At 74.2% G+C, this 57,671-nt stretch carries 49 protein-coding genes (2 of these 49 running past the window's edge); 35 read left to right on the top strand and 14 right to left on the bottom strand.

The features are described from left to right. On the bottom strand, positions 1-832 hold the 5' portion of the coding sequence (locus tag ACZ4MO_RS04075) for an amidase family protein (protein ID WP_175007990.1). It extends 623 nt beyond the left edge of the window; the window shows 832 of its 1,455 coding nt (coding positions 1-832); it begins with the start codon at positions 830-832; the stop codon falls past the left edge of the window. A gap of 200 nt (positions 833-1,032) precedes the next feature. On the opposite strand from ACZ4MO_RS04075, the gene ACZ4MO_RS04070 reads away from it, so the two are divergent. From ACZ4MO_RS04070 to phoH2, 3 genes are all read left to right on the top strand, one after another. Beyond that, positions 1,033-1,653 (top strand): PadR family transcriptional regulator, encoded by a 621-nt coding sequence (locus tag ACZ4MO_RS04070; protein WP_499278615.1) that lies wholly within the window; start codon positions 1,033-1,035, stop codon positions 1,651-1,653. After that, positions 1,650-3,290 (top strand): DHA2 family efflux MFS transporter permease subunit, encoded by a 1,641-nt coding sequence (locus tag ACZ4MO_RS04065; RefSeq protein ID WP_175007991.1) that lies wholly within the window; start codon positions 1,650-1,652, stop codon positions 3,288-3,290. The genes ACZ4MO_RS04070 and ACZ4MO_RS04065 overlap by 4 nt, the downstream gene beginning before the upstream one ends. A 337-nt stretch (positions 3,291-3,627) precedes the next feature. Further along, positions 3,628-5,004: an RNA 5'-3' helicase PhoH2 gene (phoH2, locus tag ACZ4MO_RS04060; RefSeq protein ID WP_175007992.1), complete on the top strand. Its 1,377-nt coding sequence runs from the start codon at positions 3,628-3,630 to the stop codon at positions 5,002-5,004. 59 nt (positions 5,005-5,063) lie between these two features. Here the strand turns inward: phoH2 and ACZ4MO_RS04055 are convergent, their stop codons facing one another. Further along, a complete protein-coding gene (locus ACZ4MO_RS04055; RefSeq protein ID WP_175007993.1) occupies positions 5,064-6,407 on the bottom strand; it encodes an FUSC family protein in 1,344 nt (447 codons plus the stop codon). A 75-nt stretch (positions 6,408-6,482) separates the two neighbouring features. On the opposite strand from ACZ4MO_RS04055, the gene ACZ4MO_RS04050 reads away from it, so the two are divergent. Then, complete coding sequence (locus tag ACZ4MO_RS04050; RefSeq protein ID WP_175007994.1) at positions 6,483-6,971, top strand: MarR family transcriptional regulator; 489 nt, start codon at positions 6,483-6,485, stop codon at positions 6,969-6,971. 82 nt (positions 6,972-7,053) lie between these two features. On the opposite strand, the gene ACZ4MO_RS04045 is transcribed toward ACZ4MO_RS04050, so the two are convergent. Further along, a complete protein-coding gene (locus ACZ4MO_RS04045; RefSeq protein WP_175007995.1) occupies positions 7,054-8,499 on the bottom strand; it encodes an aspartate ammonia-lyase in 1,446 nt (481 codons plus the stop codon). 143 nt (positions 8,500-8,642) lie between these two features. After that, on the bottom strand, positions 8,643-9,320 hold the full coding sequence (locus ACZ4MO_RS04040) for a carbonic anhydrase (RefSeq protein WP_175007996.1): 678 nt from the start codon (positions 9,318-9,320) through the stop codon (positions 8,643-8,645). A 130-nt stretch (positions 9,321-9,450) separates the two neighbouring features. Here ACZ4MO_RS04040 and ACZ4MO_RS04035 point away from each other — a divergent pair, with 130 nt between their 5' ends. The 4 genes from ACZ4MO_RS04035 to ACZ4MO_RS04020 all read left to right on the top strand — a co-directional run bounded on the left by ACZ4MO_RS04035 (position 9,451) and on the right by ACZ4MO_RS04020 (position 13,982). Next, a complete protein-coding gene (locus ACZ4MO_RS04035) occupies positions 9,451-10,743 on the top strand; it encodes an extracellular solute-binding protein (protein ID WP_175007997.1) in 1,293 nt (430 codons plus the stop codon). Further along, on the top strand, positions 10,740-11,786 hold the full coding sequence (locus tag ACZ4MO_RS04030) for an ABC transporter permease subunit (protein WP_175007998.1): 1,047 nt from the start codon (positions 10,740-10,742) through the stop codon (positions 11,784-11,786). The genes ACZ4MO_RS04035 and ACZ4MO_RS04030 overlap by 4 nt, the downstream gene beginning before the upstream one ends. After that, complete coding sequence (locus ACZ4MO_RS04025; protein WP_163184630.1) at positions 11,786-12,637, top strand: carbohydrate ABC transporter permease; 852 nt, start codon at positions 11,786-11,788, stop codon at positions 12,635-12,637. The genes ACZ4MO_RS04030 and ACZ4MO_RS04025 overlap by 1 nt, the downstream gene beginning before the upstream one ends. Before the next feature lie 91 nt (positions 12,638-12,728). Further along, positions 12,729-13,982: an ABC transporter ATP-binding protein gene (locus tag ACZ4MO_RS04020; protein WP_074809206.1), complete on the top strand. Its 1,254-nt coding sequence runs from the start codon at positions 12,729-12,731 to the stop codon at positions 13,980-13,982. An 84-nt stretch (positions 13,983-14,066) separates the two neighbouring features. On the opposite strand, the gene ACZ4MO_RS04015 is transcribed toward ACZ4MO_RS04020, so the two are convergent. From ACZ4MO_RS04015 to ACZ4MO_RS04000, 4 genes are all read right to left on the bottom strand, one after another. Continuing rightward, on the bottom strand, positions 14,067-15,029 hold the full coding sequence (locus tag ACZ4MO_RS04015) for a PfkB family carbohydrate kinase (protein ID WP_175007999.1): 963 nt from the start codon (positions 15,027-15,029) through the stop codon (positions 14,067-14,069). Then, positions 15,026-15,319 carry an exodeoxyribonuclease VII small subunit gene (locus ACZ4MO_RS04010; RefSeq protein WP_175008000.1) on the bottom strand — a complete coding sequence of 98 codons (294 nt, stop codon included), beginning with the start codon at positions 15,317-15,319 and terminating at the stop codon, positions 15,026-15,028. The genes ACZ4MO_RS04015 and ACZ4MO_RS04010 overlap by 4 nt, the downstream gene beginning before the upstream one ends. Positions 15,320-15,377: 58 nt before the next feature. Beyond that, a complete protein-coding gene (gene xseA, locus ACZ4MO_RS04005) occupies positions 15,378-16,574 on the bottom strand; it encodes an exodeoxyribonuclease VII large subunit (RefSeq protein WP_499278634.1) in 1,197 nt (398 codons plus the stop codon). A 226-nt stretch (positions 16,575-16,800) separates the two neighbouring features. After that, on the bottom strand, positions 16,801-18,207 hold the full coding sequence (locus ACZ4MO_RS04000; protein ID WP_175008002.1) for a polysaccharide deacetylase family protein: 1,407 nt from the start codon (positions 18,205-18,207) through the stop codon (positions 16,801-16,803). A 196-nt stretch (positions 18,208-18,403) separates the two neighbouring features. Here ACZ4MO_RS04000 and ACZ4MO_RS03995 point away from each other — a divergent pair, with 196 nt between their 5' ends. After that, positions 18,404-19,483, top strand: coding sequence for a 4-hydroxy-3-methylbut-2-enyl diphosphate reductase (locus ACZ4MO_RS03995; protein WP_175008003.1), 1,080 nt, complete (start codon positions 18,404-18,406; stop codon positions 19,481-19,483). A gap of 45 nt (positions 19,484-19,528) precedes the next feature. On the opposite strand, the gene ACZ4MO_RS03990 is transcribed toward ACZ4MO_RS03995, so the two are convergent. After that, complete coding sequence (locus tag ACZ4MO_RS03990; protein ID WP_175008004.1) at positions 19,529-21,037, bottom strand: DNA recombination protein RmuC; 1,509 nt, start codon at positions 21,035-21,037, stop codon at positions 19,529-19,531. Between the two features lie 120 nt (positions 21,038-21,157). Between ACZ4MO_RS03990 and ACZ4MO_RS03985 the strand changes: the two genes are divergently transcribed. The 6 genes from ACZ4MO_RS03985 (at position 21,158) to ACZ4MO_RS03960 (ending at position 29,727) form a co-directional block, all read left to right on the top strand. Beyond that, complete coding sequence (locus ACZ4MO_RS03985) at positions 21,158-22,036, top strand: ABC transporter ATP-binding protein (RefSeq protein WP_083385291.1); 879 nt, start codon at positions 21,158-21,160, stop codon at positions 22,034-22,036. Next, positions 22,018-23,604 carry a hypothetical protein gene (locus tag ACZ4MO_RS03980; RefSeq protein WP_175008005.1) on the top strand — a complete coding sequence of 529 codons (1,587 nt, stop codon included), beginning with the start codon at positions 22,018-22,020 and terminating at the stop codon, positions 23,602-23,604. Before ACZ4MO_RS03985 ends, ACZ4MO_RS03980 begins: the two co-directional genes overlap by 19 nt. Before the next feature lie 51 nt (positions 23,605-23,655). Next, complete coding sequence (ychF, locus tag ACZ4MO_RS03975) at positions 23,656-24,741, top strand: redox-regulated ATPase YchF (RefSeq protein WP_175008006.1); 1,086 nt, start codon at positions 23,656-23,658, stop codon at positions 24,739-24,741. A gap of 326 nt (positions 24,742-25,067) precedes the next feature. After that, positions 25,068-26,924 (top strand): ABC transporter family substrate-binding protein, encoded by a 1,857-nt coding sequence (locus tag ACZ4MO_RS03970; RefSeq protein WP_249355850.1) that lies wholly within the window; start codon positions 25,068-25,070, stop codon positions 26,922-26,924. Between the two features lie 239 nt (positions 26,925-27,163). Next, entirely contained in the window at positions 27,164-28,693 is a 1,530-nt protein-coding gene (locus ACZ4MO_RS03965; RefSeq protein WP_043654595.1) for an ABC transporter permease, read from the top strand. After that, a complete protein-coding gene (locus ACZ4MO_RS03960; RefSeq protein WP_175008008.1) occupies positions 28,690-29,727 on the top strand; it encodes an ABC transporter permease subunit in 1,038 nt (345 codons plus the stop codon). The genes ACZ4MO_RS03965 and ACZ4MO_RS03960 overlap by 4 nt, the downstream gene beginning before the upstream one ends. A gap of 65 nt (positions 29,728-29,792) precedes the next feature. Here ACZ4MO_RS03960 and ACZ4MO_RS03955 read toward each other — a convergent pair whose 3' ends face one another. Further along, positions 29,793-30,371 carry a PH domain-containing protein gene (locus tag ACZ4MO_RS03955; protein ID WP_175008009.1) on the bottom strand — a complete coding sequence of 193 codons (579 nt, stop codon included), beginning with the start codon at positions 30,369-30,371 and terminating at the stop codon, positions 29,793-29,795. A gap of 65 nt (positions 30,372-30,436) precedes the next feature. Here ACZ4MO_RS03955 and ACZ4MO_RS03950 point away from each other — a divergent pair, with 65 nt between their 5' ends. From ACZ4MO_RS03950 to ACZ4MO_RS03910, 9 genes are all read left to right on the top strand, one after another. Further along, positions 30,437-32,269: an ABC transporter ATP-binding protein gene (locus ACZ4MO_RS03950; RefSeq protein WP_255180828.1), complete on the top strand. Its 1,833-nt coding sequence runs from the start codon at positions 30,437-30,439 to the stop codon at positions 32,267-32,269. Positions 32,270-32,531: 262 nt separating this feature from the next. After that, on the top strand, positions 32,532-34,274 hold the full coding sequence (locus ACZ4MO_RS03945) for a BCCT family transporter (protein ID WP_499278614.1): 1,743 nt from the start codon (positions 32,532-32,534) through the stop codon (positions 34,272-34,274). A 182-nt stretch (positions 34,275-34,456) separates the two neighbouring features. Then, positions 34,457-36,367, top strand: a complete 1,911-nt coding sequence (gene typA / locus ACZ4MO_RS03940) for a translational GTPase TypA (RefSeq protein ID WP_175008011.1) — start codon at positions 34,457-34,459, stop codon at positions 36,365-36,367. Between the two features lie 13 nt (positions 36,368-36,380). Next, entirely contained in the window at positions 36,381-37,400 is a 1,020-nt protein-coding gene (locus tag ACZ4MO_RS03935) for a PIG-L family deacetylase (RefSeq protein ID WP_255437012.1), read from the top strand. 10 nt (positions 37,401-37,410) lie between these two features. Further along, a complete protein-coding gene (locus tag ACZ4MO_RS03930) occupies positions 37,411-37,860 on the top strand; it encodes a hypothetical protein (RefSeq protein ID WP_186810349.1) in 450 nt (149 codons plus the stop codon). Between the two features lie 244 nt (positions 37,861-38,104). After that, entirely contained in the window at positions 38,105-40,993 is a 2,889-nt protein-coding gene (locus tag ACZ4MO_RS03925) for a VanW family protein (RefSeq protein ID WP_255437013.1), read from the top strand. 30 nt (positions 40,994-41,023) lie between these two features. Then, positions 41,024-41,923, top strand: coding sequence for a hypothetical protein (locus ACZ4MO_RS03920; RefSeq protein ID WP_175008013.1), 900 nt, complete (start codon positions 41,024-41,026; stop codon positions 41,921-41,923). Further along, on the top strand, positions 41,920-42,867 hold the full coding sequence (locus ACZ4MO_RS03915) for a prephenate dehydratase (protein WP_255437014.1): 948 nt from the start codon (positions 41,920-41,922) through the stop codon (positions 42,865-42,867). Before ACZ4MO_RS03920 ends, ACZ4MO_RS03915 begins: the two co-directional genes overlap by 4 nt. Then, complete coding sequence (locus ACZ4MO_RS03910) at positions 42,861-43,865, top strand: prephenate dehydrogenase (RefSeq protein ID WP_499278613.1); 1,005 nt, start codon at positions 42,861-42,863, stop codon at positions 43,863-43,865. Before ACZ4MO_RS03915 ends, ACZ4MO_RS03910 begins: the two co-directional genes overlap by 7 nt. A 61-nt stretch (positions 43,866-43,926) precedes the next feature. Here ACZ4MO_RS03910 and ACZ4MO_RS03905 read toward each other — a convergent pair whose 3' ends face one another. Continuing rightward, positions 43,927-44,229, bottom strand: a complete 303-nt coding sequence (locus ACZ4MO_RS03905; RefSeq protein ID WP_175008014.1) for a putative acetyltransferase — start codon at positions 44,227-44,229, stop codon at positions 43,927-43,929. A gap of 153 nt (positions 44,230-44,382) precedes the next feature. Between ACZ4MO_RS03905 and fdxA the strand changes: the two genes are divergently transcribed. The 3 genes from fdxA to ACZ4MO_RS03890 all read left to right on the top strand — a co-directional run bounded on the left by fdxA (position 44,383) and on the right by ACZ4MO_RS03890 (position 47,276). Next, the gene (gene fdxA, locus ACZ4MO_RS03900; RefSeq protein WP_024841122.1) at positions 44,383-44,700 is read left to right on the top strand and encodes a ferredoxin; all 318 of its coding nucleotides are present in this window, start codon (positions 44,383-44,385) and stop codon (positions 44,698-44,700) included. A gap of 19 nt (positions 44,701-44,719) precedes the next feature. Beyond that, positions 44,720-45,862, top strand: coding sequence for a succinyldiaminopimelate transaminase (gene dapC / locus ACZ4MO_RS03895; protein ID WP_175008015.1), 1,143 nt, complete (start codon positions 44,720-44,722; stop codon positions 45,860-45,862). Positions 45,863-45,977: 115 nt separating this feature from the next. Further along, positions 45,978-47,276, top strand: a complete 1,299-nt coding sequence (locus ACZ4MO_RS03890; RefSeq protein ID WP_021482791.1) for a citrate synthase — start codon at positions 45,978-45,980, stop codon at positions 47,274-47,276. Between the two features lie 97 nt (positions 47,277-47,373). Here the strand turns inward: ACZ4MO_RS03890 and ACZ4MO_RS03885 are convergent, their stop codons facing one another. Next, positions 47,374-48,351 carry a hypothetical protein gene (locus ACZ4MO_RS03885; protein WP_186810350.1) on the bottom strand — a complete coding sequence of 326 codons (978 nt, stop codon included), beginning with the start codon at positions 48,349-48,351 and terminating at the stop codon, positions 47,374-47,376. A 31-nt stretch (positions 48,352-48,382) separates the two neighbouring features. Further along, positions 48,383-49,375, bottom strand: a complete 993-nt coding sequence (gene dapD / locus ACZ4MO_RS03880) for a 2,3,4,5-tetrahydropyridine-2,6-dicarboxylate N-succinyltransferase (protein ID WP_175008016.1) — start codon at positions 49,373-49,375, stop codon at positions 48,383-48,385. A gap of 66 nt (positions 49,376-49,441) precedes the next feature. On the opposite strand from dapD, the gene dapE reads away from it, so the two are divergent. From dapE to ACZ4MO_RS03850, 6 genes are all read left to right on the top strand, one after another. Then, positions 49,442-50,539, top strand: a complete 1,098-nt coding sequence (gene dapE, locus ACZ4MO_RS03875) for a succinyl-diaminopimelate desuccinylase (RefSeq protein WP_175008204.1) — start codon at positions 49,442-49,444, stop codon at positions 50,537-50,539. A 10-nt stretch (positions 50,540-50,549) separates the two neighbouring features. Then, entirely contained in the window at positions 50,550-51,389 is an 840-nt protein-coding gene (locus ACZ4MO_RS03870; protein WP_175008017.1) for a TIGR00730 family Rossman fold protein, read from the top strand. Positions 51,390-51,558: 169 nt separating this feature from the next. After that, the gene (gene folP / locus ACZ4MO_RS03865; protein ID WP_499278633.1) at positions 51,559-52,401 is read left to right on the top strand and encodes a dihydropteroate synthase; all 843 of its coding nucleotides are present in this window, start codon (positions 51,559-51,561) and stop codon (positions 52,399-52,401) included. After that, positions 52,398-53,615 carry a hypothetical protein gene (locus tag ACZ4MO_RS03860; protein WP_209827360.1) on the top strand — a complete coding sequence of 406 codons (1,218 nt, stop codon included), beginning with the start codon at positions 52,398-52,400 and terminating at the stop codon, positions 53,613-53,615. The genes folP and ACZ4MO_RS03860 overlap by 4 nt, the downstream gene beginning before the upstream one ends. A gap of 122 nt (positions 53,616-53,737) precedes the next feature. Next, positions 53,738-53,905 (top strand): DUF3117 domain-containing protein, encoded by a 168-nt coding sequence (locus tag ACZ4MO_RS03855; protein WP_064506638.1) that lies wholly within the window; start codon positions 53,738-53,740, stop codon positions 53,903-53,905. Beyond that, complete coding sequence (locus ACZ4MO_RS03850) at positions 53,906-55,531, top strand: M17 family metallopeptidase (protein WP_175008020.1); 1,626 nt, start codon at positions 53,906-53,908, stop codon at positions 55,529-55,531. Positions 55,532-55,540: 9 nt separating this feature from the next. Here the strand turns inward: ACZ4MO_RS03850 and ACZ4MO_RS03845 are convergent, their stop codons facing one another. After that, positions 55,541-56,146 (bottom strand): O-methyltransferase, encoded by a 606-nt coding sequence (locus ACZ4MO_RS03845; protein WP_499278612.1) that lies wholly within the window; start codon positions 56,144-56,146, stop codon positions 55,541-55,543. 234 nt (positions 56,147-56,380) lie between these two features. On the opposite strand from ACZ4MO_RS03845, the gene sigE reads away from it, so the two are divergent. Together sigE and ACZ4MO_RS03835 are read left to right on the top strand one after the other, a co-directional pair. Beyond that, positions 56,381-57,007, top strand: coding sequence for an RNA polymerase sigma factor SigE (gene sigE / locus ACZ4MO_RS03840; RefSeq protein ID WP_083385296.1), 627 nt, complete (start codon positions 56,381-56,383; stop codon positions 57,005-57,007). Further along, a protein-coding gene (locus ACZ4MO_RS03835) for a zf-HC2 domain-containing protein (protein WP_175008021.1) crosses the window boundary here: on the top strand, positions 57,004-57,671 show its 5' portion. It continues 301 nt past the right edge of the window; the window shows 668 of its 969 coding nt (coding positions 1-668); the start codon lies at positions 57,004-57,006; its stop codon lies beyond the right edge, outside the window. Before sigE ends, ACZ4MO_RS03835 begins: the two co-directional genes overlap by 4 nt.

Below are 57,671 nucleotides of genomic sequence, written 5' to 3'. Positions count from 1 at the left end.
CGCCGGCGGCGATCACGGGCTCCAGCAGCAGCCCGACGCGGAGCCGCCGCCCGTCCGGTGCGGCGCCGAGGCGCGCGGTGAACGTGTCGCCGGGCCAGGGGCGCGCGAGCACGTCGAGGAACGCCGCGGTGTCGCGGACCGACCGGGTGAGCACGCCGTGCGTGGCGAGGCCCGCGCCGTCGACCCCGTACGGGCCCGGGCTCACGAGCCCGCGCGACGGCTTGAGCCCGACGAGCCCGCACGCGCTCGCGGGGATGCGCAGCGAGCCGCCGCCGTCGCTCCCGTGCGCGACGGGCACGACGCGCGCCGCGACCGCGGCGGCCGCGCCCCCGCTCGACCCGCCCGCTGACCGTGCGAGGTCCCACGGGGTGCGGGCGGTCGGTCCGACGTCGGGCTCGGTGTAGCAGGGGAGGCCCAGCTCCGGGGTCGACGTCTTGCCGACCATGACCGTGCCCGCGCGGCGCAGGAGCGTCACGACGCCGTCGTCGGACGGCGGCAGGAACGGGTCGATCGCGGCCGAGCCGGCGCGCATCGGCACGCCCTCGACCATCGTGAGGTCCTTGACCGGGCAGGGGACGCCGAGGAACGGCGGGAGGTCGTCGTGGGGACCGGCGCGGCCGTCGCGCCGCGCCGCCACGAGCGCGTCCTGCGCGGCGAGGGCCTGCGTGCGCGCGAGGTCCGGGGTGAGCACGGTGAAGGCGCCGACGTCCGCGCCGACACCGGCGGCGGCGTCGAGCGTCGCGTCGAGCACCTCGACGGGGGAGACGTCGCCGGCGCGCAGTGCTCCGGCGAGCGCGGTCGCGTCGAGGTCCAGGAGCTCGGGGGCGCTCATGGCTCGTGAACCTACGCGCGCCGCCGCGCCGGCGCGACCCCGTCGGCGGAACCCGCCTGCGCGACCCCGCGCGCGACCTCCGCCTGTGCGTAGCCCTGGCGGTCGACACCGGCCGAGCGCAGGCGTATATTCCAACCGGAATATTCCAGCCGGGCGTGGCTCCCCACCCGCCGGCCCGCCGTCCCGTCCCGGAGACCACCGTGACCTCCCCGCGCCTCAGCCCCACGGCGACCCTCGTGCTCGCCGTGCTGCTCGAGCAGCCCATGCACCCGTACGAGATGCTCGTGCGCCTGCGCAAGCGGCGCGACGACCGCCTCGTGCGGCTCAACCCGGGCGCCGTCTACCAGGCGGTGGACCGCCTCGAGCGCGACGGCCTCGTCGAGCGCGCGGGCGTCGACCGGGACGGCAACCGCCCCGAGCGCACCCTCTACGCGATCACCCCGGCGGGCGTGGCGGCGCACGACGCCCGCACGCGCGACCTCGTCCGCGAGACGCCACGCGAGTACCCCGCCTTCCCGGTCGGGCTCGCGCTCGTGCACGACCTCCCGCGCGAGGACGCCCTCGCGCTGCTCCGCGAGCGTCGCGCGGCGCTCGCGGCCGCGATCGACGGGGTGCGCGAGCGCCTCGACGACGTGGTCGCGCGCGGCCTGCCCCGCCGCTACCTGCTCGACGCCCACTTCGAGCTCCACCAGACCCGGGCCGAGATCGCCTGGCTCGACGCGACCGTCGCGGACGTCACGTCCGGCGCGCTGAGCTGGACCGAGGAGCCCGGGCCCGCGTTCCGCCACTCCCGCACGACCCCACCTCAGGAGTCCTCGTGACCACTCCCGCCCCGGGCACCGGCCCGGCCCCGGCACCCGCCGAGGCCGGCTCGCGCGTCGTGCCCCTCGTCGACCTCCACGGCCGCAGCGCCTGGAGCATCCTGCCGCCGCTGATCCTCGGCTTCTTCATGATCATGGTGGACACCACGATCGTGAACATCGCGGTCCCCACGCTCCAGCGCGAGCTCGACGCGTCGCTGGTCGCGGTCGGCTGGGTCAACAGCGCCTACCTGCTCTCCTACGCGGTGCTGCTCCTGCTCGCGGGTCGCCTGGGCGACCGGTACGGGCCCAGGCCGGTGTTCGTCGTCGGCCTGGCGGTGTTCACGCTCGCGTCCGCGTGGTGCGGGCTGTCGGGCTCGATCGGGATGCTCATCGCCGCCCGCGTGGTCCAGGGCGTCGGCGCGGCGCTCATGACGCCGCAGACCATGGCCATGATCACGCGCGTCTTCCCGCCGCGGCAGCGCGGCGCGGCCATGGGCCTGTGGGGCGCGACGGCGGGCGTCGCGACGATCGCCGGCCCGCTGCTCGGCGGTCTGTTCGTCGAGTCGTGGGGCTGGGAGTGGATCTTCTTCGTCAACGTCCCGGTCGGGGTCGTCGCGCTCTGGCTCGCGCTGGTGCGGCTGCCGCGGCTCGCGACGAACAAGCGCTCGTTCGACGTGGTCGGCGTCGTGCTGTCCGTCGTCGGGCTCTTCGCGGTCGTCTTCGGGCTCCAGGAGGGCCAGACGTACGACTGGGGCACGATCACCGGCCCGGTCACCGTGTGGGGCGTGATCGGCGTCGGGCTGCTCGTGCTGGCCGCGTTCGTGCTGTGGCAGCGCCGTCTCGGCGACGACGCCCTCCTGCCGCTGCGCCTGTTCCGCTCGCGCAACTTCTCGCTCGCGAACGTCGCGGGCATGTCCGTGTCGTTCGCGATGATCGGCATCTTCTTCCCGCTGACGATCTTCCTGCAGTCGATCCTCGGCCTCTCGCCGCTGCACGCCGCGCTCGTCAACCTCCCGGGGTCCCTCGTCTCGGGCATCGTCGCGCCCCTCGCGGGACGCCTCTCCGACCGCGTGCCCGCGAAGTGGGTCGTCGCGACCGGGTTCGGCGTCCTCGCGGTCGCGATCGGGTGGCTCGCGGCGGTCGTCGGGCCGGGCGTGTCGGTCGTGACGATCGTGCTCCCCATGACGCTGTTCGGCGTCGGCACGGGGTGCGTCTTCTCGCCGCTCGCGAACCTCGCGACGTCGGGCCTCGACCACCGCACCGCGGGCGCCGGCGCGGGCGCGTTCAACACGACGCGCCAGGTGGGTGGCGTGATCGGGTCGGCGGCGATCGTCGCGACGCTCACCGCGCGCCTCGCCGTGACGCTCCCCGCGGCCGCGCGCGACGCCGCCGCGTCGCTGCCCGAGCAGCTCCGCCAGCAGTTCGTCGACGGGTTCTCGAACGCCGGGTCGCTCCAGGGTGGCCAGGGCGGCTCGTTCGACCTCCCGCCGGGGGTGCCCGACGACGTCGCGCGCCAGGTCACCGACGCCGCGACCACCGCGTTCCACCAGGGCTTCGCGACCGCCGTCGGGCAGACGCTCGCGGTCACGGCCGTCGTGCTCGTGCTCGGCTTCGTCGCCGCGATCGCGATGGCTCCGAAGCACGTCGAGCACTGACCCCGAGATCGACCCGACCGCCACGACGTCGGCCCCCGGAGGGCCGGTCTCGGGCGCTCGGGTCGATCTCGCGTGCCCGGGGTGCAGCCTCCGCGTGAACGGTGGGTTAAACCTCGCGCGAAGGCGTGTCGGGGGTGGTGACCGGAATCACACGGGCGTAGTTTCGAGGAGACGGACGGCACCTTCGTCGTCCTCCGGGAGGCCAGCCGATGGGGTTCACGCTCCGCTCAGGAGGGCCGGCACCGGCGCTGCTGAGCCGTGTCACCCACGGCCCGACGGCCGGTCGCCCGCCTCGCCCAGAGAGAGAACGGCGCGCGTGCGCCGGAGGGGAGCCCTCGTGGTCCATTCCTCACCCACCCCCGGTACCTCACCCACACCGCAGGACGACGCACCGGACGGCGCGCGCCGCACGTTCGTCGTCGACACCTCGGTCCTGCTGAGCGACCCGCGCGCGATCGGGCGGTTCGCGGAGCACGACGTCGTCCTGCCGGTCGTCGTCATCACCGAGCTGGAGGCCAAGCGCCACCACGCCGAGCTCGGGTACTTCGCGCGCAGCGCGCTGCGCATGCTCGACGACCTGCGGGTCAGGCACGGCCGGCTCGACGCCCCGATCCCGGTCGGCGACGTCGGCGGGACGCTGCGCGTGGAGCTCAACCACACCGACCCGGCCGTGCTGCCGGCCGGGTTCCGGCTGGGCGACAACGACACCCGCATCCTCTCGGTCGCCGCGAACCTCGCGGCGGAGGGCCACGACGTCACGGTGGTGTCCAAGGACCTGCCGATGCGGGTCAAGGCGTCGGCCGTGGGCCTGCGCGCCGAGGAGTACCGGCACGAGCTCGCCGTGGACTCGGGCTGGACGGGGATGGGCGAGATCTCGTTCACCGACGCGGAGGCGGCGGCGCTCTGGGAGCACGAGTCGGTCGAGCTGACGAGCCTGGACCCGGAGGTCGTGGAGGCGGCCGGCCCCCTGCACTGCCACACCGGTCTCGTCGTGCACTCGCCGCGAGGGTCCGCCCTCGGGCGCGTCACCGCGGACAAGCACGTCCAGCTCGTGCGGGGCGACCGGGAGGTGTTCGGGCTGCACGGGCGCTCCGCGGAGCAGCGCGTCGCGATCGACCTGCTGCTCGACGAGAGCGTCGGGATCGTCTCGCTCGGTGGGCGGGCGGGGACGGGCAAGTCGGCGCTCGCGCTGTGCGCCGGGCTGGAGGCCGTCATGGAGCGTCGGCAGCACCGCAAGGTCATGGTGTTCCGGCCGCTCTACGCCGTCGGCGGCCAGGAGCTCGGCTACCTGCCCGGCTCCGAGGCCGAGAAGATGAACCCGTGGGCGCAGGCCGTCTACGACACCCTCGGGGCGCTCGTCTCGCCGCAGGTGCTCGACGAGGTGATCGACCGCGAGATGCTCGAGGTGCTCCCGCTCACGCACATCCGCGGGCGCTCGCTGCACGACGCGTTCGTCATCGTCGACGAGGCGCAGTCGCTCGAGCGCAACGTCCTGCTCACGGTGCTGTCCCGCATCGGGCAGTCGTCGCGCGTCGTCCTCACGCACGACGTCGCGCAGCGCGACAACCTGCGCGTGGGCCGGCACGACGGCGTCGCCGCGGTCATCGAGGCGCTCAAGGGCCACCCGCTGTTCGCGCACGTCACGCTCACGCGCTCCGAGCGCTCGCCCGTGGCGGCGCTCGTCACGGAGATGCTGGAGTCGATCGAGGTCTGACCCGCCGCCGAGGTAGAGGCCTGGTCATGACCAGGCCTCTACCTCGCGGTGCCAGGCCTCTACCTCGGCGGACCGGGGGTCTCGCTCGCGCGGAGGCGGGTCCGCGGGTGGACGAGGAGCACCGCGAGGACGCCGACGACGGCGCCCAGGACCGTGTCGAGCGCGCGGTCGAGCGCGAGCGCGGACGGGTCGGCGGGGTGCGCGAGGGACGTCATGAGCAGCGCCATGGGCGTGATGGTGAGCATCGCGAGCCCGTAGTGGCGGCTCACGATCGTCTCGGTGACGGTCTGGAGCACGACGACGACGGCGGCCGTCCCCCAGAAGCCGAGCGGCGCGGCGAGCAGCGGCCAGGCGAGGAGCGCGCCGGCCACGGTGCCGGCTCCGCGCTGCAGCGCCCGCACGACGGCGTGGCGCGCCGACTCGCCCTGGAGCACCGCGGTCGAGCCCATGGTCGCCCACGCGGCGTGCCCGAGGCCCGCGACGGCGGCGACCGCACCGGCGACGAGGCCTGCGGCGCCGACGCGCGCCGTCGGGAGTCGCCAGGGCCCTGCGGCCCGGGACCGCGCCTGGGCGCGCAGGGTCGTCCGGACCGCCGGGACGGTGTCGCCGCGCGGCACGCCGGTCGCGTCGAGCGCCCGCTCGACCGCGTCGAGCTCCGCGGCGAGCGCGGGGACCGCGGCCCGGGTCCGCCACCAGGACGCGTCGTCCGCGAGGACGTCGCGCGCCCGCGCGACGGCGCCCCGGGCCGCGGCCGCGGCGCGCGGGGCCGCCCCGGGTCGTTCCGCGGCGCGCACGGCGTCGGCGGCGCGGCGGACCGCGAGGCGTGCGGGCGCCGTCGGGCGGACGAGCACGCCGGCCGTGCACACGAGCAACGCGAGGAGCGCGCCGCACGCGGCCGCGAGCGCGCGCGGACCGACGTCGGCGAGCGTCGGTGCGCCCGCGAGGCCCGCGCCCGCGGCGAAGACGATGATCGTCGCCCCGGGCGGGCCCGTGCGGACGAGGAGGCAGAAGGCCGTGGCCCCCGCGGCGAGGAGCGCGACGGCGGCGGTCGTGAGGAGCGCGGGCGTGCCCGCCGCGGCGAGGAGCGTGAACGCCGCGATCGTGCCGGTCATGAGGGTGCCGACGGTGGCGAGGAGCGCGGCCCGGCGCCGGTACGGGTCGTACCGGCCGCAGAGCGACGTGAGCGCGCCGAGCGACGCGAACGCTGCGAGGTCGGGACGCCCGAGGAGGCCCGGGACGGCGATCGCGAGCGCGACCGCGGCGCCGCAGCGCAGCGCGGCGGCGACCGTCGCGTCGGCGGGGCTCACGCGCAGGGCGGCGCGGAGGTGGGCGGGGTCGAGGACGTCCTGGGCGGCGGCGCGCACGGGCGCGAGCGCCGGGCGGGCGGGGGAGGAGAGGGGCATCGACGGACCAGCCTACCGGTGATTCCTAGATGTTTCACCAGTGAAAGACTGTGAGGCTCGCCCTATCCTGGGTCCGTGGACTACGTCGACCGCGTGCGCGCGGAGTGGGCTGAGCAGCGGCCGGACCTCGACACCGCGACGTCGGCGGTCGGTGCCCGGCTGCGGCGCGTCGCCGCGCTGCTCGAGGCGGCGCTGGAGCGCTCCGCGGCGCGGCACGACGTCTCGCGCGCGGAGTTCGACGTGCTCGCGGCGCTGCGTCGCGCCGGGCGGCCGTTGCGTGCGGGCGAGGTCACCACGATGACCGGCGCCCCCGGCGCCTCGATCACCAAGCGCCTCGACCGGCTCGAGCGCGCCGGCCTCGTGGAGCGCACCGTCGCGGAGCGCGACCGGCGCGGCGTCCTCGTCGCACTGACGGACGCGGGGACCGCGCTCGTCGACGAGGTCTTCCCGCAGCAGCTCGACCGCGAGCGCGCCGCGCTGGCCGACCTCGACGAGGCCGAGCGCGCGGAGCTCGCGCGCCTGCTCGCCGTCGTCCTGCGCCGCCTCGACCCCGTCGACTACTGACGTCCTCCCCACGCGACGCCGGGGACGACGAAGGCCGGGCAGAGCGGGTCGTCCCCGCTCCGCCCGGCCCCCGGAGGGTCGCTCAGGCCTGCGGCGGGCGCGTCATCGACAGGACGTCGAGCGCCTCGTCGAGCTGCGCCTCGGTGACCTCGCCGCGCTCGACGAAGCCCAGGTCGATCACGGCCTGGCGGACCGTGAGGCCCTCCTTGACGGAGTGCTTCGCGACCTTCGCCGCCGCCTCGTAGCCGATGACGCGGTTGAGCGGCGTGACGATCGACGGCGACGACTCGGCCAGCGCGAGGGCCCGCTCGACGTTGGCCGTGATGCCCGCGACGGTCTTGTCCGCGAGGACGCGCGACGCGTTCGCGAGGAGCCGGATCGACTCGAGGACGCCCTGCGCGATCACGGGGATCTGCACGTTGAGCTCGAACGAGCCCGACGCGCCGGCCCAGGCGACGGTCGCGTCGTTGCCGATCACGCGCGCGGCGACCATGAGCACGGCCTCGGGCACGACGGGGTTGACCTTGCCCGGCATGATCGAGCTGCCCGGCTGCAGGTCCGGGATGAAGATCTCGCCGAGGCCGGTGTTCGGGCCCGAGCCCATCCAGCGCAGGTCGTTGCAGATCTTGGTGAGCGAGACGGCGATCGTGCGCAGCGCGCCCGAGAGCTCGACGAGGCCGTCGCGCGAGGACTGCGCCTCGAAGTGGTCGCGCGCCTCGGTGAGGGGCAGGCCCGTGTCCTCCACGAGCAGCGCGATGACGCGCTGGGGGAACCCGGCGGGCGTGTTGATGCCGGTGCCGACGGCGGTGCCGCCGAGCGGGACCTCCGCGGCGCGGGGCAGCGCCGACTCCAGCCGCTCGATGCCGTAGCGGACCGCGGCGGCGTACCCGCCGAACTCCTGGCCGAGCGTCACGGGCGTGGCGTCCATGAGGTGCGTGCGGCCCGACTTCACGACCGTCGCGAACTCGGCGGACTTCGCCTCGAGGGCCTCGGCGAGGTGGCCCAGCGCGGGCACGAGGTCGCGCACGACCCCGGCCGTCGCGGCGACGTGGACCGACGTGGGGAACACGTCGTTCGACGACTGCGACGCGTTGACGTGGTCGTTCGGGTGCACGTCGCGCCCGAGCGAGCGCGTCGCGAGCGTCGCGAGGACCTCGTTCGTGTTCATGTTCGACGACGTCCCGGAACCCGTCTGGTAGACGTCCACCGGGAAGTGCGCGTCGTGCGCGCCCGACGCGACCTCGTCGGCCGCGGCGACGATGGCAGCCGCGACGTCCTCGTCGAGCACGCCGAGCTCCGCGTTCGCGCGGGCCGCGGCCTTCTTCACGCGGGCGAGCGCCTCGATGTGGCCGCGCTCGAGCGGGGTGCCCGAGATGGGGAAGTTCTCCACCGCGCGCTGCGTCTGCGCGCGGTAGAGGGCCTGCGCGGGCACGCGCACCTCACCCATGGTGTCGTGCTCGATGCGGTACTCGGTCGTCGGTGCGGCCGCGCCGGCGGCGGCGCCGGGAGCCTCGGGAGATGCAGTCATGGGGCCATCCTGCCGCACCGCGCGCGGGCGCCCGCAACCCGCGTGAGCGAGGTCACGCGGGCTGCGGTCAGGGGCGCGGGCAGGTCGTGGGGTGCCGCCCCGAGCCGACCGTGCGGGACCGCCGGGGCGGTCCGGGCCGGGCCTCAGTCGTCGGCGCGGGGCTGCTCGCCGACGTCGCCCACGACGTCGACCAGGTGCGCGCGGCCCTCGGCGAAGTCGTACTCGACGCCGACGATCGCGCAGCGGCCCTCCGCGACGGCCGCGGCGAGGCCGGCCGAGTAGGAGTGCAGCATGTCGACCGTGTTGCGCACGTGCTCGCGCCGCAGCACGGCGGGGTCGAGGTTCTCCAGGGTGCCGTTCCCGGCGCCGGTGATCTTCGCCACGGACGGGATGACGCGGTCGACGACGGCCCGGACGAACCCGTCCGCCTGCGCACCCGTCGTGAGGGTCTCGACCGCCGCGCCCACGGCGCCGCACGAGTCGTGCCCGAGCACCACGACGAGCGGAGCGGACAGCACCTCGACGCCGTACTCGATCGAGCCGAGCACCGTCGTGTCCACGACGTGCCCCGCCGTCCGGACGACGAACATGTCCCCGAGACCCTGGTCGAAGATGATCTCCGCCGCGACACGGGAGTCGGAGCAGCCGAACAGGACCGTGTGCGGGTGCTGCGCGGCCGACGTCTCTCGTCGTCGGTCCGCGCCCTGCGACGGGTGCAGGGGGGCGTCGGCGACGAAGCGGTCGTTCCCGGTCCGCAGCGTCGCCCACGCCTCGGCGGGGGTGAGCGAGCGGACCGGCTGTGCGGGGGCGGGAGAGGTCATGGCTCCCATCATCGCGCAGGCCGGGGCGTGCCCGACGTGCCCGTTCGCATGGCGGGCCCGGCCGGGGGGCGGTATCCATGGAGGGTGACACCCCCGGTACTCGGGGAAGCCGCGACCGAGGGGAGCCGACGTGCGCCGACGCACCCGAGCGCTCGCCGTCCTGGTCGCCGCGGGGCTCGTGGCGCCGCTCGCCGCGTGCGGCCCGGGCGACGACGGGACGCCGGAGCTCACGTGGTACATCAACCCGGACAACGGGGGCCAGGCCGACATCGCGGCGGCCTGCACCGAGGCCGCCGGGGGCGCGTACCGCATCACGACCGAGCTGCTGCCGCGCGACGCCGCGTCGCAGCGCGAGCAGCTCGCCCGCCGCCTCGCGGCGAAGGACTCGTCGATCGACATCATGAGCCTCGACCCGGTCTTCATCGCCGAGTTCGCCGAGGCCGACTTCCTGGCCCCCGTGCCCGACGACGTCGCGCAGGCGACGACGCAGGACGTGGTGCAGGGCGCGATCGACGCCTCGACGTGGAAGGACGAGCTGGTCGCCATCCCGTTCTGGGCCAACACGCAGCTCCTCTGGTACCGCAAGTCCGTGGCCGAGGCAGCGGGGCTCGACATGTCCCAGCCCGTCACGTGGGAGCAGATCATGCAGGCGGCCCAGGACCAGGACAAGCTCCTGGCCGTCCAGGGCGCCAAGGCCGAGTCGCTCACCGTGTGGATCAACGCGCTCGTCGAGGGCGCGGGCGGCCACATCATCGACAACCCCGAGGCCCCGGCGGACGAGGTCAAGCTCGGTCTCGACACGGACGCGGGCAAGGCCGCGGCGGCGATCATCGGCGGCATCGGCACGTCGGGCGTCGGCGGACCGGGCCTGCCGAGCGAGGACGAGCCCGCGTCGCTCACCAAGTTCCAGGGCGACCGCGGGTCGTTCATGGTGAACTGGCCGTTCGTCTGGTCGTCCACCCAGGGCGCCGTGGAGGCCGGCTCGCTCGACCAGGCGCTCCTCGACGACATCGGTTGGGCGCTGTACCCGCGCACGACGGAGGGCGAGGACGCCCGGCCCCCCTACGGCGGCATCTCGCTCGGGATCGGGGCGTTCGGCAAGCACACCGACCTCGCGTACGAGGCCGCGCAGTGCATCGTGAGCCCCGAGAACCAGGCCGAGTACTTCGTCACCAACGGCAACCCGGCCGCGAGCATCAAGGCCTACGACGACCCGGACGTCCAGAAGGCGTTCCCCATGTACGACGTCATCCGCGACTCGCTCGACCAGGCGGCGCCGCGACCGCAGACGCCGTTCTACAACGAGGTCTCCACGGGCCTCCAGCAGACGTGGTACCCGCCCGCGTCGGTCGACCCCGACACGACGCCGCAGGAGTCCACCGAGTTCATCACCGCCGTCCTGCGAGGGGAGCGACTCCTGTGAACGCCGGACCTCCTACCGAGCCCGCGCCCCGCGGCCGGCACGCCACCACGCCGTCGGCCACGACCGAGGCCGACCCGCCGCGCGGCGGGGCCGCCTCCCGGTCGGGGACCCGCGGCACGCCGGACGCCGCGGCGAAGGCCGCGCGCAGCGACCGCTCCCGGGCCGAGGCCCGCCTCGGCTGGTACCTCGCCGGGCCGGCGTTCGTCGTCATGCTCGCCGTGACGCTGTACCCGATCCTGCAGGCCGTCTACGACTCGCTCTTCAACTACAAGCTCACCGCGCCCGACGACCGGGCGTTCGTCGGGCTCAACAACTACGTCGTGATCCTCACGGACTCCGTGTGGTGGCGGGACCTCGGGGTGACGCTCTTCATCACGGTCGTCACGGTCGTCATCGAGCTGATCCTCGGGTTCGCGCTCGCGCTCGTCATGCACCGCGCGATCAAGCGCCTGCGCGGGCTCCTGCGCACCGCGATCCTCGTGCCCTACGGCATCATCACGGTCGTCTCGGCGTTCGCCTGGTTCTACGCGTTCGACATCACGTCCGGGTACGTCAACCACTGGTTCGACTGGGTGCCCGGCGTCGGGCCCGACCTCAACTGGTTCGCGCAGCAGGGCACGAGCCTGTTCGTCATCATCGCGTCCGAGGTCTGGAAGACGACGCCGTTCATCTCGCTCCTGCTCCTCGCGGGCCTGGCGCAGGTGCCGGGCGACCTGGAGGAGGCCGCGAAGGTCGACGGCGCGACCGCCTGGCAGCGGTTCGCGCGCGTCATCGTGCCGAACATGAAGGCCGCGATCATGGTGGCCGTCCTGTTCCGCGCGCTCGACGCGTTCCGGATCTTCGACAACGTCTTCATCATGACGAACGGCGCGAACGGCACCGAGGTGCTGTCCCTGCTGGCCTACCGCACCTCGATCGGCCAGCTCCAGATCGGCATGGGCTCCGCGATCTCGGTCCTGCTGTTCCTGTGCGTCGTGCTCATCTGCTTCATCGCGATCAAGCTCTTCAAGGTGGATCTCGCCGGCGCGAGGGGGGAGAAGTGATGGGCAGCGTCCTCAGCACCAAGGCCAAGATCTGGTGGGCCGTCATCACGGTCGTCGTGCTCGTCGGCGCGCTGTTCCCCGTGCTGTCGATCTTCATGACGAGCTTCAAGGGGCCCAGCGACATCAACTCCGGGACGTTCCTGCCGCCGCAGTGGAGCACCGACAACTACGAGCAGATCCTCGCGTCCGGCGGCTCCGCGCAGGAGCTGTTCCTGTCCGCGCTGCGCAACTCGATCGGCATCTCGCTCATCGCGACGGTCATCGCGGTCGTGCTCGCCACGCTGTGCGCGTACGCGATCGCCCGCCTCGACTTCCCGGGCAAGCGCCTCATCCTCACGACGGCGCTCGGCGTCTCGATCTTCCCCGTCGTGTCGATCGTCACGCCGCTGTTCAACCTCTGGCGCAACATCGGCCTCTACGACACCTGGCTCGGCCTGATCATCCCGTACCTGTCGCTCACCCTCCCGATCTCCATCTGGACGCTCGCGGCGTTCTTCCGCCAGATCCCGTGGGAGCTCGAGCAGGCCGCGCAGGTCGACGGCGCGACGCCGTGGCAGGCGTTCCGCAAGGCGATCGTCCCGCTCGCCGCGCCGGGCGTGTTCACCACCGCGCTCATCGCGTTCTTCATCGCGTGGAACGACTTCGTCTACGGCATCTCGCTCACGTCGACGAGCGCGGCCCGACCGGTCCCGGCGGCGCTCGCGTTCTTCACCGGCGCGTCGTACTTCGAGGAGCCGACGGGGGCGATCTCCGCGGCCGCCGTCGTCGTGACGATCCCCGTCGTCATCCTCGTCGTCCTGTTCCAGCGCCAGATCGTCTCGGGCCTGACCCAGGGGGCGGTGAAGGGATGAGCACCGCGTCCCCGGCCCGCCCCGTCCACCACCGCACGCCCTCCCGGTCCGCCGGGCACCGTGCCGCACGCCGCACCCGAGGAGAGAGCTGATGGCGTCGATCACCCTCAAGGACATCGTCAAGCGCTACGGCGACGGGTTTCTCGCCGTGGACAACGTGAACCTCGACATCGCGGACGGCGAGTTCGTCATCCTCGTCGGGCCGTCGGGCTCGGGGAAGTCGACCGTCCTGCGCATGATCGTCGGGCTCGAGGACATCACGGCGGGCGAGCTCGAGATCGACGGCGTGCGCGTCAACGAGAAGGCGCCGCGCGAGCGCGACCTCGCGATGGTGTTCCAGAACTACGCGCTGTACCCGCACCTCACGGTCGCGGAGAACATCGCGTTCCCGCTGCGCCTCGCGAAGGGCAAGCACAGCGAGGAGGAGATCCGGGGGAAGGTCGAGCGCGCGGCCGACATGCTCGACCTGCGCGAGCACCTCGACCGCAAGCCGGCGAACCTCTCGGGCGGCCAGCGGCAGCGCGTCGCGATGGGCCGGGCGATCGTGCGCGACGCGAAGGCGTTCCTCTTCGACGAGCCGCTGTCGAACCTCGACGCCAAGCTGCGCGGCCAGACCCGCACCGAGATCGCGCGCCTCCAGCGCCGCCTCGGCACGACGACCGTCTACGTCACGCACGACCAGACCGAGGCGATGACCCTCGGCGACCGCGTCGCCGTCCTTCGCCGCGGCGTGCTCCAGCAGGTCGCGAGCCCGCGCGGCCTCTACGAGCAGCCGGTCAACCTGTTCGTCGCGGGGTTCATCGGCACGCCGCCCATGAACTTCCTGCCGGGCGAGGTCTCGGGCGGGAAGATCACGCTGCCCTTCGGCGAGTTCGACATGCCGGAGAGCATCGCGACGGCCGTCGGAGACCGCGGCCTGGTGATCGTCGGCCTGCGGCCCGAGCACTTCGAGGACGCGCGGCTCGTCGACCCGGCGAAGAAGGACCGGGGCCACACGTTCGAGGCGCAGATCGACGTCACCGAGTGGCTCGGCGCGGAGCTCTACGCCTACGTCCCGTTCGAGATGCACGAGTCCGTGAAGGGCCAGCTCGACGAGCTGGACCGCGAGCTCGACGGCGAGGGCGTGCGCACGCAGTTCGTCGTGGCGCTCGACTCGGCCTCGCGGGCGCGCGACGGCGACGTGACCGACCTGTGGTTCGACCCGACGAAGATGATGATCTTCGACCCGGAGACGAGCGAGAACCTCACGCGCGACGACGCGGAGGCGGAGCGCATCGAGCAGGAGAACGTCGAGGACCGCAAGCGGTCGCTCGAGCGGGCGCAGAAGCAGGACGCGCAGGTCTGACACGGGTCTCGGCCGCCCGGGCAGTCGCCCGGGCGGCCGAGCCGTGTCCGGGCTCGTGGACGGGCCTCCGCACGGTGCGCCGGCTCAGGCGGAGGTGAGCTCCGCGCGTCGCGGCGGGTTGGCCCCGGCGCGCGAGACGGTGACGGCGGCGACCGCGACGCAGCGGCGCAGCACGTCCGCGAGCACCGCGGCGTCGATCGCGCGCAGCGCCTCGCGCCGGTCCGCGCCGAGCAGGCCGGCGTCCCACAGCCCGTCGAGGAGCGCACCCATGAACGAGTCGCCCGCGCCGACGGTGTCGACGACCTCGACGCGCGGGGCCGTCACGCGCTGCTCGCCCGTCGCGGTGACGGCGACCGCTCCCTCGCCGCCGAACGTCACGACGACGAGCGCCGGGCCCAGGGCGAGCCACTCGCGCGCGACCGCGACCGGGTCCGCGCCCGGCACGAGCCACGCCACGTCCTCGTCGCTCACCTTGACGACGTCGGCGAGCGCGACGAGCGCCTCGATGCGGGTGCGCGCGTCGGCGGGGTCGCCCATGAGAGCGGGCCGGGCGTTGGGGTCGTAGGTGATCGTCGCGGTGTCGCGCGCCGCGGCGACGAGCGCTCGGACGTCGGACGCGCCGGGCTCCAGCACGGCGGCGATGGAGCCCGTGTGGACGGCGAGCGTGCCGGCGTCGGGAGCCGTGCCCGCCGGGACGCGCCACTCCAGGTCGAACTCGTACGTGGCCGCCCCGTGCGCGTCGAGGTGCGCGGTGGCGACGCTCGTCGTGGGGGCGTCGGTGCTGCCGGCCGTGAGGGTCACGGCGGAGTCGTCGAGCCACGCCCGTACCGCCTCGCCGCGCGCGTTTTGCCCGAGCCACGTGGCGAGCCGGGCGTCGCGACCGAGGCGCCCGAGCGTGAGCGCGACGTTCGCGAGGCTGCCCCCGGGGTGCTCCGCGACGCTGCCGTCCGCGCGGTGCACGACGTCGACGAGCGCCTCGCCGACGACGAGGACGTGCTCGGTGGGCGCCGCGGCGGCGGGGTGGGCGGGGTCCGTGCTGGTGCTCATGCGTCGTCTCCGGTCGGGTCGTCGGGGTCGGTCGTGCCGCGTGCCGGCGCCTCGTCCTGCGCGCGCGCCGCGTCGAGGCGGGCGCGTGCGCCGTCGAGCCACTCCTGGCAGCGCGCGGCGAGCGCCTCGCCCCGCTCCCAGAGCGCGAGCGAGTCCTCGAGCGGCTCGCCCCCGGCCTCGAGCCGGGCGACGACCTGCACGAGCTCGTCGCGCGCCTGCTCGTAGGAGAGCGTCGACACGTCGGGCGTGACAGCGTTGTCAAAGGAAGTCACGGCAGTATTCAACCCCATCTGTGCGTTGTGGCCCGACCGGTCGTCCGGCGGGCGGTCGGGAACCGGCGCGGGCGCGTCACGACGCCTCCCGGCCGGGAGCGGGTCCGTTGTCGTGCGTGCCGGTGACCGCCGCGTCCAGCGCGCCGTGCGCGAGTCGCACGCGCACCACGTCGCCCGTCGCGACGTCGGCGGGGGAGCGGACCACGTGCCCGTCCGCCCGCTGCACGACGGCGTACCCCCGCTCGAGCGTCGAGGCCGGGGACAGGGCCCGCACCTGGGCCTCGAGCCGGCCGACCTCGCCCGCCGCGCGCACGAGCCGCGCGTCGAGCGCCCGGCGTGCCCGGTCCCGCAGCGCGCCGACCCGCTCCTGCCGGTCCGTGAGCATCCGCCCGGGGTCGGCGAGCACGGGCCGGGACCGCAGCGCGTCGAGCCCCGCCTGCTCGCGGGACACGCGCCCCGCGATCGCGCTGCGCAGGCGCTGACGGCCCTGCGCCACGCGGGCGCGCTCCTCCGTCACGTCGGGCACCACCCGCTTGGCCGCTGCCGTCGGGGTGGAGGCGCGGTAGTCCGCGACCAGGTCGAGGAGCGGGCAGTCGGTCTCGTGGCCGATCGCGCTCACGAGGGGCGTGCGGCACGCCGCCGCGACGCGCACGAGCGCCTCGTTCGAGAAGGGCAGGAGGTCCTCGACGGCGCCCCCGCCGCGCGCGACGACGATGACCTCCACCTCCGGGTCCGCGTCGAGCGCGCGGATCGCGTCGCCCACCTGCTGCACCGCGTGCGCGCCCTGGACGGCCACCTCGCGGATCTCGAACCGGACCTGGGGCCAGCGGGCGCGAGCGTTGACCACCACGTCGTGCTCCGCCTTGGACTCGCGCCCGCACACCAGCCCCACGACGGCCGGGAGGAACGGCAGGGGCCGCTTGCGGTCGGCGTCGAACAGGCCCTCCGCCGCGAGCACGCGCTTGAGGTGCTCGATCCGCGCGAGCAGCTCGCCCACCCCGACGGGGCGGATCTCGCGCGCCTGGAGCTGGAGCGTGCCGCGCCGCGTCCAGAACACCGGCTTCGCGTGCACGACGACGTGCGCGCCCTCCTCCACCGGCGTGCCCTGCAGCACGCGGGACGCCGCCGACACCGGGAGCGACATGTCGAGGTCCGTGTCGCGCAGCGTGAGGAACGCCGTCGACGTGCCCGGGCGCCGGTTGAGCTGGACCACCTGGCCCTCGACCCAGACCGGCGCCATCCGCTCGACGTACTGCTCGATCTTGCGCGACAGGAGCCGGACCGGCCACGGGTGCTCCGCGCTCGTCTCGAGCGCGCGCGCCGGGAGGGGGCCGCGTGCCGCCGGACCGGCGGACGCGGCACCCGGGCGGGGGGCGTCGTCGGGCAGCGGGAGGGAGGCGGTCACGGGACCAGCCTGCCGCACCCCACCCACGCCCACCCAACGCGCCGCGATGCCGAGCACGCCGCCGAGCACGCCGACGAGCGCGCCGGCCGAGCGGTCAGGGCGCGAGCAGGTCGACGGTGACGAGCCGGTAGCCCTGCGCGCGCAGGTCGTCGACGATCCCGGGCACGGCGTCGACGGTCGAGGCGTGGATGTCGTGCATGAGCACCACGCTGCCCGGACGCGCGCCCTCCACCGCGCGGCGACGGGTCTCCGCGGCGTCGCGCGTCTTCCAGTCGAGCGTGTCCAGGTTCCACAGCACCACCTGGAGCCCGGAGCGGAGCGCGACCGACCGCACGCGGTCGTCCACGTCGCCGTACGGGGGCCGCAGGAGCGTCGGGGTGATCCCCGCGGCGCTCTCGATCGCCTCCTGGGTGCGCGTGAGCTCGTCGCGGACGGCGTCGTCGTCGAGGGTCGTGAGCTGCGGGTGGTCCCAGGTGTGGTTCGCGAGCAGGTGGCCGGCGGCCGCCGTGTCGCGCACGACGTCGGGCCGCTGCTCGACGTTGCTCCCGACGAGGAAGAACGTCGCCGAGACGTGCTTCTCCGCGAGCACCTGCAGGAGCCGCTCGGTGTCGGGCCCCGGGCCGTCGTCGAACGTGAGCGCCACGCACCGCTCGACCGCGCAGTCCACTCCCGTCGCCCGCGCCTGGTCGCGCCGCTGGGCGAGCTGGAGCGCCAGCCGGTCCGACCAGACGGCCTCCGTCGCCGCGAGCACCGCGTCGCGCAGCGCCACGGTCTCGGCGACCGGGGCGCCGCCCGGGCCGGCGTCGAGCGTCGTCGTCGCCTGCGCCAGCAGCCCGTCGAGCGTCGTGCGCGTGCCCTCGTCCGTGACGAGCCCGGCCGACTCCGTGAGGACGGGCCGACCCTCGGCCGCCGCCGCGTCGAGGCCGTCGTACGCCCACTGCCGCTGCGCGGTCGCGACGGGCTCCGCCGCCTCGACGACGGCGGTGGCGGCCTCGTCCAGGGCGTCCGCCGTGGGCTCGGAGCCCGTCACGACCTCGACGTGGACGGCGGGGCGCGAGCCCGGGTGCAAGGGGTTCGGGCGGGACAGCGCGTCCACGGTGCGGTCCTCCTCCGGGTAGGCCACCGGGGTCGTACGGAGCGCGGTGGCCTCCTGGAGCGCCGCGGCCAGGGGCTCGCGCACTGCCGGGTCGTCCACCTGGCCCTCGCTCGCGGCGAGCAGCGCCGCGCCCGCCACCTCGGCGGCGCTCGTCCGGACGAGCCGCGTGAGGTACGCGGCCTCGGCCTGCGCACGGCCGTCCGCCGCGTCCTGCGTCACGCGCGCGACGTCGGCGTCGTAGCGCTCGACCGCGGCGACCCAGGCGCGGTGCTCCAGCGTCCCGACGACCACCACGGCCGCCGCGACGACGACGAGCAGCAGCGGGACGAGCCACCACCACACCCGGCGGCGCCGTCGGGGCGCGTCGGGGTCGGGTGACGTCGTGCCGCCCGGGTCGTCGCTCATGCCCTCGATCTTGCGGGGCGGCGGCACGGACGTCGACCCGGCGCGCCCGGCGTGCGGCCGACCACGCAGACCGCGCGCGGCGCCTGCGGAGGGTCTGTGTGCTCCTCGCGCGCGGCTCGTGACGACGTCGAGGTCGGGCGGTGGGTGACCGGCCTCACCGGGGTCGGGAGACCGCCGCTCGCCTAGACTCGGGAGCGTGAGCGTCCTCCCCGCCGGCTCGTCCGCGTCCCCGACCGACCGCCCCGTCGCGACCCCTGCCGCCGACGGGACCCGCAAGCGCGTCCTGCTGGCGGCGCCGCGCGGCTACTGCGCGGGCGTCGACCGCGCCGTCGTCGCGGTCGAGAAGGCGCTCGAGCACTACGGCGCGCCGGTCTACGTGCGCAAGGAGATCGTGCACAACAAGTTCGTCGTCGAGACGCTCAGCGAGCGCGGCGCGATCTTCGTCGACGAGACCGACGAGGTGCCGGAGGGCGCGCGCGTCGTGTTCTCCGCCCATGGCGTGTCCCCCGCCGTGAAGGCGGCCGCGGCCGCGCGCAACCTCGACACGATCGACGCCACGTGCCCGCTCGTGACGAAGGTGCACAAGGAGGCCGTGCGCTTCGCCAAGGACGACTACGACATCCTGCTCATCGGCCACACGGGTCACGAGGAGGTCGAGGGCACCGCGGGGGAGGCCCCCGACCACGTGCAGGTCGTCGACTCGCCCGACCACGTGGACGACGTCGTGGTCCGCGACCCGGACAAGGTCGTGTGGATCTCCCAGACGACGCTCTCCGTCGACGAGACGATGGAGACGGTCCGACGCCTGCGGGAGAAGTTCCCGACCCTCCAGGACCCGCCGAGCGACGACATCTGCTACGCGACGCAGAACCGCCAGGTCGCGGTGAAGAAGCTCGCTCCCGACGCCGACGTGGTCATCGTCGTCGGCTCGGCGAACTCGTCCAACTCGGTGCGCCTCGTCGAGGTCGCGCTCCAGGCGGGGGCCGGGGCGTCGTACCGCGTCGACCACGCGAAGGAGATCGACCCGACCTGGCTCGACGGCGCGACGACCGTGGGCGTGACCTCGGGTGCGTCCGTGCCGGAGATCCTCGTGGACGACGTGCTCGCCTACCTCGCGGAGCGCGGGTTCGGCGCGGTCGAGGAGGTCCGCACGGCGACGGAGGACCTGATGTTCTCGCTGCCGCGCGAGCTGCGCGCCGACCTCAAGGGCTCGACGGCCGACGGCGGGCGCCCCGCCCGCGGCGGCCGCACCTCGCTCTCCGTGCAGCCCGTCTGACGCCCTGCGCCGGAGCCTTTACGTCCGTGGGCCACGGGGGAGCGGTCAGGCGCTCGCCCCGCCGGCCGACGGCTCACGCCGGGGCTCGTCGCGGTCGTCGGGGCGCTCGTCGATCGCGACCACGGACTCGTTGACGGACGCGAGCAGCTCGGGCGCGCTCACCGCGCTGAGCTGCGGGTTCACCGTCGGGGGCGTCGTCAGCTCGTCGTCGACCACGTGCAGGTCCGCGAACCGCCGCGCGCTGACGAGCACGCGCGTCTCGAGCGAGCCGACGGTCCGGTTGTAGGAGTCCGCGGCGCTCTGGAGCTGGCGCCCGAGCTTCGCCAGGTGCGACCCCATGACCGCCAGCCGCCCGTGGAGCTCCTTGCCGAGCGTGAGGACCTGCTGCGCGTTCGTCGCGAGGGCGTCCTGCCGCCACGCGTAGGCGATCGTCCGCAGCATCGCGACCATCGTCATGGGCGTCGCGATGACGACGTTCTTCGACACCGCGTGCTCGAGGAGCGACGGGTCCTGCTCGACCGCGGCCGAGAGGAACGACTCCGCCGGGACGAACATGACGACGAACTCCGGCGCGGGGCCGAACTGGTCCCAGTAGCGCTTGGCGCCGAGGTCGTCGACGTGCTTGCGCATGTGGCGGGCGTGCGCGGCCAGGCGGTCCGCGCGCACGGCCGGGTCGGTGGCGCCCTGGGCGTCGAGGTAGCCGAGGAACGCGACCTTCGCGTCGACCACGACCTGCTTGCCGCCCGCGAGCCGCACGACCATGTCCGGGCGCAGCGCGCCGTCGTCGGTCGCGACCTGGTCCTGCTCGACGAAGTCGACGTGGGGGAGCATGCCCGCCGCCTCGACGACGCGCCGGAGCTGGAGCTCGCCCCACGCGCCGCGCACCTGCGACGACCGCAGGGCCGTCACGAGCTGCGACGTCTCGGCGCGCAGCAGCTCGGACGCGTCGCGCACCCCGCGCACCTGCTCCGTGAGGCTCCCGTGCGCGGCGAGGCGGGCGCGCTCGGCCTCGGCGACCTCCGCGCGCACCTTCTCCAGCGCCCCGGCGAGCGGCTCGACCAGGTGGCGCACGGCCTCCTCGCGGCGCGCGAGCTCGGCCGCCCCCTGCTCCTGGCTGCGTCGCATGCGCTCCTCCGCCTGCACGAGGAACTGCTCCGTGCCCGCGGCGAGCACCTTGCGCGAGAGCGCCTCGAACTGGGCCTCGAGCCGCCGGTGGTCGCCCTGGATCTCCGCGACGCGGCGCTCGGCCGCGGCCCGCAGCTCCGCGAGCTGCTGCTCGTGGGTGGCCCGGGCGAGGTCGAGCCGCTCGTCGGCGCTGCGCTGGGCTGCGCCGAGCTGGCGCGCGAAGCCCTCCCGCTCCGCCTCGAGCCGCTCGGCGAGGCCCGCGCCGCGCGCGGCGTCCTGCTGCGCCTGGCCCAGGAGCTGGGTGAGACGGCGGACCTCCGCGGCCGCGGCGTCGGGCGAGGCGCGGCGCACCGCGAGCACGAGCGCGGCGCCGACCACCAGCCCCAGCACGAGTCCGACGGCGAAGAGCAACCATCCCGAGGAGTCCATGGCCGCACCCTCCCACGGGGCACCGACAGCACGGCCGGTCGGCGCGCGGGACGGACGTCGTCGCGCAGGTCGTGACAAAAGGCACCGCCGTGCGCCCGGGGGCTCCGCTACCTTGGCGGCATGGTCGATCCCCACCCCGTGCCACCCGTCGCGCCCTCCGGCGCGCCCGCCCCCGGCCTCGCGCCGGGCGTCGCGCCCGACCCCCGGCCCACGGCTCCCCCCGGGCAGCCTGCGCCCCCGGACCCCACCGCCGCGCTGTCACTGCGCGCGCTGTGGAAGCGCTTCGGGGAGAAGATCGCGGTCGCCGGCATCGACCTGGACGTCCCGGCCGGCTCGTTCTACGGCCTCGTGGGCCCCAACGGCGCCGGCAAGACGACGACGCTCTCCATGGCGACGGGCCTCCTGCGGCCCGACGCCGGCTCCGCGCACGTCCACGGGACGGACCTGTGGGCCGACCCGGCCGCGGGCAAGCGCCAGCTCGGCGTCCTGCCCGACGGCGTCCGCCTCTTCGACCGCCTCACCGGCGCCCAGCTCGTCACCTACGCGGGCCTGCTGCGCGGCATGGACCGCGACACGGTGGCCGAGCGCACCACGGAGCTGCTCGCGGCCCTCGACCTCGCGAAGGACGCCAACACGTTCGTCGTCGACTACTCCGCGGGCATGACGAAGAAGATCGCGCTCGCGACCGCGCTCATCCACGCGCCGCGCACGCTCGTGCTCGACGAGCCGTTCGAGGCCGTCGACCCGGTCTCCGCGGCGAACATCCGCGACATCCTGGCCGGCTACGTCGCCAGCGGCGGGACGGTCGTGGTGTCGTCGCACGTCATGGACCTCGTCCAGCGCATGTGCGACCACGTGGCGGTCGTCGCGGGCGGGCACGTGCTCGCCGCGGGCACCGTCGACGCGGTGCGCGGCGACCAGAGCCTCGAGGACCGGTTCGTCGAGCTCGTGGGCGGTCGGCAGAGCACGGAGGGTCTCGCGTGGTTGCGCAGTTCGTAAGGCTCAAGCTCACGCTCATGGGGAACTCGTTCCGCCGGAGCGTGTGGCAGACCATCGGCTTCGTCGTCGGCGTCCTCTACGGGTCGTTCGTCGTCGGGATGCTCGTCGTCGGGATGGTCGTCCTCGGCACCGAGGACGCCGCGCTCGCGGGGTCGATCACGATCCTCGCCGGGGCGCTCGCCGTCCTCGGGTGGTGGGTGATCCCGCTCTTCGCGTTCGGCGTGGACGCGACCCTCGACCCGCAGCGCTTCGTGCTGTTCGGCATCCCGCAGCGCCGGCTACTCGCGGGCCTCGCCGTCGCGGGCGTCGTCTCGATCCCGGGCATCGTCACGGCCCTCGCGGCGCTCGGCGCGTCGTTCGCGTGGTGGCGCACGCCCCTCGCGGTCCTCGCCGCGCTCGTGGGCGCCGTCGTCGCGGTCGCGCTGTGCGTCGTCGGCTCGCGCGCGACGACGACGGCGCTCGCGCCCCTGCTCGAGTCGCGGCGCTACCGCGAGGTCGTGACGATCGCCGCGTTCGTGCCGCTCGTCCTCATCGGGCCCGCGTTCGCGTGGCTGGGGTCCCAGCTGGGCGAGGGCCCGGTCGACGGCGACGCGGTGCGCGGCATGGTGACGAGCCTCGCCGACGTCGCGGCCTGGACGCCCTTCGGCGCGCCGTGGGGCCTCGGCGCCGCGGTGCACGACGGCGCGTGGGGCCTCGCGCTGGCGCGGCTCGTCGTCGCGCTGGCGACCCTCGCGGTCGCGTGGGTCGTGTGGGACAAGTCGCTCGCCCGCGCCCTCGTCACGCCGCCCACCTCCGGCGGGGGCGGCCGTGCCAAGGGCCTCGGTTTCTTCTCACGCTTCCCCGCGACGCCCACGGGCGCCGTCGCGGCACGCACGGCCACCTACTGGCTGCGCGACCCGCGCTACTCCGGGTCGATCGCGGTCGTCCCGCTCATCCCCGTCGTGCTGCTCGTCGTCGGTGGCGGCAGCGGCTCGGCGATCTTCCTCGCGCTCGCACCCTTCACGGCATGGATCCTCGGGTTCTCCATCTCGGCAGACATCGCCTACGACCACACCGCGTTCGCGCTCCACGTGTCGTCGGGCGTGCCGGGGCGGGCGGACCGCTGGGGGCGGGCGCTCCCCGTGCTCGTCGCCGGCGGGGCCGTGACCCTCCTCTTCGCGCTGGTCTCCGTCGCGGTGGCCGGGCGCTGGGACGCGCTGCCCGCGCTGCTCGGTCTCACCGCGGGCACGCTGCTCACCTCGACGGGCATCTCGAGCGCGACGTCGGCGCGCCTGCTCTACCCGGTGCCCAAGCCGGGCGACAGCCCGTTCAAGCAGCCGCAGGGCGCCGCGATGGCCACCCTCGCCGCCCAGACGGTCGCGATGCTCCTCGTCCTGGCGCTGTCGCTCCCGTTCCTCGTCCCGGGCGTCATCGCGATCGTCGCCGACCTGCCCGTGCTCGGGTGGGTCACCCTCGCGGTCGGCGTGGTCGTGGGTGCCGTGGTCCTCGTGATCGGCGTGCGGTGGGGCGCCCGCACCTACGACCGCCGGGCGCCCGAGCTCCTCCAGCGCGTGCTGTCGTACGCCTGACGCGCGGGCCGGGACCGCGCGTGGCGGTCCCGGCCCGTAGACTCGGCCGACGTGGCACTCACTATCGGCATCGTCGGCCTGCCCAACGTCGGCAAGTCCACCCTCTTCAACGCCCTGACGCGCAACCAGGTCCTCGCCGCGAACTACCCGTTCGCGACGATCGACCCCAACGTCGGCGTCGTGTCCCTCCCGGACCCGCGCCTCGACAAGCTCGCGGAGATCTTCGGCAGCCAGCGCGTCCTGCCCGCCACGGTGTCGTTCGTCGACATCGCGGGCATCGTCAAGGGCGCGAGCGAGGGGGAGGGGCTCGGCAACAAGTTCCTCGCGAACATCCGCGAGGCCGACGCCATCTGCCAGGTGACGCGCGCGTTCTCCGACCCGGACGTCGTCCGCGTCGAGGGCTCGACGGACGCCGAGGGCGACATCGAGACGATCAGCACCGAGCTGATCCTCGCCGACCTGCAGACGCTCGAGAAGACGGTCCCGCGCCTCGAGAAGGAGGTCCGGATCAAGAAGGGCGACGCCGCCCTGCTCGACGCGGCCCAGAAGGCGCAGGCGGTCCTCGAGGCCGGCACGACCCTCTTCCAGGGCGCCGCCGCCGCGGGCCTCGACCTCGCGGACGTCGCGAGCCTGCAGCTCCTCACGGCGAAGCCGTTCATCTACGTGTTCAACACCGACGACGCGGGCCTCGCCGACGAGGACCTCCAGGCGCGGCTGCGTGCGCTCGTCGCGCCCGCACAGGCGATCTTCCTCGACGCCAAGTTCGAGTCCGAGCTCGTCGAGCTCGAGCCCGACGAGGCGAAGGAGATGCTCGCGGAGTCGGGCCAGGCCGAGGCCGGGCTCGACCAGCTCGCGCGCGTCGGCTTCGACACGCTCGGCCTGCAGACCTACCTCACCGCCGGGCCCAAGGAGGCGCGCGCGTGGACGATCCGCAAGGGGTGGACGGCGCCCCAGGCGGCCGGGGTCATCCACACCGACTTCGAGCGCGGCTTCATCAAGGCGGAGGTCGTCTCGTTCGAGGACCTCGTCGAGACCGGTTCGGTCGCCGCGGCGCGTGCCGCGGGCAAGGCGCGCGTCGAGGGCAAGGACTACGTCATGGCCGACGGCGACGTGGTGGAGTTCCGCTTCAACGTCTGAGACGCAGGTCACAGCCCTGGGCGCCCGCCGCATCGTGAGACGCGGCGGGCGCCCGTGCGTCCGGGCCCGGACGTTTCGCGCGTGTTTCCCCGCCGTCGCGGCCCGGAAACGCGCCCGTACCGGCCAGTATCAACTCGGTAACGATCACCTGCCGCAACCGGGCAAGGGGGAGATCCTTCGCAACTTGCTAGGTAGCGTGGCCTCAAACCGTGGTGGGCATGCCCGTCCACGCGCGCCGACCCCCGGGCGAGCGCGCGAGCGACGGGGCGGCCGAGGGGCGATCGACGCCCGCTCGTCCGCGCCCACCATCCCTTGGAGGAGGAACATTGAAGATCAGGCGCACGAGTGCCGCCCTGGCCGTGACGGTCACGGGGGCGCTGCTGTTCTCGGCGTGCAGCGGCACGTCGGGTGAGGGCGAGACCGACGGCGGCGACGACGCGGGCATCAACACCGCGACCGCCGTCACCGTCGCGTGGGAGGCTCCGCTCAACGAGCTCAACCTGAGCTCCCAGAACGGCAACGCGACGCAGAACGCCGTCATCAACTACATGCTCAACTCGGGCTTCAGCTACTACGACGCCGACCTGAACATCGTCAAGGACGAGTCGTTCGGCACGTACGAGAAGCTCTCGGACGACCCGCTGACGGTGAAGTACACGTTCGGCGACGACACCAAGTGGTCGGACGGCACGCCGGTCGACGCGACGGAGATCCTGCTGGACTGGGCCGGTCAGTCCGGCAAGTTCAACACGGTCGAGGCCCAGACGGACGAAGAGGGCAACGTCACGAACCAGGCCGAGGTGGACGCCGGTGTCTACTTCGACGGCTCGGACCCGGGCGTCGCGCTCATCTCGCAGAACCCCGAGATCTCGGACGACAACAAGTCGATCACCGTCGTGTACGACAAGCCGTTCGGTGACTGGGAGCTCAGCTGGACGAACGAGTTCGTCCCGGCGCACGTCGTGGGCCAGAAGGCGCTCGAGATCGAGGACCCGGAGGAGGCCAAGGCCGCCGTCCGCGACGCGATCCTCAACAACGACACCGCGGCGCTGGCGAAGATCTCGAAGTTCTGGAACGAGGGCTTCGAGTTCACCTCGCTGCCGGACGACCCGTCGCTCTACGTCTCCAACGGCGCCTACACGCTGGAGGAGTACAAGGAGAACCAGTACCTCACGCTCAAGGCGAACCCGGACTTCAAGGGCAAGAACAAGGGCTCGGTCGAGACGATCACGGTCCGGTACATCGACGACCCGATGGCCCAGGTCCAGGCGCTCGAGAACGGTGAGGTCGACCTGATCGGCCCGCAGGCCTCCGCGGACGTCCGCACGGCGCTCGAGGGCCTCGACGGCGTCGAGACCCACTCGGGCATCGAGGGCACGTACGAGCACGTCGACCTGGTCTTCCAGAACGGTGGTCCGTTCGACGCCAACACCTACGGTGGCGACGCCGAGAAGGCCAAGGCCGTGCGCCAGGCGTTCCTGCTGACGATCCCGCGCCAGACGATCGTCGACAACCTCATCAAGCCGCTGAACCCGGACGCCGAGGTGCGCAACTCGAACATCCTGCTCCCGGGATCGCCGAACTACGACCAGATGGTCGCCGAGAACGGCTCCGACTTCTACCCGCCGGCGGGTGACATCGAGAAGGCGAAGCAGCTGCTCGCCGACGCCGGCGTCGCCACCCCGGTCAAGGTGCGCTTCGCGTACAACAACGAGAACACGCGTCGCGTGAACGAGCTCGCGCTCATCACCGACACCGCGGCGCAGGCCGGCTTCGAGATCGTCGACACGGGCCGCCCGGCCGCCGAGTGGGGCACGCTCCTCGCCACCGGCCAGGACCAGTACGACGCGTCGCTCTTCGGCTGGCAGTCGACCTCGACCGCGGTCACCGAGTCGGACGCGAACTTCCGCTGGGCGCCGAACCCGGGCGTCAACAACTACGGCAAGTACAACAACCCTGCCGTGGACGCCGCGCTCGACAAGCTCCAGGTCTCGACGGACCCGGAGGAGCAGTTCCAGCTCCAGCTCGAGGTCGAGAAGAACCTCTGGGCCGACGGCTTCGGCGTGACGATCTTCCAGTTCCCCGCCATCCAGGGCTGGGACGAGAACCTGAAGGGCGTCGAGTCGATCACGATCAGCCCGACGATCTTCCACGGGTTCTGGAACTGGACGTTCGAGGGCTGAGTGCCCTGAGTCCCTGACGCGCCCTGCCGCCGCCCCGTGCGGTGGCAGGGCCGTCCAGGTGTGAGACCGGGGGTTCCGGCGGGCTGTCCGCCCGGGGCCCCCGGTCCTCGCGTGCACCCGCCCCGACGCCCAGACCCGCGGCGTCCCGGGCCCTCGGTTCACGACCACGCGAGACCCGCGCGTAGAATCGACCGGCCCCTGACCCGGGGTCCCTACCGACCAGCGAGGTAAGACCTCCGATGTTCTCCTTCATCTCGCGGCGTGTGCTGGCAGGGTTGGCGACCCTCCTCGTGTCCACGTTCGCGATGTACCTGCTCGTCGACGCCGCGATCCGGCCGTACATCTTCGCGGATCTCGAGTCGAGCACGAAGCCCAACAAGGCCCAGCTGATCGCCCAGCGCACCGCCGACCTCGATCTCGACACCCCGTCGGTGATCCGCTACTTCAAGTGGCTCGGCGACTTCGTCACCGGCGACCTCGGCACGGCCTGGCAGAGTGGCCAGTCCGTCTCGACGCTGCTCCAGGGCGCCGTCATCTCGACGATCCAGCTCGTCGCCGCCGCGACCGTCCTCGCCGTGGTCTTCGGCGTCATGGTCGGCATCGTCAGCGCGCTGCGGCAGTACAGCACCTTCGACTACCTGACGATCTTCGTCTCGTTCGTGCTCTACTCCCTCCCGGCCTTCTGGGTCGCCGTCCTGCTCAAGCAGTGGGGCGCGATCGGCTTCAACGACTTCCTCCGCGACCCGAACCTCTCGATCCTCGTGATCGTCGGCATCGGCGTGATCTCCGGCCTGCTGTGGTCCCTCGCCTTCGGCGGGACCGCGCGGCGGCGGCTCACGGTCTTCGGCCTCGGCTTCGCGGCGAGCGCGCTCGCGCTGCTCTACCTGCAGCTCTCCGGCTGGTGGGAGAAGCCGAACCTCGGCCCGGTCATCATCGTCGTCACCGGCGCCGCGCTCGCCTTCGCGATCACCGCGCTCGTCTCGGGGCTGAAGAACCGCCGCGCGCTCTATGCGTCGCTCACCACGGTCCTGATCGGGGTCGTCGTCTACTTCCCGATCCAGTCGGTCCTCAAGCAGGTCGACAACTGGTGGATCGTGCTGGTGCTCGCCGTGGTCACCGTCGGCGTCGGCATCGGGGTCGGGTACGCGTGGGGCGGCCCCGACAAGGGCGTGTCCGCGCGTGCCGCCGCCATCACCGCGTTCCTCGTCGGGTCCATGGTCTTCGTCGACAAGGTGATGTCGGTCTGGCCCGCGTACTTCGGCGCACCGGCGATCAACGGCCGGCCCATCCCGACGATCGGCAACAGCACGCCGAACCTCGGCGGCAACTTCTGGGTGCAGGTCCTCGACCAGTACACCCACCTGCTGCTCCCGACGATCGCGCTCGTGCTCATCCAGTTCGCCGGGTACACCCGCTACTCGCGCGCGAGCATGCTCGAGGTGATGAGCCAGGACTACATCCGCACGGCGCGGGCGAAGGGACTCCCCGAGCGGACCGTCGTCATGCGGCACGGGTTCCGCAACACGCTGATCCCGCTCGCGACGATCGTCCCCATCGACGTCATCACGCTCCTGGGCGGCGCCATCATCACCGAGAAGGTGTTCGCCCGGCCCGGCATGGGCCTGCTCTTCCTCAACGCGCTGCAACGCGGCGAGATCGACCCCGTCATGGCGTACCTCGTCATCGTCGCGGCCCTCGCCATCATCGCCAACATCGTGGCTGACCTCATCTACGCAGCCCTCGACCCGCGGATCCGGGTGAACGCATGACCAACACACCGAACGACGCGTCGCAGAGCGGCGCGGTCGAGAACCAGATCGAGCTGCGCGAGGTCGAGGGCCTGTCCCAGGGCCAGATCGTCCGCCGTCGCTTCTTCCACCACAAGGGCGCCGTGGTCGCGCTCATCGTGCTGATCGGCATCGTCGCGCTCGCGATCACCTCGATCGGCATCGGCGGCTGGCAGGGCTGGTACGCCTACAAGCCGTCCGGGCAGGGCTCCACGTACCCCCTGGTCAACGGGGGTGCACCGTCGGAGGCGCACATCTTCGGCCAGGACGAGGCGGGTCGCGACGTGTTCGCGCGCGTCATGCAGGGCACCCAGACCTCGCTCCTCGTGGTGCTCTCCGTCGGCGTCATCGCGACGATCGCGGGCGTGCTGGTCGGGGCGCTCTCCGGGTACTACCGCGGTCGTACCGACTCGTGGCTCATGCGGTTCACCGACCTCATCATCACGATGCCCGTCATCGTCATCGGCGCCGTGCTGGCCCTGCTCTCCGGCGGCAGCAACGCGCTCATCCTCGGGGCGTTCCTGGGGCTCGTGCTGTGGCCGCCGCTCGCGCGCCTCGTGCGCGGCGAGTTCCTCTCGCTGCGCGAGCGCGAGTTCGTCGACGCGGCCCGGGTCGCGGGCGCGAGCGACACGCGGATCATCTTCAAGCACATGCTGCCGAACGCGGTCGGCGTGATCATCGTCAACGTCACGCTGCTCATGAGCTCGGCGATCCTGCTGGAGACGGCCCTGAGCTACCTCGGCGTCGGCATCCAGGCACCGGCGACCTCGCTCGGCAAGCTCATCAGCGACTACCAGGAGGCGTTCGCGACGCGTCCGTGGCTGTTCTGGTGGCCGGGTCTGTTCATCGTCGCCATCGCGCTGTGCGTCAACTTCATCGGTGACGGCCTGCGCGACGCGTTCGACCCCCGTCAGAAGCGCATCCCCTCCGAGCGCAAGATGGCCCGCGCGAAGCGCGTCGCCCGCCCGACGGCCGCCACGGCGCCGAGCGCGACCGGCGAGGCCGGGGCCAGCTGATGACCGCCGTCGTCGCCGCCCGCCCGGGAGGTCGTGCACCTCTCGGGCGGCGCGGCGCGCCGCGGTCAGGCGGTGAGCGCCACGACCGTCCCCACCGCGAGCGCGGCCAGCACGGCGAGCTGCACGACGTGCCACGTCGAGCGCGCGCCGGGAGCTCCCTGGACCGCCCGGTCGAGGTGGCCGGCCGCCGCGAGCATCGCGTGGCGCTGCGTCACGGCGTCGGCCACGGCCTCGGCGCTCGCGCCGGTGACCACCTGCTCCTGGCCGACGGGGCGCCGTCGCGAGCTGCGCAGCCAGCGGGCCGTGCCGCTCGAGCGGGGCGCGGACCACGCGGTCACGCGTCCGCCCGCGTAGCGCACCTCGAGCGAGTAGCGGGTGTCGACGCCCTCGTACGCCGTCCACGGCACGTGCACGGTGCGCGTGACGTTGCGGACCTCGACCCCGCCGTCGGACACCTCGACGGCGGGACGCCAGAACAGCATCCAGACGAGGTACGTCACGAGCGCGGCGGGCACCAGTGCGCCGACGACCGCGCCGACGTCCCCCGTGAAGGCCGTGCTCACACCCAGGGCGACGGCGACGAGGCCCGTCGCCACCGTGAGAACTCGGCCGTACGTCGAACGGAAGACCAGCGTGGGACCCATGCGCCCATGCTCGCAGAGTCGCGGCGCCACGAGCGCCGGCTCCAGCAGGAAGGACACTGATCAGCGTGGCCATCGAGACGTCTCCCGCGGCCCCGGCCGCGCGCCAGGGCAGCCCCGTGCTGACCGTGCGCAACCTCGGCGTGGACTTCTACGTCGACAAGGCCTGGTACCCCGCGGCCGCGGACGTGAGCTACGACCTGCACTCCGGTGAGGTCCTCGCGATCGTCGGCGAGTCCGGCTCGGGCAAGTCCCAGTCGTCGCTCGCGCTGCTGGGCCTGCTCCCGCCGAACGGCCGCGCCAGCGGCTCGGCGAAGCTGGGCGACCGCGAGCTCATCGGCATGTCGCACGGCTCGCTGCGGCACGTCCGCGGCAAGGAGATCTCCATGATCTTCCAGGAGCCGATGACGGCGCTGAACCCCGTCTACACCGTGGGGTTCCAGATCGTCGAGACCATCCGGACGCACTTCAACGTCGGTCCCGCCGATGCGAAGAAGCGCGCGATCGAGCTCCTGCGGCTCGTCGAGATCCCCGAGCCGGAGCGCCGCTTCGACGCGTACCCGCACCAGCTCTCCGGCGGTCAGCGCCAGCGCGCGATGATCGCGCAGGCGCTCGCGTGCGACCCGAAGCTCCTCGTCGCCGACGAGCCGACCACGGCGCTCGACGTCACGGTCCAGGCGGAGATCCTCAAGCTCCTGCGCGACCTGCGCTACCGCGTCGACGCGGCGATCATCCTCATCACGCACGACATGGGCGTGGTCGCCGACATGGCGGACTCGATCATGGTCATGAAGGACGGCCAGGTCGTCGAGCGCGGCACGTCGGCCGAGATCTTCGGCAACCCGCAGCACCCGTACACGGTGCGCCTCCTCGAGGCCGTGCCGCACCTCGGCTCCAAGCGCGGCACGACGACCGCCACGGACCGCGTGCCCGCGGGCGCGCCGGCCCCCGAGCGGCCGCTCGTGCTCGACGCGCAGGACATGATCATCGAGTACCCGGGCCGCGGTCGGCAGGCGGCGTTCCGGGCGGTCGACGAGGTCTCGCTCCAGATCCACCAGGGCGAGGTCGTCGGCCTGGTCGGCGAGTCCGGCTCCGGCAAGACGACGATCGGCCGCGCGGCCGTGGGCCTGCTGCCCGTCACGGGCGGCTCGCTGAAGATCGTCGGGACGGACATGGTGGGCGCCCGGCCCAAGGACCTCAGGCCGCTGCGCACCGAGGTCGGCATCGTGTTCCAGGACCCGGGGTCGTCGCTCAACCCGCGCCTGCCGATCGGCGAGTCGATCGGTGAGCCGCTCATGCTGCACAAGGGCGTCAAGGGCAAGGAGCTCAGCCGCGAGGTCGAGCGCCTGCTCGACCAGGTCGAGCTTCCCCGCGCGATGCGCAACCGCTACCCGCACGAGCTCTCGGGCGGTCAGCGTCAGCGCGTCGGCATCGCCCGGGCGCTCTCGCTCGAGCCGAAGCTGCTCGTCGCGGACGAGCCGACGTCGGCCCTCGACGTGTCGGTCCAGGCGAGGGTCCTCGACCTGTTCACCGACCTGCAGCGCGAGCACGGGTTCGCGTGCCTGTTCATCTCGCACGACCTCGCGGTCGTGGAGCTCCTGTCCGACCGCATCGCCGTGATGCACAAGGGCAAGCTCGTCGAGGTGGGCGACACGTCGCAGATCGTGCACGAGCCGAAGCACGCGTACACGCAGCGCCTGCTCGCGGCCGTCCCGGTCCCGGACCCGGCCGCGCAGCGCGAGCGGCGTGCCGCTCGCGACGCCCTCCTCGAGGCCGCCGCCCGCGACATCGCGAACGACGAGGTGTCCTCGCTGGCAGACGAGGAGCGCGCGCTCGCGGCGGCGCGCGAGGACGTGGACCACGAGCGCAGCGCCCCGCCCACCGCGGGCGCCGGCTTCTGACCGCACGCTCCACGGCTCGCTGAGCCATCACGACGCCCCGGGGGCGGCCGCGCACGCGGCCGTCCCCGGGGCGTTCCGGCTGCCAGGACGGGCGCTCCGGGCGTCGGAGCCCGCGCTCCGGTTGCCGGGGTCCGCGCGTCCGACAAGCCTTGAGCCCATGAACGCCCCGCACCACGAGACGCCCCGCGAGCCAGCACGTGACGAGGATGCCGCACCGGCGCCCGACGGGGGAGGGGCTGACGCGCCCCGCGACGAGGGAGCCGTGACGACGGACGCCGCGGCGGCGGACGCCGTCGGACCGGAGACCGCCTCCGCCCCGGTCGTGTCCGCGCACGACCCCGACGCCCCCCGGACGGGCCGTCCCGACCCGCGCGTCTTCTACCCGGCGGCAAGCATCATCCTGGTCTTCGTCCTGCTCACGGTGCTGTTCACGGACACCGTCACGTCCGTCATGGAGACGCTGCAGTCGGACGTCATCGGCGCCTTCGGGTGGTACTACGTGATCGTCGTCGCGGGGTTCGTCGTCTTCTCGCTGTGGATGGGCCTGAGCCGGTTCGGCGACATCGTGCTCGGCAAGGACGAGGAGACCCCGCTCTTCCGGCTGCCCGTGTGGTTCGCGATGCTGTTCGCCACCGGGATGGGCATCGGGCTCGTCTACTGGGGCGTCGCGGAGCCGCTCTCGCACTACGTGAGCCCGAAGCCCGGCGTCGAGGGCAGCGACGCGTCGCTCGCGCAGGCCGCGATGGGGCAGAGCTACCTGCACTGGGGCATCCACGCGTGGGCGATCTACGTCGTCGCGGGCCTCGCGCTCGCGTACGCGATCCACCGCAAGGGCCGCCCCGTCTCGATCCGGTGGGCGCTCGAGCCGCTGTTCGGCGACCGCGTGAAGGGACGCCTCGGCGACGTCATCGACGTGGTCGCGATCATCGGGACCGTCTTCGGCGTCGCGACGTCGCTCGGGTTCGGGGTGCTCCAGATCGCGGCAGGGCTCGGGTATCTGGACGTCGTCGAGCCGAGCACCGCGCTCGAGATCGGGCTCATCGCAGCGATCACCGCGCTCGCGACGCTCTCCGTCGTGTCGGGCCTGGGCAAGGGCATCAAGTGGCTCTCCAACGGCAACATGGTCCTCGCCGGCGTCGTGCTCGTGCTCGTGCTGGTCCTCGGCCCGACGCTGTTCCTCCTGCGCGAGTGGGTCCAGTCGCTCGGCTACTACCTCCAGAACGTCGTGCGCCTCACGTTCGACACCACCGCCTTCCAGGGCCAGGCCGGCCTCGAGTGGCAGTCGCAGTGGACGATCTTCTACTGGGGCTGGTGGATCTCCTGGGCTCCCTTCGTCGGGGTGTTCATCGCCCGCATCTCGCGCGGGCGCACGGTGCGCGAGTTCGTCCTCGGCACCCTCCTCGTCCCGACGATCGTCACGACGCTCTGGTTCTCCGTGTTCGGCGGGTCGGCGCTGTACCGCGAGCTCATGGAGCCCGGGAGCATGCTCGTGGACGGAGAGGTCGACACGGACACCGCGCTCTTCCAGCTGTTCGACGGCCTGCCCCTCGGGAACGTCCTCGCGGTGGTGGGCATCGTGCTCATCGTCGTCTTCTTCGTGACGTCGTCGGACTCGGGCTCGCTCGTCGTCGACATGCTCGCGAGCGGGGGCAACCCGAACCCGCCCACCTGGAGCCGTATCTTCTGGGCGGGCACGTCCGGGCTGCTGGCCATCGCGCTCCTGCTCGCGGGCGGCCTCCAGGCGTTGCAGACGGCGGCGATCCTCATCGCGCTGCCGTTCTCCGTGGTCATGATCGGGATGGCTGTGTCCACGGTGCGCGCGCTGCGGGTCGAGCACGCCGCGATCCTGCGGGCAGAGCGCCGTGCGGCGCGCGCCGCGCTCACGGAGCACGTGACGACCCGCGTCTCGGAGTCGATCTCCGAGCAGTGGGAGGAGCTGTACCCCGACCGCCCCGACCGGTGGCGCGCGCTCGTGCGCCGACCGCGGCGCAAGACGCCCTCCTGAGGGGGCACGTCCGGAGGGCGCACGACGGCGGGCATGGTGTCCCGAGCGCGGACCCGGTAGGATAGCCGGGCCCGGGTGACGGCCCGTGCTCCGTGATGCTGCGGCGGGCCGAGCCCGCCGTCGTGCGCGCTGAGGTGGCCGGCCGTCGTCGCCCCTCGTACCCCACGAAATGAGAACCGTAGATGTCTGTGCGCTCCGACCTGCGCAACGTGGCGATCGTCGCCCACGTCGACCACGGCAAGACCACGCTCGTCGACGCGATGCTGCGCCAGTCCGGCGCCTTCTCCGCGCACCAGCACGTGGACGAGCGCGTCATGGACTCCGGTGACCTCGAGCGCGAGAAGGGCATCACCATCCTCGCGAAGAACACCGCGGTGCGGTACGCCGGCCCGGCGGCCGCCGCGGTGGGCGAGCCCGACGGCATCACGATCAACGTCATCGACACCCCGGGCCACGCCGACTTCGGTGGCGAGGTCGAGCGCGGCCTGTCCATGGTCGACGGCGTCGTGCTGCTCGTGGACGCGAGCGAGGGCCCGCTCCCGCAGACCCGGTTCGTGCTCCGCAAGGCGCTCGCCGCGAAGCTCCCGGTGATCATCGTCGTCAACAAGGTCGACCGACCCGACTCGCGCATCACCGAGGTCGTCGCCGAGGCGACCGACCTGCTGCTGGGCCTCGCGTCCGACCTCGCGGACGAGGTCCCCGACCTCGACCTCGACGCGATCCTCGACGTCCCGGTCGTCTACGCGTCCGCGAAGGCCGGTCGCGCCTCGCTCGACCAGCCGTTGGACGGCCAGCTCCCCTCGAACGAGGACCTCGAGCCGCTCTTCACGACGATCCTCGAGAAGATCCCCGCCCCGACGTACGACGAGGGCGCGCCGCTCCAGGCGCACGTGACGAACCTCGACGCGTCGCCGTTCCTCGGTCGCCTCGCGCTCCTGCGCATCTTCAACGGCGAGCTGCGCAAGGGTCAGGTCGTCGCGTGGGCGCGCCACGACGGCACGCTCCAGAGCGTGAAGATCACCGAGCTGCTGGAGACGAAGGCGCTCGACCGCGTCCCCACGGACAAGGCCCGCCCCGGCGACATCGTCGCGGTCGCGGGCATCGCCGACATCACGATCGGCGAGACGCTCACCGACCCCGACGACCCGCGCCCGCTGCCGCTCATCACGGTCGACGACCCGGCCATCTCGATGACCATCGGCATCAACACCTCGCCGCTCGCGGGCAAGGGCGGCAAGGGCCACAAGGTCACGGCCCGCCAGGTCAAGGACCGCCTCGACGCCGAGCTCGTGGGCAACGTGTCGCTGCGCGTGCTCCCGACCGACCGCCCCGACGCGTGGGAGGTCCAGGGCCGCGGCGAGCTCGCGCTGGCGATCCTCGTCGAGCAGATGCGCCGCGAGGGCTTCGAGCTCACGGTCGGCAAGCCGCAGGTCGTCACGCGCACGATCGACGGCAAGACGCACGAGCCCATGGAGCGCATGACGATCGACGTCCCCGAGGAGTACCTCGGCGCGGTCACCCAGCTCCTCGCCCAGCGCAAGGGCCGCATGGAGACCATGTCGAACCACGGCACGGGCTGGATCCGCATGGAGTTCATGGTCCCGGCGCGCGGTCTCATCGGGTTCCGCACGCGGTTCCTCACCGAGACGCGCGGCACCGGCATCGCGTCGTCGATCTCCGAGGGCTACGAGCCGTGGGCCGGTCCCATCGAGACCCGCACCACGGGCTCGCTCGTCGCCGACCGCGCGGGCAAGGTGACCCCGTTCGCGATGATCAACCTCCAGGAGCGCGGCTCGTTCTTCGTCGACCCCACGCAGGAGGTCTACGAGGGCATGATCGTCGGCGAGAACTCGCGCAACGAGGACATGGACGTGAACATCACCAAGGAGAAGAAGCTCACGAACATGCGGTCCTCGACGGCCGACAACTTCGAGAACCTCGTCCCGCCGCGCCACCTCACGCTCGAGGAGTCGCTGGAGTTCGCGCGCGAGGACGAGTGCGTCGAGGTCACGCCCGAGGTCGTCCGCATCCGCAAGGTCGTCCTCGACCAGACCGAGCGCGCCCGCGCGACGTCGCGCGCCAAGCGCGCCTGACGCCGCCCACCGGGTGACCGTCCCGCAGAGCCAGCAGGCCGCCGTCGTGCCCGACGGCGGCCTGCTGGCCGTCCACGCCCACCCCGACGACGAGACCCTGGCGACGGGCGCGCTCCTCGCGACCTGGGCCCGCGCGGGCGAGCCGGTCACCGTCGTGACGTGCACGCGCGGCGAACGGGGCGAGGTGATCGACACCCCCGCGCACCCGACGGGCGTCGGGCACCTCGAGGGTGACGGGCCCGCGCTCGCCGCGTTCCGGGAGACCGAGCTCGCCCGCGCGCTCGCCGCGCTCGGCGTGCGGGACCACGTCTTCCTCGACACGGTCGCGAGCCCGGGCGAGCCGTCCGACGGCGGCGCGCCCGCGCGGTTCGAGGACTCCGGGATGGCGTGGGTCGCCCCGGGCGTGGCCGGCGGCGTCGCGGCCGGGCAGCTCCCGCCGCGCGCGTTCGTCGGCGTCCCGCTCGACCAGGCTGCCGCGCGCCTGGCCGCGCTGGTGCGGGACCGGCGTCCCGCGGTCGTGGCGACGTACGAGGCGGGTGGCGGCTACGGCCACCCCGACCACGTCCGGGCCCACGACGTCACGGTGCGCGCGCTCGAGCTCCTCGCCGCGGACCGCGAGCCGGTGCCCGCGCTGTGGGAGGTCGTCGCCCCCGAGACCACGGTGCGCGCGGCGCGTCGCGCGCTCGCCGAGCACCCCGCCGCGCGGGGGCTGCTCGCGGCCGACCCGCGGCTCACGCTCCCGGACCCGGACGAGGAGCTGCCCCCGCTCGCGCGTCCCGACGCGTCGCTGCGCGCGCTCGTCGGCGTGCCGGTGGGTCCCGTGCTCGACGACGTGCTGGCCGCGATGCGCGCGCACGCGACGCAGGTCCAGCACGTGACGTCGGCGGTCGTCGGGGCGGGGGCGGAGCCGGTGCTGCTCGGGTGGTACGCCCTGAGCAACGACGTGCTGGCGCCCGTCCCTTCACACGAGTTCTACGCTCCCTCCGGCCCGGCTCTCCCGGGCGACCAGGTTCGCCCCGGACCCACCCGTTAGCCTGGGACCCGTGGAGACCGGTACGGGGCGGCTCGTGGGCCGCGGGGTGGCGTGCGCGCTCGTGGGCGCGCTCGTCGGTCTCGTCGGTACGGTCGCGCACCGGGCGCACCTCCTGGGCGTCGACCTCCCGGGCGGGGCCGGGCTCGGCATCGTGCTCGCCCTGCTGACCGTCCTCGCGGCGGCCACGCTCGCCCGCGCCTGGGGCGGGATGGCGGGTCTCCTGGGCTTCGGCGTCGGGTGGGTCGTCGTCGTGCAGCTCCTCTCGCTCGAGGGGCCGGGGGGCGACGTGCTCGTGCCGAGCGAGCCCGTCGGGTACGTCTGGATCTACGGCGGCATGCTCGTGGTCGCCGCGGCGGCCTTCCTGCCCCGGTCGTGGTTCAGCGACCGCCCGGTCCGCACGGCCCAGCACGGGCGTCCCACCAGGCACGACGGACCCGAGAACCCCCTCGCGTCCCGCTAGTATTCGCCGTGCGGATCCCCGCACACCCCTCGTCGTCGCGCGGACCGCCGCGCGCCTTTCGTCACGGAGACAGTGGATGGGTCAGCCGACCGACCGAGACGCCGATCTCGACTCCCCTCAGGACGCCGTGCCGGAGCCCGCCGAGACGGTCGAGCCCTCGGCTCCCGAGACGGCGCCCGGCCCCGACGCGCAGGCTACCGACGCTTCCGGTGACGTCCCCTCGACCACGCCGACGGACGGACCGGTGGACACCGTCCCGGACGCCTCCGCCCCGATCGCGCCCGTGGACCCCGGTCCGGCGGGCGTGGAACCGGTGGAGCCCGGCCCTGCGGCCGAGGATCCTGGCGCGATCCCGACGGACGACGTGCCGGCCCCCGCGGAACCGCAGGGCACCGCGACCGACGCAGCGACCGCGGGTGCGACCGGCACCGCCGCGACCACGGGTGACGCACCCGCCGTCGACGATCCCGCCGTCGACGCCGCCGCGCCGGGCACCGCGGCCCCGGCCCAGTCCCCGGCCGACGCGGACGCGCGTCCCGGAGCCGACGCGGCGACACCCGCCGCTGCGGCCGACAAGGCCGCCGACTCTGACGCGGTGACCGGCACGGACGCAGGCGCTGCTGCCGCGAGCCCCGCCGTCGAGCCCGACGCGGGCACGCAGGCGGAGAGCGGTACGGACGCGTCCGCCGCGGACGCCCCGGCGCCGGAGGTGTCGCGCGTCGACCCCGTCGAGGCGCCCGGCGCGCCGACGCCGACCACCCCCGACGATGCGGTCACCGACGTGCCGGCGGCCGGCGCTGCCGAGACCCCGGGGCACGCCGGCACCGCGGACGACGGCGACGAGGAGCCGTACGTCCCGCGCGTGTTCGCGTTCGACCCGAACGTCCCGGCCGTGCTCGTCCCTTCCCCGGGCGTGCAGGCCGATCCCTCGGCCGCCGCGGCGGCGGACGACGTCGACCAGGAGGCTCCCGCGTCCGACGCCCCGTCGGCCGCCCCCGACGCCACGGCCTCCGGAGCGCCGTCCGCGAGCGGCCCGTCGGTCGACGCGACGCCGACCGACCGGTCGGCCGCCCCGGCCGGGGGAGACCCGGCCGACGAGCGCGCGGCCGAGCGGACCGCCGTCGTGCCCGTGGTCCCCGGGCAGGAGGGCGACCAGGGCCGACCCGCGAACGGGGGGAGCGACACCGCGCCCGACGCGACGCAGGTGATCCCGCCCGTCGACCCGTGGTCCCGGCCCGCGCCCGTCGTGCGCACCTCGATCCTCTCGCCGGCCTCGCCCGACGAGCCCGCGGCCGCGAGCCAGACGCCGGACGCTGCCGCTCCGGCGGGGGCCACCGGCGCGGCTGACGGCCCCGGCACGACCGCGTCGGGCACCGCGCCGTCGGGCACCGCCGCGCCCAGCGCGTTCACGCCGGTCCCGCCCGACGACTCTCGCGAGGCCTCTCCCTTCGAGGGCTTCGACGAGGACGGTCCGCGGCGCGGCTGGGCCCGCGGGCTGCTGTGGACGGGGGTCGCCGTCCTGGTCCTGGGCGGCCTGTACACGGGCGCCCAGTGGTTCTTCTCCGACAAGGTCCCGAGCGGGACGAGCGTCGCCGGCGTCGACGTCGGCGGTCTGTCCCGGACGGCGGCCGAGGACCGGCTCGAGTCCGAGCTCGGGCCGCGCGCGGCCGAGCCGATCACGCTCGTGGCGGGCGAGGCGAGCACGACGCTCGACCCGGCGACGGCGGGCCTGACCTTCGACGCCGCGGGGACGGCCGAGGAGCTCACGTCGTTCTCGATGAACCCGGCGCGCCTGTGGCAGCACCTGTTCGGCGGCAAGGACGCGGAGCCCGTGGTCACGGTCGACGACGCGGCACTCGACGCCCAGGTCGAGGCGCTGCGCGGCAGCCTGGAGATCGAGCCCGTGGACGGGTCCGTGCAGTTCGTGGACGGCGCGCCCACGAGCACGCCGGCCGCCGACGGCTCGGCGCTGGTCACCGACGAGGTGCCCGCGACCATCACGGAGAGCTGGCTCGTCACCGACGGGCCGGTCGAGCTGCCCACCGAGGCCGTCGAGCCCACGATCACGCAGGACGAGACGGACGCCGCGCTCGCCCTGGCGGAGAAGGTCGTGTCCGCGCCCGTCGTCGTCTCCGTCGGCGGCCAGTCGCCGGAGCTGCCCCCCGAGGCGCTCGCGGCGGCGGCCTCCTTCGCGGCGACGGACGGCGTCCTCACGCTGGCCTTCGACGGCCCCGCGCTCGTCCAGTCCGTGGTCGACCGGACGAACGACCTGCTCACCGCCGCGGACGACGCGCACTTCGTCTTCCGGGACGGCGCGCCGGTCATCGAGGGCGGCGAGCCCGGCACGACGATCGACCCCGCGGCCATCGCGACGGCCGTCACGACGGCCGCCTCGGGCGACGAGCGCACGGCGACGGTCGAGCTCGTCGAGTCGGACCCGGAGCAGTCGGTCGCGGCGCTCGAGGCGCTGGGGATCAAGGAGAAGGTGTCGGAGTTCTCGACGCCCGTGCCCAACGTCCCCGTCCGCACCGCGAACCTGAAGCGTGGGGCGGAGAAGGTGGACGGGACGCTCGTCAAGCCCGGGGAGACCTTCTCCCTCGTCGACACGCTGTCGCCCATCACGCTCGAGGGCGGCTACTTCGCGGCCGGCATCGTCGAGAGCGGGCGCCACACCGAGGGCGTCGGCGGCGGGCTGTCGCAGATGGCCACGACCACGTACAACGCGGGCTTCTTCGCGGGGCTCGAGGACGTCGAGCACCGGCCGCACAGCTACTGGTTCGAGCGCTACCCGGCCGGTCGCGAGGCGACGATCTTCGTCGGCTCGATCGACATGAAGTTCAAGAACGACACCCCGTACGGCGTCCTCATGCAGTCCTGGGTCGGTGGCGGCCAGCTGCACGTCGCGATCTGGAGCACCAAGTACTACGACGTCGAGACGTCGTCGAGCGGCAAGTCGAACGTGGTCCAGCCGACGACGGTCACGCACTCGGGCGCGGACTGCGCCCCGACGCCCGCGGGCAGCCCGGGCTTCTCCATCACGAACTACCGCAAGGTCTACCACGAGGGCGAGCTCGTCAAGGACGAGTCCTACCGGTGGACCTACAAGCCGGACAACGCGGTCGTCTGCGAGTAGGCCGGCCCACCCACACACCACGGAGGTCCCATGCTCGGACGCAGCGAACGGGAGTCGGGAGCGCAGGCGCTGCTCGCGGCCACGGCGGCGGGATGGGTCGACGGCGACCCGACGGAGGCGCTGCTCGACCTCGGGTCGACGACGGCGACGCTGTCGACCGTCGCGAGCATCGACGCGCTGTCCGCCGTCGTGCACCTGGGCCATCCCGCGCAGCCGTCGCACGAGCTCGAGCGCGCGCTCCTCGCGGCACCGCCGTCGCTCGTGCTGACGGGCGCGTCGGCGGTGCCGTCGCAGTGGGTCTGGGTCGGCCGGTCGACGGCGGCCCGCGACCTGACGGGGCACGTCGTCGTCGACGAGGCGGGGATGCGCGACCGGCGCCACGTGCTGCGCACGATGGGTGTCAGCCCGTCGCTCGTCCCGACCCGGACCACGCTGGACGAGCGCGTCGCGCTCGCCGGCGCCGACGGCAGCCTCGTCGTCGAGCGCTCGGTGGCCCACGGGCCGCTCGCCGCGCTCGGCTACGCCGAGCTCCCGGGCAGCGAGCTCCTCGGTGAGGGCGCTCCCGTCTGGTACGGCCTCCTGGAGAGCCGCGACGCGGCGCCTCGGGCCGAGGGCGTCGCCCAGGTGTGGCTCGCGTTCGGGCCCCGCGACGACCACCGCGGCTCGCTCCAGGAGACGCTCGCGCTGGTCGCCGCCGCCGGGATCGACCTGCAGCACCTGCGCAGCCACCGCTCGCAGGCCGGACCGCACATCTTCTTCTGCGCGTTCTCGTGCCCCGACGCGACGACGCTCGACGGCCTCGTCGCGGGGTTCGGCGAGCGAGGCGTCGCGCACCGAATCCTCGCGGTCCTGCCCGGGCAGGAGTTCGTGCCCGGCCCCGACGCGCTCGAGCCACGCTGGGCGACCGCCCCCGACCCCGTCCACGCGTGAGCGTCGGGTACCTCGGCCCCGAGGGGTCGTTCACCCACCAGGCGGCGGCCGCGTGGTCGCAGGCGCACGGCCGGACCGCCGTCGGGCTCGCGGCACGCACCACCGTCGCGGACGTCTTCGCGGGCGTGGCGGCGGGCGAGCACGAGCGGGGCGTCGTCGCGATCGAGAACACGGTCGAGGGGTACGTGGTGCCCTCGCTCGACGCGATCGTCGGGAGCGCCAGCGTCGTCGCGGTCGACGAGGTCGTGCTCGACATCTCGTTCGACGCGTTCGCGCGCCCGGACCACGGCGAGCTCACGGAGGTCACCGCGCACCCGCACGGCCTCGCGCAGTGCCAGGGCTTCGTGCGCCGGACGGGTCTCGCGCCGGTCGCGGCGTCGTCGAACGCCGCCGCGTGCCGCGACGCCGGGCCGCACCAGGTCGCCCTCGGCCCGACGATCTGCGGCGAGCTCTACGGCCTGGAGACCGTCGAGCGCGCGGTGGAGGACTTCGCGGGCGCGCGCACCCGGTTCCTCGTGCTGGCGCCGCGCGCGGAGGCCGCCGCGGCGCTCGGCCGGGCGCGAGGTCACGGCGAGACGTCGTGGCGCACGATGCTCGCGGTGACGCCCGTCGTCACGGGACCCGGCGTGCTGGCGCGCATCACGCAGGCCTTCGGTGCGCGGGGCGTCAACCTGTCGAGCCTCATCACGCGACCGCTCAAGGCCGTCGCGGGCACGTACGTCTTCGTCCTCACGGTCGACGGCGCACCGTGGGACGCGCCGGTGCGCGCCGTCCTGGAGGACCTCGTCCGGGCCGGGGACGCGCTCAAGACGCTCGGGGTCGTGCCGGCGCGCGGCGAGCTCGACGAGTCGGTCCACGCCGACGTCGACGCCGCGAACGTCCCGGTGGGGAGCGTCGACGCGTCGACCGTCGCGGCAGATCGTGCGACGGGGCTCCTGTGGTGACCGCCGCGGGTGCCGCGCCGGAGCAGGCGGCGTCGCGCACGGTGGTCCGGGTCGGCGTCCTCGGCCTCGGCCTCGTCGGCGGCTCGGTCGCGCGGCTCCTGCACGAGCAGGGCGTCGAGGTGACCGGCTACGACGCCACGGCGACCACGCGCGCGGCGGCGCGTGCCGCGGGGCTCCGCGTCGTCGGCGACGTCGCGGAGGTCTGCGCCGACGAGCCCGACGTCCTCGTGCTCGCCGTGCCGCTGCGCGCGATGCGGGCGGTCGCGACCGACGTCGCCCGGCACGTGCGGGGCGCGACGGTCGTGACGGACGTCGGCAGCGTCAAGGGCGCGGTGCGCGACGCCGTCCGGTCCGCCGGGCTCGACGCCCGGTACGTCGGGGCGCACCCCATGGCCGGGACCGAGCACTCGGGCTTCGAGGCGTCCGACCCGGCGATGCTCGCGGGCGCGCGCTGGGCCGTGACGGTCGACGCGACCACGCGACCGGACGCGTTCACGGCCGTGCTGCGGCTCGTCACGGGCCCGCTCGGCGGCACGGTGCACGTGCTCACCGACGACGTCCACGACGAGTCCACCGCGCTCGTCAGCCACGTCCCGCACGTGCTCGCGACCGAGCTCCTGGGCGTCGTCGCCGACGCCCCCGTGCGCGACGTCGCGCTAGGGCTCGCCGCGGGCAGCTTCCGCGACGCGACGCGCGTGGGGCGCACCGACCCGCGCCGGACCGAGGCCATGGTCACGGACAACGCCGCCTGGGTGGCGTCCGCGCTGCGCGTCGTCGTGCGCGACCTCGAGCAGCTCGTCCGCGCGCTCGAGACCAACGCGCCTGTGGGCGAGTTCTTCGACCGGCCCGACCCGGTGCGTGCCGCGCCGGGCGGCACCGGCGAGCCCGTGCGCGTGGACCTCGACGACGCGGGCACCTGGCGCGAGACGCTCACGGCGGCCGGGGCGCGGGGCGCCGTCGTCGTGGGCGTCGAGGACCGGACGGTCGTCGTCGCCTGAGGTCCGGCCACCGGAACCCGGCGCCGCCCGTGGCGGGCCAGGTCGTCGGTCGGCCCGGTCGTCAGTCCGGGCGTGACGCGGGTCGCCGTGGCGGCCGCGGCGGGACCGGCTTGCCGGCGACGATCGCGTCGAGCGGTACGGACACCAGGGGAGGGGCGTCGTCGCGCGGGCCGTGGCCGCGGTGCGGCAGGGCGCTGCCGCCGGCGTCCTCGCGCAGCACGAGCGCGGTCGCGGTGGTCTCCACGACCACCCCGATCACGTCGGTGAGGGGCTTGCCCGCTGCCGCCGCGTCGTCGGGCGAGAGCCTGCGGCGGACGACGACCCGCGTCCCCGGCGCCCACGTCGTCCAGGGCGAGTCGGGCACGCGGCGGCTCCTCGGGTCGTGTGACGTTCGTCCACGGGCTGGTCAGGGAGGGTCGGGCACCGCCCGACCTGAGCGATACTAGTCGTGCATGCCCCTGTCATGACCTCGCCCCTCGCCGGGCCGGGTCCGGACGAACCAGAAAGGTACTCGGTCGTGACTTACGTGATCGCTCAGCCGTGCGTGGACGTCAAGGACAAGGCGTGCATCGAGGAATGTCCTGTCGACTGCATCTACGAGGGCAAGCGGTCGCTCTACATCCACCCGGACGAGTGCGTCGACTGCGGCGCGTGCGAGCCGGTCTGCCCCGTCGAGGCGATCTACTACGAGGACGACGTGCCGACGGAGTGGAGCGACTACTACCGCGCCAACGTCGAGTTCTTCGACGACCTCGGCTCGCCCGGCGGCGCCGCGAAGATGGGTCTCATCGAGAAGGACGACCCGATGATCGCCGCCCTGCCGCCGCAGGCCTGAGCCCTCGGCGCCGGCGCTCGTGGGACTCGCCGACCTCTCCGGTCTCGCCTATCCCTGGGACACGCTGACCCCGTACGCGGAGCGCGCGCGAGCGCACCCCCGCGGCGTGGTCGACCTCTCCATCGGCACCCCGGTGGACCCGACCCCCGCCGTGGTGCGCGACGCGCTCGCCGCCGCGTCCGACGCGCACGGCTACCCGACGACGCACGGGACGCCCGCCCTGCGCGAGGCGGTCTCCGCATGGTTCGCCCGCCGTCGCGGCGTCCCCGGCCTCGATCCCGACGCCGTGCTCCCCACCGTCGGGAGCAAGGAGCTCGTGGGGCTGCTGCCCTCGCTCCTGCGGCTCGGTCCGGGCGACGTCGTAGTGCACCCGCGGACGGCCTATCCCACGTACGACGTCGGTGCGCGCCTGGCCGGCGCGACGCCGCTCGCGACGGACGACGTCGAGGAGTGGGCGGGCCGCGACGACGTGCGGCTGGTCTGGGTCAACTCGCCGAGCAACCCGACGGGCCGGGTCCTCGACGCCGCGCACCTCGCGCGCGTCGTCGCCGCGGCCCGCGAGATCGGCGCGGTCGTCGCGAGCGACGAGTGCTACGCGGAGCTCGCGTGGACGGAGCCGTTCACGACGACCGGTGTCCCGAGCCTGCTCGACCCGGCGGTGTGCGGCGGCTCGCACGAGGGTCTGCTCGTCACCTACTCGCTCTCCAAGCAGTCGAGCATGGCGGGCTACCGCGCGGCGTTCGTCGCGGGGGACGCCACGCTCGTCGCCGACCTGCTCGCGACGCGCAAGCACCTCGGCATGATCGTCCCCGCGCCGGTCCAGGCCGCGATGGTCGCGGCCCTGTCCGACGACGCGCACGTCGCCGCGCAGCGCGACGTGTACGCGCGCCGCCGCGAGGTGCTCGTCGCCGCGCTCACCGGCGCGGGCCTCGCGATCGACCACTCGGAGGCGGGCCTCTACCTGTGGTCGCGACTCGCCGACGAGGCCGGGGGCGACTGCTGGCGGACGGTCTCCGCGCTCGCCGACCTGGGCGTCCTCGTCGGGCCCGGGGCGTTCTACGGAACCGAGGGCGCGGGGCACGTGCGCGTCGCCCTCACCGCGACCGACGAGCGGGTCCACGAGGCCTCGGCTCGACTCTCCGGAGGCCTCCCGCTGGCGTGACCTGGATCACAGCGGGTGTGGTGTTCTCGTGACGGTTCCTGATTGGTCACGTGCGGGTGAGGCGGGGTACGGTCGACCGCGCGGCAACGGCGCGAGCAGCAGCAGGAAGGGAACCATGACCACCACTCAGCAGGCGAAGGTCCGCCTCCTCGTCGACGACCAGGCGCAGGACCTGCCCGTGGTCGCGGCGACCGAGGGCAACGACGGCATCGTCGTGTCCTCCTTGCTCAAGTCGACCGGCCTCGTGACCGTCGACCCCGGCTTCATGAACACCGCGTCGTGCGAGTCGAGCATCACGTACATCGACGGCGAGGCCGGCATCCTCCGGTACCGCGGGTACCCGATCGAGCAGCTCGCCGAGCGGTCGAGCTTCCTCGAGGTCGCGTACCTCCTCATCCACGGCGAGCTCCCCGACGCCGCGACCCTCGACGCGTTCGTCGAGCGCGTCAACCGCCACACGCTCGTGCACGAGGACTTCCGCACGTTCATGGGCACGTTCCCGCGCAACGCGCACCCCATGGCGGTGCTGTCGTCCGCGATCAACGCGCTGTCCACGTTCTACCCCGAGTCGCTCGACCCGTTCGACGACGAGACGGTCGAGCTCGCGACGGTCCTGCTCCTCGCGAAGTCGCGCACCATCACGTCCTACCTGCACCGCCGCCGCGTCGGCGAGCCGCTGCTCTACCCGGACTACTCGCGCGGGTACGTCGACGACTTCCTGCGCATGACGTTCGCGACGCCGTACCAGCAGTACGAGGCGGACCCGGTCGTGGTCGACGCGCTCGACAAGCTGCTCATCCTGCACGCCGACCACGAGCAGAACTGCTCCACGTCGACGGTCCGCGTCGTCGGGTCCTCGCACGCCAACCTCTACGCGTCCGTCGCGGCCGGGGTCAACGCGCTCTCGGGCCCGCTGCACGGCGGCGCGAACGAGTCGGTGCTCACCATGCTCGACAAGATCGCGGGCGCGGAGTACGACGTCGACACCTTCATGAAGAAGGTGAAGAACAAGGAGGACGGCGTCCGCCTCATGGGCTTCGGCCACCGGGTCTACAAGAACTACGACCCGCGTGCGGCGATCGTCAAGAAGTCGGCCGACGCCGTGCTCTCGACCCTCGGCAAGAAGGACCAGCTCCTCGACATCGCCATGGGCCTCGAGGAGATCGCGCTCAACGACGACTACTTCATCGAGCGCAAGCTCTACCCGAACGTGGACTTCTACACGGGCCTCATCTACAAGGCCATGGGCTTCTCGCCGGCCATGTTCACGCCGCTCTTCGCGCTGGGCCGCATGCCCGGCTGGATCGCGCAGTGGCGCGAGATGATGAAGGACCCGCAGACCAAGATCGGCCGTCCGCGCCAGGTCTACGTCGGCGAGACCGAGCGCGACTACGTCGCCGTCTCCGACCGCTGACGGCCCCTCCTCCGGACGCCGCGCCCCTCACCCTCGGTGAGCGGCGCGGCGTTCGTCGTCTGCGGTCCCGCGCCCGACGCAAGCCGGCGGCGGTCGGTCAGGACGCGTCGGGGACGGCGACGTGGACGCGCAGGGCGCCCGGGTCGAGCGGGGCGAGGTCGGCCGGGTCGGGGGTGGTCCACGTCGAGCCGTCGCGCGACCAGCGGCGGTCACCGACCTCGACGGCGACGACGTTCGTGGCGTCGGCCGTCGCGACGGCCCACTGGGCGACGGCCCACGCCGAGCGCTCGACGCCGCCGTCCTCCGCGGCCGCGGGGAGCGCGGACGCGTCGACGGCGACCGTGCCCCCGGTCCCGCCGTCGAACGGTGCGACGCGGACCGCGTCGCCGAGGTCGCGCGCGGCGCGCTCCCGGAACGGCTCGGTCGGGTCGCCGTCCTCCGGCACCTCCGCCGTGGGCACCGCAGCGAGGTCGCACGTGAGCGACGCGGGCGACCAGCCGGTCAGCGCGGACGCCCACGCGCGCGAGCGGGGCTCGTGCTGCGCGTACGCGTCGGGGAACGCGGACCGCTGGACGGTCTGCGCGGCGACGGTGACCTCCATGCCCTCGTAGCCCTCGACCGTCTCGAGCGCGTCGTAGAACGTGTTGGTCGAGTAGACGGGGTCCATGATCTCCGCGACGGTGCCCCACCCCTGGGAGGGGCGCTGCTGGAACAGGCCGACGGAGTCGCGGTCGCCGTAGTCGATGTTGACGAGCCGCGACTCCTGCAGCGCGGTCGCGAGCCCGATGGTGGCGGCGCGGGCGGGGAGCCCGCGCCGCACCGTGGCCCCGGTGATCAGTGCCGCGTTGTCCGCCTGCGTCACGGAGAGGTACCACGTGCGGCCGTCGGCGGTCGCGGCGCAGCGCTCCGCGACGGGCGTCGCGTCGTCGAGCCGGTTGAGCGCGACCACGACCGCGCCGACCCCCACCGCGGCCACCGTGACGAGGGTGACCGCGGTGCGCAGGGGGCGCCGTCGTGCCCGGACGCGACCCCGCGCCGGGGCGGCGGGGGAGCGCGGGGGCTGCGTCGTCGTCATCGTCGAGGCGGGGTGTGCTCGGGAGGGCCGGTCAGTTCGCGTGCAGCGCGGCGTTGAGCTCGACGCCCGCGCCGGTCCGCGAGACCGCCTCGACCCCGCCGGTCAGCGAGTTGCGCCGGAAGAGGATGCCGGACCGGCCGGCGAGGTCGCGCGCCTTGACGACGAGCGGCTCGCCCGCGGCGTCGTGCTGCCCGACGACCGTCACCTTGGTCCCCGCGGTGACGTACAGGCCGGACTCCACGACGCAGTCGTCGCCGAGCGGGATGCCGAGGCCGGCGTTGGCGCCGAGCAGGGAGCGCTGACCGACCGAGATGACCTCGCGGCCACCACCGGACAGCGTGCCCATGATGGACGCGCCACCCCCGACGTCGGAGCCGTCGCCCACGACGACGCCCGCCGAGATGCGCCCCTCGACCATCGACGTGCCGAGCGTGCCCGCGTTGAAGTTCACGAAGCCCTCGTGCATCACCGTGGTGCCGGCCGCGAGGTGCGCCCCGAGGCGCACGCGGTCCGCGTCGGCGATCCGGACGCCCGACGGGACGACGTAGTCCACCATGCGGGGGAACTTGTCGACGCCGAGCACGGTCACGGGCTGACCCGTCGCGCGCAGGCGCAGGCGCGTCTCCTCGAAGCCGTCGACGGCGCACGGGCCGTGGTTCGTCCACACGACGTTCGCCAGCACGCCGAAGAGGCCGTCGAGGTTCAGGCCGTGCGGCACGACGAGGCGGTGGGAGAGCAGGTGCAGGCGCAGGTAGGCGTCGGCGGTGTCGGCGGGGGCGGCGTCGAGGTCGATCTCGGTCCGCACCACGACGACGTCCACGCCGCGCAGCTCGTCGCGCTCCGCGAGCGCGTCGAGCGACGCGGGCACGGCGGCGTCCACCGGGGCGGCGCCGAGCTCCGGCGCGGGGTACCAGACGTCGAGGGTCGTGCCGTCGTCGGTGACGGTCGCCAGGCCGTAGGCCCACGCCGTACGCGGCTCGGACGCGCCCGCCGACGAGGCGGGCGCGGGGGTCGCAGAAGTCATGCGCCCCACCCTATCCGGCGCCGGTAGGGTGCTGGCGTGACCTCTCCCACCCCTGGTACCGGACCCGTGCTCGACCTCCGCGGCGACCTCGTCGCCCTGTTCCGCGCGGTGTGCGACGTGCCGTCCGTGAGCGGGGACGAGCGTGCGCTCGCGGACGCGGTCGAGGCGGCGCTGCGAGCGCTCCCGCACCTGGAGGTCGTGCGCGACGGCGACACGGTCGTCGCGCGCACGACGCTCGGCCGCGAGCGGCGCGTCGTGGTCGCGGGCCACCTCGACACGGTGCCGCTCACGGACCCGCCGAACCTGCCGACGCGCGTCGTCGGCGAGGGCGCGCACGCCGAGGTCTGGGGCCGGGGCACGGTGGACATGAAGGGCGGTGTCGCGGTCGCGCTCGCGCTGGCCGCGGAGCTCGACGCCCCGGCCCAGGACGTCACGTGGGTCTTCTACGACAACGAGGAGGTCGCCGCGGACCTCAACGGGCTCGGGCGCCTCGCGCGGAACCGGCCGGACCTGCTGGCGGCGGACCTCGCCGTGCTCGGGGAGCCCACCTCGGCGGGCCTCGAGGGCGGGTGCAACGGGACGCTGCGTGCCGAGGTGCGCGTGCCGGGCGTCGCCGCCCACTCCGCGCGCTCCTGGACGGGGACCAACGCGATCCATGCCGCGCACGAGGTGCTCGACCGCCTGGCCGCGTACGTGCCCCGGGACGTCGAGGTCGACGGCCTCGTGTACCGGGAGGGGATGAACGCCGTCGGGATCGCGGGCGGGATCGCGGGGAACGTCGTCCCGGACGAGTGCGTCGTCACGGTGAACTACCGGTTCGCCCCCTCCCGGAGCGTGGCCGAGGCCGAGCAGCACGTCCGCGACCTCTTCGCCGGCTTCGCGGTGACGCTCACCGACGCGGCGCCCGGCGCGCGGCCCGGGCTCGACGACCCGCTCGCGGCGGACTTCGCGGCGGCCGTCCTCGGGGTGACGGGAGGCGCGCCGGCTCCGAAGTACGGCTGGACCGACGTCGCGCGCTTCGCCGAGCTCGGCGTCCCGGCGGTGAACTTCGGGCCCGGGGACCCGCTGCTGGCGCACAAGGACGACGAGCGGTGCCCCGTCGGGCAGCTCGCGCTGTGCCGCGACGCGCTCCGTGCGTGGCTCACGGCCGCACCTGCGGCATAGGCTCGTGACCATGAGCGACACGGTGCGTGACCAGCCAGGTTCCGACGACGGCGTGCCCCAGAGCGGCACCGGGTACCGCAAGGGGCCGGTGCTGCTGCGCGGCGACCAGATCCCGCGCCAGACGACGGACCAGCGCCTCCTCGACTCGCGCGGCAGCGCGGACTGGGTGCACTCCGACCCGTGGCGCGTCATGCGGATCCAGAGCGAGTTCGTCGAGGGCTTCGGGGCGCTCGCGGAGGTCGGTCCGGCCGTCTCCGTGTTCGGCTCGGCACGCACCAGGCCGGACCACCCGGACTACACGCTCGCCGAGGAGGTGGGGCGCCTCCTCGTCGACGAGGGCTTCGCCGTCATCACGGGCGGCGGCCCCGGCATCATGGAGGCGGCCAACAAGGGCGCGTCGGACGCCGGTGGCCTGTCGATCGGCCTCGGGATCGAGCTGCCGTTCGAGCAGGGGATGAACCGCTACGTCAACCTCGGCGTGAACTTCCGCTACTTCTTCGCCCGCAAGACGATGTTCGTCAAGTACGCGCAGGGCTTCGTCGTGCTGCCGGGCGGCTTCGGCACGTTCGACGAGCTGTTCGAGGCGCTGACGCTCGTCCAGACGCACAAGATCACCGAGTTCCCCGTCGCGCTCGTCGGGACGGACTACTGGACCGGGCTGCTGGACTGGGCGCGCACCGCGGTCGTGGGCCGCGGCATGATCAGCGAGCACGACCTCGACCTCGTCCACCTGTGCGACGACCCGGCCGAGGCCGTCGAGTACGTGTGCGACCGCGGCGCCGAGCTGCGCGCCGAGGAGCGCGAAGCGACCGAGGAGCTCGCCCGGGCGCAGGCCGGCGACGCGAGCTGACGGGCGCGGCGCGATGACCGCAGGTCCGGGCGCGCCCGGCTCCGGCGCGGGCGAGCCGGGGGCGCCCACGCCCGGCGAGGGCGCGCCCGTCCCGCTGCCGCCCCTCGGGGTGCCCCCGCGCCGCACGTCGCTCGTGCTGCGCGGGCGCGAGCTCGACCGGCCCGCCGTGATGGCGATCGTCAACCGCACCGACGACTCGTTCTACGCCGGGGCGCGCCAGCTCGACGACCGCCAGGCGCTCGCCGCCGTCGAGCGCGCCGTCACGGAGGGCGCCGAGATCCTCGACGTGGGCGGGGTGCGTGCCGGGGTCGGTCCGGAGGTGACCCCGGGGGAGGAGATCCGCCGCGTCGTCCCGTTCGTCGCACGGGTGCGGTCCGAGTTCCCGGACCTCCTCGTCAGCGTGGACACGTGGCGCGCCGAGGTCGCGCACGAGGCGGCGCTCGCGGGCGCGGACCTCGTGAACGACACGTGGGCCGGGCACGACCCGCGGCTCGTCGAGGTCGCCGGGCAGCACGGGATCGGCGTCGTGTGCTCCCACACCGGGGGAGCGCGGCCGCGCACGGACCCCGTCCGCGTCGCCTACCCGGCCCGCCCCGGAGCGGCCGACCCGCGGGACGGCGTCGTGCAGGACGTCGTGACGACGCTCCGGGCCGCGGCCGAGCGGGCGGTGTCGTGCGGTGTCCCGCGCGCGTCGGTGCTCGTCGACCCGACCCACGACTTCGGCAAGAACACGTGGCACTCCCTGCACCTGCTCCGCCGCACCGAGGTGCTCGCCGGGCTCGGGTTCCCGCTCCTCATGGCGCTGTCGCGCAAGGACTTCGTCGGGGAGACGCTCGACCTCCCGGCCGACGAGCGCCTCGAGGGCACGCTCGCGGCGACGGCCGTCGCGGCGTGGCTCGGCGCGCGCGTCTTCCGCGCGCACGACGTCGCCGCGACACGTCGCGTCCTCGACCTGGTCTCCGCCGTCCGCGACGAGACGGCCCCGGCTGCGGCGCTGCGGGGCCTCGCGTGACGACGCCGCGCGCGGCCGCCCTGCCCGCGGCGCGGGCGCGGCTGCTGCGACCTGCGACCTGGCGGTGGTGGGTCCAGGTGCTCGCGCTCTACGCCCTCGCCCGGGCGGTGAGCGCCGTCGTCCTGCTCGTCGCCGCGCGGTCCCAGGAGCAGAACCTGTGGACGGACGCCGCGCCCTCGTACCTCGCCTACGTCGGCCGGATGTGGGACGCGAGCTGGTACGAGCAGATCTACCGGTCCGGCTACCCGGACACGCTCCCCGTGGGTCCCGACGGCGCCGTGCAGCAGAACGTGTGGGCCTTCTTCCCGTTGTTCCCGGCGCTCGTGCGCGCGCTCGACGCGGTCACGGGGCTCGGGTGGGAGGTGCTGGCCCCGACCCTCGCGCTGGTGTGCGGGGCGGGCGCGGTGCTCGTGGTCCACCGGCTCGTCGCGACGGCGGGGGCCGCCGCGGTCGAGCGACGCCCGGGCCTCCCGCTCGCGACCGTGCTGCTCGTGAGCGTCTTCCCCTCCAGCCCCGTCCTCCAGGTCGCGTACACCGAGTCCCTCGCCCTGCTCCTCGTGGCGGGTGCGCTGCTCCTGCTCGCCCGCCGTCGCTACGCCTGGACGACGCTCGTCGTCGTCCTCCTCGGCTTCTGCCGCGCGGTCGCGCTGCCGATGGCGGCGGTCGTGCTGTGGCACGGGTTCGTGCGGTGGCGCCGCGGGGACCTGCGCGGGGCCGACGCCGCCCGGCTGGGCGGCCTGCTCGTCGTCGCCCTCGGGAGCGGGCTCGTGTGGCCCTGGCTGTGCGACGTGGTGACGGGCGTGCACCAGGCGTACTTCCGCACCCAGGAGGCCTGGCGCGGCGGCGCGGAGGTCGTCCCGTTCGTGCCGTGGGTGGACGTCTCGCGATGGCTCGCGGGCGACGCCGGCCCGTGGCTCCTCGCGCTCGTCCTCGTGGCGTCCGCCGCGCTCGTCCTGAACCCGGTCGCGGCGCGCCTCGGCCCGGAGATGCACGCGTGGTCCGGGGCGTACCTGGCCTACCTCGTGGCGACCGTCCAGCCGGGCACCTCCCTCGTGCGCTTCCTCCTGCTGGCGTTCCCGCTCGGGGCGGTGACGGTCGGGTGGACGCGGTCGCGCACGTGGCTCGCGGCGGTGACCGTCGCGTGCGTCGTGGGGCAGGTGTGGTGGGTGTGGTCGCTGTGGCGGCTGGTCCCGCCGTCGGGGTGGCCGCCGTGACCGGGACGCCCGGGATGTCGGCACGCGTGAACTAGACTGTCCCCCGGGCGTCGTCCGAGGTCGGACGCCCCTCCTCGCGCGTGCGGGGTGGACTCGGGACAAACGGAAATGGAGTGCCATCGATGGCTGCGATGAAGCCGCGGACGGGTGACGGACCGCTGGAGGTCACCAAGGAAGGGCGAGGCATCGTCATGCGGGTCCCGCTCGAGGGTGGCGGGCGTCTGGTGGTCGAGCTCAACGCGACCGAGGCCAGCGAGCTGGGTGAGGCGCTCCAGGCCGTGGTGGGCTGATTGCCCGCACGTGAGCGCCGGGTCTCCGGAACCACGGAGATCCCGCGCGCGCTGCCGGAGGTGGTCGGCGCACGGGGCACGCTGAGCGACGCCCCGCTCGTCGACGAGTCACAGGCCGACGCGGTCGTGGTCGGCGTCGCGCCGCCGCGCGAGCCGGAGGACGGGCTGCAGCCGCGCGCCGGCACGGTCGACGCCACCGTGCGGTACGGCGTGGACCTCGCCGAGCTGGCCGAGCGGGCGGGCGGCCCGGGCTTCCGCGGCGCGGCCGGCGAGGTCGTGCGCGTGGACCTGCCGCGGGCGCACGTCGGGTCGACGACCCGGCTGCCGTGGGCGGGCCTGCCGCCCCGTCTCCTGCTGCTCGGCGTCGGCGCCGGGACCGCGACGGACCTGCGCCGCGCCGGTGCCGCGCTGGCCCGGGCGTCCCGCGGCCTCGAGCGGGTCCTGAGCGCCGTGACCGCGGACGCCGGTGCCGCCGAGGTCCGCGCCTACGTCGAGGGCTACCTGCTCGCCGCGTACGCCCAGCCGCGACGGGGCGAGGCGCCGGCAGGCACGGAGACCGCCGCCGCGCAGCTCGTGCTGCTCACGCCGCCCGACCGTCCCGACGTCGCGGCACCGATCGAGGCGGCGACCCGCGCGGCCGCCGCGACGTGGCTCGTGCGCGACCTCGCGAACACGCCGTCCGACGTCAAGGACCCCGCCTGGTTCGCCGACCGCGCGCTCGGGCTGGCCGACGAGCTCGGCCTCGACACCACCCTCCGCGGCCCCGCCGAGCTCGCCACGGAGGGCTTCGGCGCGCTCCTGGCCGTGGGCGCCGGCTCGGCGCGCGGGCCCCGGCTCCTCACCGTCACCTACGACCCCGCGGACCACGGCGTGGCCCCGGCGAAGGGCCGTTCCGCGCCTCGCCACGTGGTCGTCGTCGGCAAGGGCATCACCTACGACACGGGCGGCCTGTCCATCAAGCCGCGCGAGGCGATGGTGCCCATGAAGACCGACATGGCGGGCGCCGCCGTCGCGCTCGCCGTCGTGCTCGGGGCCGCCCGTGCACGCTCGGACCGGCGAGTGACCGCCGTGCTGCCGCTCGCGGAGAACCACGTCGGCGCGGCGTCGTACCGCCCGGGCGACGTGCTGCGCACGTGGTCGGGCCGCACGGTGGAGGTCGCGAACACCGATGCCGAGGGCCGCCTCGTCCTCGCCGACGCCGTCGCGTACGCCGTGCAGGAGCTCGCTCCCGACGTGCTCGTGGACGTCGCGACGCTCACCGGCGCGGCCAGCGTGGGCCTGGGTCGGGGCCACGGCGCGCTGTTCGCGACCGACGAGGAGGTCGCCGACGCGCTCGAGCACGCCGCCCTCGCCACGGGCGAGCGGGTGTGGCGGATGCCGCTCGTCGAGGACTACGCGGGTGCGCTGCGCTCCGACGTCGCCGACCTGCGGCACGTCCCGGTCGAGAGCCCCGGCGGCGGGGCGATCACGGCCGCCCTGTTCCTCCGGGAGTTCGTGGGCGACGTGCCCTGGGCCCACCTCGACGTCGCGGGGCCCGCGCGCGCGACGGCGGACCGCCACGAGGTCGTGGCCGGGGCGACGGGCTTCGGCGCCCGGCTGCTGCTCGAGGCGCTCGACCGGCTCTGACGCGCCGGGTCAGCGGCGGACGGCGAGCAGGAGGCCGTCGCCGCTGGGCAGCAGCGCCGGCAGCACGCGCTCGTCGGACCGGAGCGACCGGCCGACCTCCCGGACGATCGTCGTGACCTCGTCGCGCCGCGCGGGGTCGGCGACACGGTCGTGGGACAGCGCGCCGTCGACCGCCAGCACGCCGCCCGGGCGCAGGAGGCGCAGCCCCTGCTCCACGTACTCGGGGTAGCTGTGCTTGTCCGCCCCGACGAGGACGAGGTCGTACGCGGCGTCGGTGAGGCGGGGGAGCACGTCGCTCGCGCGGCCCGGGATGGTGCGCGTGCGGGACGCGGGCACACCCTCCTCCGCGAACGCGGCCTTGGCCGCGCGCTGGTGCTCGACCTCGACGTCGATGGTCGTCAGCACGCCGTCGGCGGGCATGCCACGCAGGAGCCAGATCGAGGCGACGCCCGTGCCGGTGCCGATCTCGACCACCGCGCGGGCCGCGAGGGACGCGGCGAGGACCTGGAGCACCGCCCCGACGCCGGGGAGGACCGCGGGGCAGCCGAGCTCGGCCGCACGGTCGCGTGCCCGCAGGAGGACCTCGTCCTCGGGGACGAACTCCTCGCTGTACACCCAGCTCGCCGCCTTCGCGCTGCGGTGGGTGCCGACGTCGCTGGTGATCGGGTCCTCCTGGTGGTCCGTCGTCCGGCCCCGGGGCCGGGCCGGGCGCTGTCTCGGATCGTACCCGCCCCCTCCCACACCGGCCCGTTCCCGCGCCGCGCGCGTGTGCACGGGCGGTGGACGTCACGCGCACGTCCCGCGCGGGGCGGGGAACACGCGCCAGGCGTGGCGCGTTCTTCTGGGACGATGGACCACGTGGACGACGCACGACCCAGGACCGGCACGCACGGCACGCAGGACGCGGGCACGTGGGTGCCGCCGTCGTGGGACGCGATCGTGCGGGAGCACTCGGCGCGCGTCTACCGGCTCGCCTACCGCCTGACGGGCAACCGCCAGGACGCGGAGGACCTCACGCAGGAGACGTTCGTCCGGGTGTTCCGCTCGCTGTCGAGCTACACCCCGGGCACGTTCGAGGGCTGGCTCCACCGGATCACGACCAACCTCTTCCTCGACCAGGTCCGGCGCAAGCAGCGCATCCGGATGGAGGCCATGGGCGACGACGACGGGCACTACCCGGCGCGCGCCGAGGCCCAGCCGGAGCGCGGGTTCGAGCACGCGAACCTCGACCACGACGTCCAGCGCGCGCTCGACGCGCTCTCGCCCGAGTACCGGGCCGCCGTCGTGCTGTGCGACATCGAGGGCCTGTCCTACGAGGAGATCGCCGTGACGCTCGGCATCAAGCTCGGCACGGTCCGCTCGCGGATCCACCGCGCGCGCTCCCAGCTCCGCGCCGCCCTGCCGCACCGCGACCCCGCGGAGCGCCCGGCGTCGGACGACGCACCGACCGCCGTGGGCGCCCGGGGGGTGGCGTGACCCATCTCGGCTCGCGGCTCTCCGCGCTCGTCGACGGGCAGCTGTCGCCCGCCGAGGCGGAGCGCGCCCTGGAGCACGTGGCCTGCTGCCCGCGGTGCGCGGCCGAGCTCGCCGCGGCCCGGGCGGCCCGGCGCGCGCTGAGCGCGGCCGGACCGGTGGAGCCGGCGCCGGACCTCGCCGCACGCCTGCTCGCGCTCTCCGCCGAGATCCCGCCGACGGACGGCGACCCGCTGCGTGCGGCACCCGCACCGAGCGACCCCTGGGCCGCCTCCGCGACGCTCCCGCGCGGCGCCTGGAGCGGCGACGTGCGCCGGGGCTCGCTCCGGCGGCGCGTCGTCGGTCTCGTCGTCGGCGGCGTCGGGGTCGCCGCGGTCGGCCTCTTCGCGCTGGGGGAGAGCCCTCTCGTGACGCCCGACCTGCACCGCAGCGACCCGCTCACCGTGCTCGCGCAGGCGGCGCCCCGGACCACCGGCGCGCTCGTCGTCGGCGGGGTGCGCACCGACGGCCCGGACGGCGGCACGGGCGCCGCGTCGGTCGTCGACGGCGGCGCGTCCGCGCTCGCGGCCCTCGCGGCGCAGGGCTGGTCCTGCCCCACACCGCTCCCGGACGGCTTCCGCGTGGCGGACGTGCGCGACGACGCGCGGCGCGGCGTGCTGGAGATCGA

Source organism: Sphaerisporangium cinnabarinum (genome assembly GCF_055567015.1).
The sequence above is the reverse complement of the archived record's forward strand: the minus strand, read 5'-3'. Positions and strand labels throughout refer to the sequence as shown.

Bases quoted from the DNA above. Each gene is read 5' to 3' on its own strand.
- ACZ4MO_RS04055 (WP_175007993.1), bottom strand. From the start codon at position 6,407: ATGCCCCTCTCCTCCCCCGCCCGCCCGGCGCTCGCGCCCGTGCGCGCC.
- ACZ4MO_RS04045 (WP_175007995.1), bottom strand. From the start codon at position 8,499: ATGACTGCATCTCCCGAGGCTCCCGGCGCCGCCGCCGGCGCGGCCGCA.
- ACZ4MO_RS04040 (WP_175007996.1), bottom strand. From the start codon at position 9,320: ATGACCTCTCCCGCCCCCGCACAGCCGGTCCGCTCGCTCACCCCCGCC.
- ACZ4MO_RS04025 (WP_163184630.1), top strand. From the start codon at position 11,786: ATGGGCAGCGTCCTCAGCACCAAGGCCAAGATCTGGTGGGCCGTCATC.
- ACZ4MO_RS04020 (WP_074809206.1), top strand. From the start codon at position 12,729: ATGGCGTCGATCACCCTCAAGGACATCGTCAAGCGCTACGGCGACGGG.
- ACZ4MO_RS04015 (WP_175007999.1), bottom strand. From the start codon at position 15,029: ATGAGCACCAGCACGGACCCCGCCCACCCCGCCGCCGCGGCGCCCACC.
- ACZ4MO_RS04010 (WP_175008000.1), bottom strand. From the start codon at position 15,319: ATGGGGTTGAATACTGCCGTGACTTCCTTTGACAACGCTGTCACGCCC.
- ACZ4MO_RS04000 (WP_175008002.1), bottom strand. From the start codon at position 18,207: ATGAGCGACGACCCGGGCGGCACGACGTCACCCGACCCCGACGCGCCC.
- ACZ4MO_RS03990 (WP_175008004.1), bottom strand. From the start codon at position 21,037: ATGGACTCCTCGGGATGGTTGCTCTTCGCCGTCGGACTCGTGCTGGGG.
- ACZ4MO_RS03985 (WP_083385291.1), top strand. From the start codon at position 21,158: ATGGTCGATCCCCACCCCGTGCCACCCGTCGCGCCCTCCGGCGCGCCC.
- ACZ4MO_RS03965 (WP_043654595.1), top strand. From the start codon at position 27,164: ATGTTCTCCTTCATCTCGCGGCGTGTGCTGGCAGGGTTGGCGACCCTC.
- ACZ4MO_RS03960 (WP_175008008.1), top strand. From the start codon at position 28,690: ATGACCAACACACCGAACGACGCGTCGCAGAGCGGCGCGGTCGAGAAC.
- ACZ4MO_RS03955 (WP_175008009.1), bottom strand. From the start codon at position 30,371: ATGGGTCCCACGCTGGTCTTCCGTTCGACGTACGGCCGAGTTCTCACG.
- typA (WP_175008011.1), top strand. From the start codon at position 34,457: ATGTCTGTGCGCTCCGACCTGCGCAACGTGGCGATCGTCGCCCACGTC.
- ACZ4MO_RS03920 (WP_175008013.1), top strand. From the start codon at position 41,024: ATGCTCGGACGCAGCGAACGGGAGTCGGGAGCGCAGGCGCTGCTCGCG.
- ACZ4MO_RS03890 (WP_021482791.1), top strand. From the start codon at position 45,978: ATGACCACCACTCAGCAGGCGAAGGTCCGCCTCCTCGTCGACGACCAG.
- ACZ4MO_RS03885 (WP_186810350.1), bottom strand. From the start codon at position 48,351: ATGACGACGACGCAGCCCCCGCGCTCCCCCGCCGCCCCGGCGCGGGGT.
- dapD (WP_175008016.1), bottom strand. From the start codon at position 49,375: ATGACTTCTGCGACCCCCGCGCCCGCCTCGTCGGCGGGCGCGTCCGAG.
- ACZ4MO_RS03870 (WP_175008017.1), top strand. From the start codon at position 50,550: ATGAGCGACACGGTGCGTGACCAGCCAGGTTCCGACGACGGCGTGCCC.
- folP (WP_499278633.1), top strand. From the start codon at position 51,559: ATGGCGATCGTCAACCGCACCGACGACTCGTTCTACGCCGGGGCGCGC.
- ACZ4MO_RS03855 (WP_064506638.1), top strand. From the start codon at position 53,738: ATGGCTGCGATGAAGCCGCGGACGGGTGACGGACCGCTGGAGGTCACC.
- sigE (WP_083385296.1), top strand. From the start codon at position 56,381: ATGGACCACGTGGACGACGCACGACCCAGGACCGGCACGCACGGCACG.